Origin of the sequence: Paraclostridium sp. AKS73, from assembly GCF_025671395.1 — a bacterium.
Lineage (GTDB): Bacteria > Bacillota > Clostridia > Peptostreptococcales > Peptostreptococcaceae > Paraclostridium > Paraclostridium benzoelyticum.
Map to the genome: position 1 here is coordinate 115344 of NZ_JAIXHU010000003.1, position 57671 is coordinate 173014.

59 protein-coding genes and 8 pseudogenes (1 of these 67 only partly in view) are annotated in these 57671 nt (G+C 28.0%); 13 read left to right on the forward strand and 54 right to left on the reverse strand.

The annotated features are described in order from the left end of the window. Nucleotides 1-19: 19 nt before the first annotated feature. Complete coding sequence (locus tag LEQ07_RS03275; RefSeq protein WP_021430808.1) at nucleotides 20-349, forward strand: hypothetical protein; 330 nt, start codon at nucleotides 20-22, stop codon at nucleotides 347-349. A 505-nt stretch (nucleotides 350-854) separates the two neighbouring features. After that, nucleotides 855-1610 (forward strand): SH3 domain-containing protein, encoded by a 756-nt coding sequence (locus LEQ07_RS03280; protein WP_263329512.1) that lies wholly within the window; start codon nucleotides 855-857, stop codon nucleotides 1608-1610. 109 nt (nucleotides 1611-1719) lie between these two features. Here the strand turns inward: LEQ07_RS03280 and LEQ07_RS03285 are convergent, their stop codons facing one another. From LEQ07_RS03285 to LEQ07_RS03315, 7 genes are all read right to left on the reverse strand, one after another. Further along, nucleotides 1720-3849, reverse strand: coding sequence for a DNA topoisomerase III (locus tag LEQ07_RS03285; RefSeq protein WP_263329513.1), 2130 nt, complete (start codon nucleotides 3847-3849; stop codon nucleotides 1720-1722). Between the two features lie 92 nt (nucleotides 3850-3941). Beyond that, nucleotides 3942-4793, reverse strand: a complete 852-nt coding sequence (locus LEQ07_RS03290) for a L,D-transpeptidase family protein (protein ID WP_332842870.1) — start codon at nucleotides 4791-4793, stop codon at nucleotides 3942-3944. A 147-nt stretch (nucleotides 4794-4940) separates the two neighbouring features. Continuing rightward, nucleotides 4941-5357, reverse strand: coding sequence for a gamma-glutamylcyclotransferase family protein (locus tag LEQ07_RS03295; protein ID WP_263329514.1), 417 nt, complete (start codon nucleotides 5355-5357; stop codon nucleotides 4941-4943). Continuing rightward, nucleotides 5351-5992, reverse strand: a complete 642-nt coding sequence (gene pcp, locus LEQ07_RS03300; protein ID WP_035116513.1) for a pyroglutamyl-peptidase I — start codon at nucleotides 5990-5992, stop codon at nucleotides 5351-5353. Before pcp ends, LEQ07_RS03295 begins: the two co-directional genes overlap by 7 nt. Before the next feature lie 33 nt (nucleotides 5993-6025). Then, nucleotides 6026-6958 (reverse strand): DUF979 domain-containing protein, encoded by a 933-nt coding sequence (locus LEQ07_RS03305; RefSeq protein WP_263329515.1) that lies wholly within the window; start codon nucleotides 6956-6958, stop codon nucleotides 6026-6028. A 14-nt stretch (nucleotides 6959-6972) separates the two neighbouring features. Then, complete coding sequence (locus LEQ07_RS03310) at nucleotides 6973-7638, reverse strand: DUF969 domain-containing protein (protein ID WP_263329516.1); 666 nt, start codon at nucleotides 7636-7638, stop codon at nucleotides 6973-6975. Nucleotides 7639-7978: 340 nt separating this feature from the next. Continuing rightward, a complete protein-coding gene (locus tag LEQ07_RS03315; RefSeq protein ID WP_046822033.1) occupies nucleotides 7979-8239 on the reverse strand; it encodes a hypothetical protein in 261 nt (86 codons plus the stop codon). Between the two features lie 772 nt (nucleotides 8240-9011). On the opposite strand from LEQ07_RS03315, the gene LEQ07_RS03320 reads away from it, so the two are divergent. Continuing rightward, nucleotides 9012-9140 carry a hypothetical protein gene (locus tag LEQ07_RS03320; protein ID WP_021429136.1) on the forward strand — a complete coding sequence of 43 codons (129 nt, stop codon included), beginning with the start codon at nucleotides 9012-9014 and terminating at the stop codon, nucleotides 9138-9140. A gap of 116 nt (nucleotides 9141-9256) precedes the next feature. Continuing rightward, entirely contained in the window at nucleotides 9257-9595 is a 339-nt protein-coding gene (locus LEQ07_RS03325; protein WP_046822032.1) for a phage holin family protein, read from the forward strand. Between the two features lie 72 nt (nucleotides 9596-9667). Here LEQ07_RS03325 and LEQ07_RS03330 read toward each other — a convergent pair whose 3' ends face one another. The 12 genes and pseudogenes from LEQ07_RS03330 to LEQ07_RS03385 all read right to left on the reverse strand — a co-directional run bounded on the left by LEQ07_RS03330 (nucleotide 9668) and on the right by LEQ07_RS03385 (nucleotide 21020). After that, nucleotides 9668-10876 carry a dicarboxylate/amino acid:cation symporter gene (locus LEQ07_RS03330; RefSeq protein WP_263329517.1) on the reverse strand — a complete coding sequence of 403 codons (1209 nt, stop codon included), beginning with the start codon at nucleotides 10874-10876 and terminating at the stop codon, nucleotides 9668-9670. A 172-nt stretch (nucleotides 10877-11048) separates the two neighbouring features. After that, nucleotides 11049-11936, reverse strand: coding sequence for a lysylphosphatidylglycerol synthase transmembrane domain-containing protein (locus LEQ07_RS03335; protein WP_263329518.1), 888 nt, complete (start codon nucleotides 11934-11936; stop codon nucleotides 11049-11051). 8 nt (nucleotides 11937-11944) lie between these two features. After that, nucleotides 11945-12112 carry a hypothetical protein gene (locus LEQ07_RS03340; protein ID WP_263329519.1) on the reverse strand — a complete coding sequence of 56 codons (168 nt, stop codon included), beginning with the start codon at nucleotides 12110-12112 and terminating at the stop codon, nucleotides 11945-11947. Nucleotides 12113-12288: 176 nt separating this feature from the next. After that, nucleotides 12289-13191: an NAD(P)/FAD-dependent oxidoreductase gene (locus LEQ07_RS03345; RefSeq protein WP_317852005.1), complete on the reverse strand. Its 903-nt coding sequence runs from the start codon at nucleotides 13189-13191 to the stop codon at nucleotides 12289-12291. Continuing rightward, nucleotides 13182-13619 (reverse strand): rubredoxin-like domain-containing protein, encoded by a 438-nt coding sequence (locus LEQ07_RS22370; protein ID WP_317852006.1) that lies wholly within the window; start codon nucleotides 13617-13619, stop codon nucleotides 13182-13184. The genes LEQ07_RS03345 and LEQ07_RS22370 overlap by 10 nt, the downstream gene beginning before the upstream one ends. Beyond that, nucleotides 13616-14194, reverse strand: a complete 579-nt coding sequence (locus LEQ07_RS20030) for a flavodoxin domain-containing protein (protein ID WP_317852007.1) — start codon at nucleotides 14192-14194, stop codon at nucleotides 13616-13618. The genes LEQ07_RS22370 and LEQ07_RS20030 overlap by 4 nt, the downstream gene beginning before the upstream one ends. Then, the gene (locus tag LEQ07_RS03360) at nucleotides 14167-14814 is read right to left on the reverse strand and encodes an FprA family A-type flavoprotein (protein ID WP_263329520.1); all 648 of its coding nucleotides are present in this window, start codon (nucleotides 14812-14814) and stop codon (nucleotides 14167-14169) included. The genes LEQ07_RS20030 and LEQ07_RS03360 overlap by 28 nt, the downstream gene beginning before the upstream one ends. A 156-nt stretch (nucleotides 14815-14970) precedes the next feature. Further along, nucleotides 14971-16122: pseudogene (locus LEQ07_RS03365) on the reverse strand (CD0519/CD1768 family membrane protein); the annotation flags it as partial. A gap of 322 nt (nucleotides 16123-16444) precedes the next feature. After that, nucleotides 16445-17269: a carbohydrate ABC transporter permease gene (locus LEQ07_RS03370; RefSeq protein ID WP_247013515.1), complete on the reverse strand. Its 825-nt coding sequence runs from the start codon at nucleotides 17267-17269 to the stop codon at nucleotides 16445-16447. Further along, entirely contained in the window at nucleotides 17247-18230 is a 984-nt protein-coding gene (locus tag LEQ07_RS03375) for a carbohydrate ABC transporter permease (protein WP_263329522.1), read from the reverse strand. Before LEQ07_RS03375 ends, LEQ07_RS03370 begins: the two co-directional genes overlap by 23 nt. Before the next feature lie 64 nt (nucleotides 18231-18294). Then, the gene (locus tag LEQ07_RS03380) at nucleotides 18295-19593 is read right to left on the reverse strand and encodes an ABC transporter substrate-binding protein (protein ID WP_046822150.1); all 1299 of its coding nucleotides are present in this window, start codon (nucleotides 19591-19593) and stop codon (nucleotides 18295-18297) included. 146 nt (nucleotides 19594-19739) lie between these two features. Continuing rightward, entirely contained in the window at nucleotides 19740-21020 is a 1281-nt protein-coding gene (locus tag LEQ07_RS03385; protein WP_046822149.1) for a Gfo/Idh/MocA family protein, read from the reverse strand. A gap of 212 nt (nucleotides 21021-21232) precedes the next feature. Between LEQ07_RS03385 and LEQ07_RS03390 the strand changes: the two genes are divergently transcribed. After that, complete coding sequence (locus LEQ07_RS03390) at nucleotides 21233-22402, forward strand: AraC family transcriptional regulator (protein ID WP_247013511.1); 1170 nt, start codon at nucleotides 21233-21235, stop codon at nucleotides 22400-22402. Between the two features lie 30 nt (nucleotides 22403-22432). On the opposite strand, the gene LEQ07_RS03395 is transcribed toward LEQ07_RS03390, so the two are convergent. From LEQ07_RS03395 to LEQ07_RS20650, 8 genes and pseudogenes are all read right to left on the reverse strand, one after another. Continuing rightward, on the reverse strand, nucleotides 22433-23830 hold the full coding sequence (locus tag LEQ07_RS03395) for a peptide MFS transporter (RefSeq protein WP_263329523.1): 1398 nt from the start codon (nucleotides 23828-23830) through the stop codon (nucleotides 22433-22435). A 78-nt stretch (nucleotides 23831-23908) separates the two neighbouring features. After that, nucleotides 23909-24814 carry a M24B family metallopeptidase gene (locus tag LEQ07_RS22835; RefSeq protein WP_442952395.1) on the reverse strand — a complete coding sequence of 302 codons (906 nt, stop codon included), beginning with the start codon at nucleotides 24812-24814 and terminating at the stop codon, nucleotides 23909-23911. 27 nt (nucleotides 24815-24841) lie between these two features. After that, a pseudogene (locus LEQ07_RS22840) lies at nucleotides 24842-25275 on the reverse strand (aminopeptidase P family N-terminal domain-containing protein); the annotation flags it as partial. A 23-nt stretch (nucleotides 25276-25298) separates the two neighbouring features. Continuing rightward, nucleotides 25299-25697 carry an aminopeptidase P family N-terminal domain-containing protein gene (locus tag LEQ07_RS22845; protein WP_332842872.1) on the reverse strand — a complete coding sequence of 133 codons (399 nt, stop codon included), beginning with the start codon at nucleotides 25695-25697 and terminating at the stop codon, nucleotides 25299-25301. Between the two features lie 260 nt (nucleotides 25698-25957). After that, nucleotides 25958-27746, reverse strand: a pseudogene (locus LEQ07_RS22380) (aminopeptidase P family protein). A 291-nt stretch (nucleotides 27747-28037) separates the two neighbouring features. Next, nucleotides 28038-28334: a rhodanese-like domain-containing protein gene (locus LEQ07_RS03410; protein WP_263329524.1), complete on the reverse strand. Its 297-nt coding sequence runs from the start codon at nucleotides 28332-28334 to the stop codon at nucleotides 28038-28040. Between the two features lie 78 nt (nucleotides 28335-28412). Then, entirely contained in the window at nucleotides 28413-28754 is a 342-nt protein-coding gene (locus LEQ07_RS20645) for a hypothetical protein (protein ID WP_332842875.1), read from the reverse strand. A gap of 83 nt (nucleotides 28755-28837) precedes the next feature. Further along, on the reverse strand, nucleotides 28838-29332 hold the full coding sequence (locus LEQ07_RS20650) for an MBL fold metallo-hydrolase (protein WP_332842876.1): 495 nt from the start codon (nucleotides 29330-29332) through the stop codon (nucleotides 28838-28840). Between the two features lie 207 nt (nucleotides 29333-29539). Between LEQ07_RS20650 and LEQ07_RS03420 the strand changes: the two genes are divergently transcribed. Both LEQ07_RS03420 and LEQ07_RS03425 read left to right on the forward strand, forming a co-directional pair. Next, nucleotides 29540-30946 carry an MATE family efflux transporter gene (locus LEQ07_RS03420; protein WP_263329525.1) on the forward strand — a complete coding sequence of 469 codons (1407 nt, stop codon included), beginning with the start codon at nucleotides 29540-29542 and terminating at the stop codon, nucleotides 30944-30946. 153 nt (nucleotides 30947-31099) lie between these two features. Then, nucleotides 31100-32155 carry an NAD(P)H-dependent flavin oxidoreductase gene (locus tag LEQ07_RS03425; protein WP_263329526.1) on the forward strand — a complete coding sequence of 352 codons (1056 nt, stop codon included), beginning with the start codon at nucleotides 31100-31102 and terminating at the stop codon, nucleotides 32153-32155. A 104-nt stretch (nucleotides 32156-32259) separates the two neighbouring features. Here the strand turns inward: LEQ07_RS03425 and rbr are convergent. The 15 genes and pseudogenes from rbr to LEQ07_RS20660 form a co-directional block, all read right to left on the reverse strand. Further along, nucleotides 32260-32795: pseudogene (rbr, locus tag LEQ07_RS03430) on the reverse strand (rubrerythrin). Nucleotides 32796-32907: 112 nt separating this feature from the next. Continuing rightward, nucleotides 32908-33324 (reverse strand): rhodanese-like domain-containing protein, encoded by a 417-nt coding sequence (locus LEQ07_RS03435; protein ID WP_263329527.1) that lies wholly within the window; start codon nucleotides 33322-33324, stop codon nucleotides 32908-32910. 81 nt (nucleotides 33325-33405) lie between these two features. Continuing rightward, nucleotides 33406-34017 carry an NUDIX hydrolase gene (locus LEQ07_RS03440; RefSeq protein ID WP_046821580.1) on the reverse strand — a complete coding sequence of 204 codons (612 nt, stop codon included), beginning with the start codon at nucleotides 34015-34017 and terminating at the stop codon, nucleotides 33406-33408. A 36-nt stretch (nucleotides 34018-34053) separates the two neighbouring features. After that, nucleotides 34054-34809 carry an ABC transporter ATP-binding protein gene (locus tag LEQ07_RS03445; RefSeq protein ID WP_263329528.1) on the reverse strand — a complete coding sequence of 252 codons (756 nt, stop codon included), beginning with the start codon at nucleotides 34807-34809 and terminating at the stop codon, nucleotides 34054-34056. 32 nt (nucleotides 34810-34841) lie between these two features. Beyond that, a complete protein-coding gene (locus tag LEQ07_RS03450; RefSeq protein WP_263329529.1) occupies nucleotides 34842-35075 on the reverse strand; it encodes an ATP-binding cassette domain-containing protein in 234 nt (77 codons plus the stop codon). Further along, nucleotides 35062-35430, reverse strand: a complete 369-nt coding sequence (locus LEQ07_RS03455) for an ABC transporter permease (protein ID WP_263329530.1) — start codon at nucleotides 35428-35430, stop codon at nucleotides 35062-35064. The genes LEQ07_RS03450 and LEQ07_RS03455 overlap by 14 nt, the downstream gene beginning before the upstream one ends. Further along, nucleotides 35396-35863 carry an ABC transporter permease gene (locus LEQ07_RS03460; RefSeq protein ID WP_263329532.1) on the reverse strand — a complete coding sequence of 156 codons (468 nt, stop codon included), beginning with the start codon at nucleotides 35861-35863 and terminating at the stop codon, nucleotides 35396-35398. Before LEQ07_RS03460 ends, LEQ07_RS03455 begins: the two co-directional genes overlap by 35 nt. A gap of 8 nt (nucleotides 35864-35871) precedes the next feature. Next, nucleotides 35872-36729: an ABC transporter permease gene (locus tag LEQ07_RS03465; protein WP_053832331.1), complete on the reverse strand. Its 858-nt coding sequence runs from the start codon at nucleotides 36727-36729 to the stop codon at nucleotides 35872-35874. Continuing rightward, complete coding sequence (locus LEQ07_RS03470) at nucleotides 36722-37561, reverse strand: ABC transporter substrate-binding protein (RefSeq protein ID WP_263329591.1); 840 nt, start codon at nucleotides 37559-37561, stop codon at nucleotides 36722-36724. The genes LEQ07_RS03465 and LEQ07_RS03470 overlap by 8 nt, the downstream gene beginning before the upstream one ends. A 35-nt stretch (nucleotides 37562-37596) precedes the next feature. Beyond that, the gene (locus LEQ07_RS03475) at nucleotides 37597-37932 is read right to left on the reverse strand and encodes a hypothetical protein (RefSeq protein WP_263329536.1); all 336 of its coding nucleotides are present in this window, start codon (nucleotides 37930-37932) and stop codon (nucleotides 37597-37599) included. A gap of 86 nt (nucleotides 37933-38018) precedes the next feature. Then, nucleotides 38019-38450, reverse strand: a pseudogene (locus tag LEQ07_RS22850) (rhodanese-like domain-containing protein). A 119-nt stretch (nucleotides 38451-38569) separates the two neighbouring features. After that, nucleotides 38570-39445: a metallophosphoesterase gene (locus tag LEQ07_RS03480; protein ID WP_046824436.1), complete on the reverse strand. Its 876-nt coding sequence runs from the start codon at nucleotides 39443-39445 to the stop codon at nucleotides 38570-38572. 21 nt (nucleotides 39446-39466) lie between these two features. Continuing rightward, nucleotides 39467-39967, reverse strand: coding sequence for a QueT transporter family protein (locus tag LEQ07_RS03485; protein ID WP_046824435.1), 501 nt, complete (start codon nucleotides 39965-39967; stop codon nucleotides 39467-39469). Between the two features lie 198 nt (nucleotides 39968-40165). Next, on the reverse strand, nucleotides 40166-41185 hold the full coding sequence (locus LEQ07_RS03490) for an aldo/keto reductase (RefSeq protein WP_332842879.1): 1020 nt from the start codon (nucleotides 41183-41185) through the stop codon (nucleotides 40166-40168). Then, entirely contained in the window at nucleotides 41155-41295 is a 141-nt protein-coding gene (locus tag LEQ07_RS20660) for a hypothetical protein (protein WP_332842880.1), read from the reverse strand. The genes LEQ07_RS03490 and LEQ07_RS20660 overlap by 31 nt, the downstream gene beginning before the upstream one ends. A gap of 375 nt (nucleotides 41296-41670) precedes the next feature. Between LEQ07_RS20660 and LEQ07_RS22385 the strand changes: the two are divergent. Further along, nucleotides 41671-42605 (forward strand): annotated as a pseudogene (locus LEQ07_RS22385) (magnesium transporter CorA family protein). A gap of 225 nt (nucleotides 42606-42830) precedes the next feature. Then, a complete protein-coding gene (locus LEQ07_RS03500; RefSeq protein ID WP_263329538.1) occupies nucleotides 42831-43826 on the forward strand; it encodes a calcium/sodium antiporter in 996 nt (331 codons plus the stop codon). Between the two features lie 62 nt (nucleotides 43827-43888). On the opposite strand, the gene LEQ07_RS03505 is transcribed toward LEQ07_RS03500, so the two are convergent. The 4 genes and pseudogenes from LEQ07_RS03505 to LEQ07_RS03525 form a co-directional block, all read right to left on the reverse strand. Continuing rightward, nucleotides 43889-45511, reverse strand: coding sequence for a transglycosylase domain-containing protein (locus LEQ07_RS03505; RefSeq protein ID WP_263329539.1), 1623 nt, complete (start codon nucleotides 45509-45511; stop codon nucleotides 43889-43891). A 155-nt stretch (nucleotides 45512-45666) separates the two neighbouring features. Next, nucleotides 45667-46265 (reverse strand): annotated as a pseudogene (locus LEQ07_RS03515) (transglycosylase domain-containing protein). Between the two features lie 98 nt (nucleotides 46266-46363). Beyond that, nucleotides 46364-47551 (reverse strand): ATP-dependent DNA helicase, encoded by a 1188-nt coding sequence (locus LEQ07_RS03520; protein WP_263329544.1) that lies wholly within the window; start codon nucleotides 47549-47551, stop codon nucleotides 46364-46366. Between the two features lie 38 nt (nucleotides 47552-47589). Next, complete coding sequence (locus LEQ07_RS03525) at nucleotides 47590-48714, reverse strand: DEAD/DEAH box helicase (protein ID WP_263329546.1); 1125 nt, start codon at nucleotides 48712-48714, stop codon at nucleotides 47590-47592. Nucleotides 48715-48856: 142 nt separating this feature from the next. On the opposite strand from LEQ07_RS03525, the gene LEQ07_RS03530 reads away from it, so the two are divergent. Next, nucleotides 48857-49105 carry a hypothetical protein gene (locus tag LEQ07_RS03530; protein ID WP_046824430.1) on the forward strand — a complete coding sequence of 83 codons (249 nt, stop codon included), beginning with the start codon at nucleotides 48857-48859 and terminating at the stop codon, nucleotides 49103-49105. Between the two features lie 185 nt (nucleotides 49106-49290). Then, nucleotides 49291-49467: a hypothetical protein gene (locus LEQ07_RS03535; RefSeq protein WP_226896735.1), complete on the forward strand. Its 177-nt coding sequence runs from the start codon at nucleotides 49291-49293 to the stop codon at nucleotides 49465-49467. 27 nt (nucleotides 49468-49494) lie between these two features. Here LEQ07_RS03535 and nagE read toward each other — a convergent pair whose 3' ends face one another. The 3 genes from nagE to LEQ07_RS03550 form a co-directional block, all read right to left on the reverse strand. Beyond that, the gene (gene nagE / locus LEQ07_RS03540; protein WP_046824429.1) at nucleotides 49495-50922 is read right to left on the reverse strand and encodes an N-acetylglucosamine-specific PTS transporter subunit IIBC; all 1428 of its coding nucleotides are present in this window, start codon (nucleotides 50920-50922) and stop codon (nucleotides 49495-49497) included. A 132-nt stretch (nucleotides 50923-51054) separates the two neighbouring features. Further along, nucleotides 51055-51282 (reverse strand): SpoIVB peptidase S55 domain-containing protein, encoded by a 228-nt coding sequence (locus LEQ07_RS03545; RefSeq protein ID WP_317852008.1) that lies wholly within the window; start codon nucleotides 51280-51282, stop codon nucleotides 51055-51057. Continuing rightward, nucleotides 51279-52004: a SpoIVB peptidase S55 domain-containing protein gene (locus LEQ07_RS03550; protein WP_263329548.1), complete on the reverse strand. Its 726-nt coding sequence runs from the start codon at nucleotides 52002-52004 to the stop codon at nucleotides 51279-51281. Before LEQ07_RS03550 ends, LEQ07_RS03545 begins: the two co-directional genes overlap by 4 nt. 228 nt (nucleotides 52005-52232) lie before the next feature. Between LEQ07_RS03550 and LEQ07_RS03555 the strand changes: the two are divergent. Then, nucleotides 52233-52581: pseudogene (locus LEQ07_RS03555) on the forward strand (staygreen family protein); the annotation flags it as partial. A 17-nt stretch (nucleotides 52582-52598) separates the two neighbouring features. Here the strand turns inward: LEQ07_RS03555 and LEQ07_RS03560 are convergent. The 5 genes from LEQ07_RS03560 to LEQ07_RS03580 form a co-directional block, all read right to left on the reverse strand. Beyond that, complete coding sequence (locus tag LEQ07_RS03560) at nucleotides 52599-53336, reverse strand: glucosaminidase domain-containing protein (RefSeq protein ID WP_263329550.1); 738 nt, start codon at nucleotides 53334-53336, stop codon at nucleotides 52599-52601. 502 nt (nucleotides 53337-53838) lie between these two features. After that, complete coding sequence (locus LEQ07_RS03565; RefSeq protein WP_263329552.1) at nucleotides 53839-54087, reverse strand: hypothetical protein; 249 nt, start codon at nucleotides 54085-54087, stop codon at nucleotides 53839-53841. Then, nucleotides 54062-54409 carry a hypothetical protein gene (locus LEQ07_RS03570; RefSeq protein WP_263329554.1) on the reverse strand — a complete coding sequence of 116 codons (348 nt, stop codon included), beginning with the start codon at nucleotides 54407-54409 and terminating at the stop codon, nucleotides 54062-54064. Before LEQ07_RS03570 ends, LEQ07_RS03565 begins: the two co-directional genes overlap by 26 nt. 361 nt (nucleotides 54410-54770) lie before the next feature. After that, a complete protein-coding gene (locus tag LEQ07_RS03575; RefSeq protein WP_263329556.1) occupies nucleotides 54771-55379 on the reverse strand; it encodes a DUF975 family protein in 609 nt (202 codons plus the stop codon). Nucleotides 55380-55482: 103 nt separating this feature from the next. Further along, on the reverse strand, nucleotides 55483-57186 hold the full coding sequence (locus tag LEQ07_RS03580; RefSeq protein ID WP_263329557.1) for an ABC transporter ATP-binding protein: 1704 nt from the start codon (nucleotides 57184-57186) through the stop codon (nucleotides 55483-55485). Between the two features lie 448 nt (nucleotides 57187-57634). On the opposite strand from LEQ07_RS03580, the gene LEQ07_RS03585 reads away from it, so the two are divergent. After that, on the forward strand, nucleotides 57635-57671 hold the start of the coding sequence (locus LEQ07_RS03585; protein ID WP_263329558.1) for a hypothetical protein. Its footprint extends 359 nt past the window's final position; only the first 37 of its 396 coding nucleotides appear in the window; the start codon lies at nucleotides 57635-57637; its stop codon lies beyond the right edge, outside the window.

The window sequence follows — 57671 nt, forward strand, 5'->3', positions numbered from 1 at the left end:
AAATTAAGGAGGTATATATTTGAAAAAACTTTTTATTGGAATCTTAACTCTATTTATAATAGTTTTAGTTAACCACCTAATAAGCAATTCTTTGAAAGTATCTTTTCTTGACATGTCTTTAATAATAGGAGTTTTATTCACAACAATTATAGGCTTTTTTTCAACAGAGGATAACATCTATAATAGGTTTTTAGACTATTGGACAGCAATATCAATTGATAAAGAAACCACTCGTAACTATGGTCTTAAGTTCTTTAAAAGCACGCCTTTTTTTGTCTCTCTTGCTTACACATTAGTTGCATTTATTTTAAGTATATATACTTATTGGGATTACTTTTTCACAGCTTAAAAATAAATCTTATAAGTTACTTAAATTTAATTATGTAAACTAATTTTATCTAAATTATAAATTCATATACTAATTCATAAAACTGTTGCACATATTATTTTAATAGGTTTATATAAAAGGGGTAAATAAAATAATAAAAGAATCTATCGTTATTTATGGTATAAACTATATAATAACTACAAAAGCATGGGAGCACTTCTAATAATTCGTAAGCAAATATTATTAACAGAAATACAATAAAGTGGGTTATATATATTATATATAGAACCCACTTTATTGTATTTCTAATAAATTATTTTTGTAAAATAAAAAAGAAAGAATTAAATTTTATACATATTACAAACATGTAATCTTATAAATTTTACAAATTATAGTAAGTTTTTTTACTAAATGCTATAATTAATTTAGATTAAATATTAAAGAAAAATCAGCTGAATTTTTAATTTCAATATTTAAAATTAAATGAATTTTATAATTATAAATTTTATAAAAGGGGTAGATTTTAATGAACAAACAGTGTATCAAATTTATTGCAACGTTAGCTTTAATTGGTTCTTCAACTGTAGGTGCTTATGCATCAGAAAAAGCAACTGCAACTACTTATTTGAATATGAGACAGGGTAAAAGTACAAATTCTAAGGTAGTAAAAGTAATACCTAAGGGTGAAAAAGTTACCGTTTTAGATAGTAATGGATCATGGTTTAAAGTAGAATACAAAGGAAAAGAAGGTTATTCTTATAAAAAATATTTAAAACAAAATAATCAAAATAATTCAGAAGTTATCCAAAGCAATTTAAAAGTCTCAGTAAATAAAGGAAGTAGCTTAAATGTTAGAATTGGCCCTTCAACAAACTATAAAATAATAGGAAAAGCTAAAAATGGTCATATGTTAAAAACTACAGAAAAGACTGGGGATTGGTACAAAATTATATATGATGGCAAAACTGGGTATGTTCAAGAAAATTTCGTCAAAGTTTCTAACTCTCAAAATGAATCTTCTACTGAGCAAAATATAGTAGTTGCTGAAGGTCCAGCTGAAGTAACTGCTAATAAGCTTAATGTAAGAACTGGACCTGGGGTTAATAACCCTGTTATTTGTCAAGTTGAAAAAGGTAATATTATAGGTATAGTTGCAAAAGAGACTAATACCGGTTGGTTTAAAATTCAATTTAAAGACGGAACTAATGGTTGGATATCTGGAGGTTATATAAAGCTTCCAAGTCAAGAATATATAGATAGTAATGATCCTAATGTTAAATAAATTTAACCATATTGATATGTAATCATTCAAAATGAGTGAAGGGGTTATATGTATGATGCTTGAAATGCACTACATCATACATATAACCCCTTCGTTTTAATTAAGATAACTATTTTTTAAGTTTAGCTAATGCCTCTGCAAAAGGATTATTGAAACTTTCTTCTTGTTTATTTTGATTCTTTAAATACTTATTAACATCTCTTTTAGATGCTTTATTATTTTCTTCTTTCTTTCTCTTGTTAAAACTACTTAATTTTTCACGATGTCCGCAGCTACAAACAAAGGTCTTCCCTTCCCCTTCGCCTCTAAGTTCGAGTTTTTTATGACAAACAGGACATCTCGCATTGGTAGTTGTAGAAACCATCTTTCTAGTGTTGCAATCTCTATCTTGGCAAACTAGCATCTTTCCTCTTTTTCCATTAACTTCAAGCATATACTTTCCACATTCAGGACACTTATTTTTAGTTAAGTTATCATGTTTAAATTTAGCATCACTACTTTTTATATCTTTTACAATATCTTTAGTGTAGTCTTTCATTTCATTTACAAATACATCTTTCTTTAACTTACCACATGATATTTCATTAAGCTTCTTCTCCCAAGAAGATGTAAGCTCTGCCGATTTTAACTCACTAGGAACTAACTCTAATAATTGCTTTCCTTTAGATGTTATAAAAATGTCTTTTCCTCTTTTTTCAACTAAGAAAGAATTAAAAATCTTTTCTATTATATCTGCACGAGTTGCAACTGTTCCAAGACCTTCTTTTTCCATTTGAGCTAATAAACTAGCTTCATTTAATGGTTTTGGAGGTTGTGTTTTGCCACTAGTTAAACTACATTTAACTACCTTTATAATATCATCTTTATTTAAGTTTGGAAGATTTTGATCATTGTCATCATCTTCATCTATATTAGTATAGTTTTCTTTCCATCCTAATTTAATAATTTTTTTACCTTTAGCTACAAAAGTTTCACCTTCTATGTTAGCCTTTATAGTTGTTTGTTCATATTCAAAAGGATCACTTAAAACACTTAAAAATCTTTTTACTACTAAATCGTAAATTTTTCTTTCTCTATCACTTAAATCGCTTAAGAATACTCTTTCCTCAGTAGGTATTATCGCATGGTGATCTGTTACTTTAGAATTATCTACAAATGATTTATTAGTTTTTATTTTGTCTTTTAATATCTTAGTACAAACTTTTGCATAGTCACTTACACTCACAGCTCTAACTCTATCCTTTAAAGTGTCTACTATATCACTACTAATGTATTTGGAATCTGTTCTAGGATATGTAAGAACTTTATGGTGTTCATATAGTTTTTGCATTATAGATAAAGTCTCTTTTGCAGAGAAATTAAATATTTTATTTGCATCTCTTTGTAATTCTGTTAAGTCATATAGTCCTGGTGAATATTTCTTTTTATAAGTTTTATTAACTTCTAATATCTCAGCATTTTTATTTTCTATCTTAGTTACTATATTTTCTACTTTTTCTTTATTAAAGCTATTTTGGCTATTATTTTTAGAATCTACCCAGTTTAAACTAAACATAGGTGCTTGTAATTTAATGCCATAGAATTCTTTTGGTTTAAATTTTTGAATTTCCTCTTCTCTTTTGTAAACCATATTTACAGTAGGAGTTTGAACTCTACCACAAGAAAGTTGTGCATTATGCTTCGTTGTAAGTGCTCTTGTAGCATTTATTCCAACTAACCAATCAGCTTCTGCTCTAGCAACCGCTGAGCGATATAAGTTTTCGTATTCTTTTCCATCCTTTAATTTTGAAAATCCTTCTTTTATAGCTTTATCTGTGCTAGATGATATCCATAAACGCTTTATAGGCTTTTTAACTTGTGCTTTTTCTATTATCCATCTTGCTACAAGTTCTCCTTCTCTACCCGCATCTGTAGCTATTACAATCGATTCAATATCATTTCTATTTAGTTGAGCTTTCACTGTGTTGAATTGTTTAGATGTCTTTTTTATAACTACTGTCTTTAAATATTTAGGTAATATAGGCAAATCATTTATGTCCCAATTTTTATATTTATTTGAGTAACTTTCAGTTTCAGCAAGTGTTACTAAATGACCAAGAGCCCATGTTACTACATAATTACTACCTTCTATATATCCATTTTTTTCATTTTTACAATTTAATACTCTAGCTAAATCTCTTCCTACAGAAGGTTTTTCTGCTAGTACTAGTGTTTTCCCATTATATCTTTTTCCTTTCATTAATGCTTTAGTATATAATAACATAGTTTACTAATATATGTTAAATATATAAGGGAGTTTGAAATTTACATTTATACAACTCCCTTATATATTTAATGTATTACCACCGTAGTAGTATCTAATATATTATTATATATCCATTTAGCATTTTCGGTATCTAGCCTTATACAACCATGGCTCAAAGCTTTCCCTAACCTTCCATCTATTATATAACTTCCTGTAGAATCATACAGTACTAAATGATAATAGTATCCGTCTTTTATACGTGTTGCATATTTAACTCTATACTCATCAGTCCCAAAATACGGCTTTCTTCCATCTATATAAAAAATGCCTGTTATAGTTGGAGTGCTAGGTTTTCCAACAGTACATCTCCATTTAAACAACTGTACCCAAGAGTTATTATCTTTTTTAAAAATATAGGTATACTTATTTTTTAAATCAGTTACTAATAAATTGTTTGTAGGGCTCTTTATATTGTTTTGGTTTACAAATTTAGTCATGTCACTATAAAAATATTTATAATCTAATACATCATGTTTATTCCCATCATCGGATAAAAAGTAATTAAATACATACCCTTCTATGTCATTATATATTATATTGCTCCAGTCTCCTATATTTTCTATAACTTCTACTCTAGATTCTTTTGGTATTGTAATTATTATATTTGATTGAGTATTCGGTTCTCTTCTAAGGTTTAAGTTACTCCATGGATATTTAGTAATTGATAATAAATCATTGTGTATATATCCTATATTTGAATCATATCTTACTTTGCTCCATTCATCATAAGCTTCAATAAGTTCAACCTTAGAACCTTTAGAAATAACAGTAATAATGTCAGAACTAGTTGAGGGATCTTTTCTTAAGTTTGAGTTTTTGAGCGTATACTTATGTTGTAGAAGCATATTTATTTTTATAAAATTATTATCTATATTCAATAATAGACACATCCTTATTATATAACTTATATAATTTTATGTACTTATTTATATATAGGTGAATAGTCTCGTAAAAATTTCCTTGGTTTAAATATAAAAAAGCTATCCTAATAAATTACAAAATTTTATTAAGATAGCTTTTATTCTTTATTTATTTGACATATATTCTTTCCAGTCACCATATCCTATAGAAGTTAATACATCATCTTTATTAATTTCAGCATCTTTATTATATTCATAAAAATATGCCTTTTCTATACTTCCATCTAGAAGCGTAACATCTACTTCACGCCTATTATATTCATTGTTAAATCCATCTAACTTGTAATTCTCCATATCATCTAGTTCTTTTAGCGTTGCTTCAAAATCATTAAGTTCCATTAATTCTCCTAAAATCTTTTTATTACCTTTTACAACCGCTGGATAGCCTTTGTTGTCTAAATGATATAAATTACCATTTATATATCCTCTTTTAGAACTTTTTACTTTTCCATTTAAATATATATTGTAATTGAACATATCGCTTCTTAAACTACCATATACAAATATCTTTTTTACTAACATATTTCTCCACCTATTGCTCTTATATCTTCATTATATATAGTACATGCTTCTATTGCTAATTCAAGTCCAGTGACAATTTCATCTAAACTCATATAAGGCATGTTTTTCTTATCTATAACTTGTCCTGTCATATATGGTATATGAATAAATCCACCTTTTATGTTCGGATATTTTTTATCTATCAAATATAGTATCCCATACATTACATGATTACAAACAAAAGTTCCTGCAGTGTTTGAAACTGATGCTGGTATCCCATTTTCATTCATATGTTTTACCATACCTTTTATTGGTAGATTAGAGAAGTATGCCGGCTGTCCATCAATTTGTATAGTTTCATCAACAACTTGATTACCTTCATTATCTTTTATTCTAAAATCATCTAGGTTTATAGCTACTCTTTCTGGAGTTATATCAAATCTGCCGCCTGCTTGCCCAACTGATATTACTATATCTGGATTGTGCTTATCTATTGCCTGTTCTATAGCTTCAACTGATTTTGTTCTAACTGTAGGTATAGTCAGCTTTATAACCTCAGCTCCATTTATTTCATCTTTTATTCTTTTAACAGCTTCTTCAGCTGGATTTATAGGCTCTCCTCCAAATGGATCAAATCCTGTTATTAATATTTTCATTCCACTTTCCTCCTTTAGAATTTTACTAAATAATTAAAATGCAAATGTGTACATTACAAATATGTGTATAGCTAATAATACAATGGCAACTGGTGCCTGATATTTAATTACACTGTATTGATCTTTAGCTTCTAGTAATGCTGCTGGTACTATATTAAAGTTTGCAGCCATAGGCGTAAGTAAAGTTCCACAATACCCTGCTGTTAATGCTAAAGCTCCAACTATGGCTGGATCTGCACCTTGAGATAATACAAAAGGTATCCCTATACCTGCTGTTATAACTGAAAATGCTGCAAATGCATTACCCATTATCATAGTGAAAATCGCCATTCCTAAAACATAAGCTACTACTCCAAAGAATCTACTATCCGCTGGAACCACTCCTGATATCATATTAGATATTACATCTCCAACTCCTGCATTTGTAAATAAAACTCCAAGTGCAACAAGTAATTGAGGTAGCATACTAGTAGGTCCCATTTGTTGAAGTAATCTTGCTCCATCTTCAACTGCTTCTTTGGGTTTTGCTCTTGTGATTATAAATGCACTTATAAGTGCTACTATTGCTCCAGCTCCTATTGCAAATTGTGATGAACTAGCATATGAAGAAAGTGACATAGCTACCGCAACTGCGGCAAATGCTAATATAAGTGAAGGTAAAAATATTTTACTCTTTATTTTTTCTGATTTAGCTTGGCTAAACTCTTCAGTTGCAACTTCGTATTTTGCAAACACAACTTGCTTAGTAAGAGTTAATAAACTTAATAATACTAATATTCCTCCAATAAATGTTGCTGGTAGTACTTTTCCAAATATAAACGGTAAACTAAGTAATACCCAAAAAGCAAATGTTCCATATTTTTTATTATTATCAATTGTTTTAAGTGATTTAACACCAATGACTATCATTAAAATTCCCATTAAAACATAAAACGATTCTAGTCCTATATTTATAAAGTTTTGCACTTATGAGTCCTCCCCTATTTGTTATATTTTCTGTTTAATTTTTTATCAAATAAATAGTTTTGTAATGCAGAAATTAAAAATGCTATTACAGCCATTATTATACTAGCCTTAGCTATATCTAGTTCGCTTACTGCATATCCAAATCCAGTTAAAGTCGATGCTATTAATAATACCCCTGAACTCCCAGAGAATAAATTTTGACCATAAAAGTTTCCATAGTTTTCACTAGCTGCTGATAAAGCCTTTATAGCTTCTTCATCTTTTACATCTACATTTTTATACTTACTCTTTGCTGCTGCTTGTGCCATAGGCTCAACTAAAGGTCTAACAAATTGAGGATGTCCACTTATTCTTATTGAAAGCGCACCAGCTATTTGTCTTATTATCATATATATAGAAAATACGCCTCCTGTAGTTAACTTTCCAAGCTTTTGTATTAAATAAACAGCCCTTTGCTTTAATCCGTATCTTTCTAGTATTCCTATTACTGGCAGAGTCATTATAAATAATGATACCGCTCTATTATCTACAAACGATCGCCCCAATGTATTTAGAATATCCATAATATCCATTCCTGCCACTAATCCAGTCGCAATCCCCGCAACTAATACTGTAAATAAAGTTTCTACTTTAAACACAAATCCTAAAATGACAACTAAAATACCTATTAATTTTATCATGCTTTACTTCCTTTCTTTACTCATTAACTTTATAATGTTATTTCAAATTATATTTAAAATGAGATTTATTGTCAATCAATTTTTACATTTTTTTAAATTTTTAGATAATTTAGTTTAATTTCTTACTTTTCCCATTTAATCTATAATTAATTATATTTTATGATAAAAAATTCTTTTATTTTATATATTCAATAAATTTGAGTATAATTTTATTTATATTCAATTTAAGATTTATTATAAAAAATTATCTTATGTTGATCTTTAAGCATACAAGTTTTATTTTATTAAATAAAAAAGCTTATAAACTTTGTTGTTAAACAAAATTTATAAGCTTTAATTTTTATAACTCTTCCTCTAATTCCTTTATCTTCTTATCAAGTTCTTTTATTCTAGCTTTTAATTCATAACACTTATTATCTACCTTCATAGCTGAAGTGTAGTTCATTTCATTGCTATGATATTTCCTCCACAATTCTTCATATTTATTATGATGTTTATTAAATTCTTTTTCTAAACACTCTCTTTCACTTTTTAGTTCACTTATTTGTTCTTGTAGTTTCTTTTTGTTGGTTTTAAAAAAATCGAAAAAAAACATATCCATATTTCCCTTCTATCTATAATTAAGTTTATAACATTTTAACTTTATGTTACTTTTTATTTACTCCATTTACATTATATTATTAATACATCTAATATTATACCTGTTTATTGTACTATATTACAATAAATTTAATTATATATATACCCTTTTGGATAATTCTTCTAAACATTTATTTCTTTATATTTCATATAAGTTCCATCTATAAAGATAATTCCTTCCTCAGTTGTTTTTGCTAAATTGATAAAACTTTCTATAAGAGAATATAATCCGTCTATTGTCATTTAAATCAATGCTAAATACATAGCTCTATTATAATATGATTCTGTATGAAAAATATTTACCGTATAATTATTACCTTCTACTATTAGATTTAAAAATGCTATTTTGCAGACATACATAAAATAATTTTACATACAATTCCAAGGTTATTCAATTTTATCATCTCCAAATATTCCCTTAGCTTTTATTATATCAATAATTCCTTAATTATTCCTTAACAATATTGTCATTTATTTTTATTTAAATTAGGGTATATTAATAAATATTAAAATATAAAGGATGTGTTTTTATGATTATAAATATTAGTAATCCAGCTAAAAAAGAACTAAATAATATTTTTGAATCTTATAATTTAGATGTTAAGTATCTAAGAGTATACATAAAAGAAGTAAGTGGATGATATGGTCCTGTTTTTAGCGTAGCTCTGGATGAGCCTACAGAAAATGATACAATCTTTGAATGTGATGATTTTAAAATTATTATAAACAATGATTTGTGTAATAAAATAAATGTAATTAACATTTTTTATAAATCAGCTTTATCTAGTGATATATTTAGAGTTTCTACAGATTTATTATGGAAAGAAGAATATTATGAAGCTCCATGGGCTAAACCATGGTAATATAATTTTAGGTCTAAATTTTACATAAAATGTGTAATTTATTTTTTTATGGGAATATATTATTATATATTAAGCTTTAATAAATTAGTAAATTTTATTGAAAAGGAGTTTTTACTATGAAAAAAGTATCTTTATTTATAGTAGTTAATGCTATATCTTTATATATAGTATCATTATTAATGAGCAGTGTTTCTATAACATCTTTTAGCTCTTTACTTATACTAACAGTCATTTTTGGTGTTTTAAACTTAACAATTAAACCTTTGCTTCAATTTTTCTCACTACCTATAACATTTTTAACATTAGGTTTATTTTCATTAGTAATAAATGCACTTGTTTTAAAATTAGCTTTTAGTATAGTCCCAGGAGTACACTTATATGGATTTGTTAGTGCTATAGGTGCTTCTATATTATTATCTATTGCAAATACAATTATATATAATGTACTTGATTAAATAGAGTATATTTATTATAAAAAAGAGTTACCTCTAAATAGAGATAACTCTTTTTATTAAGTATTCACTTCTTTATATTATTTTCTTTTTCTCTTTTAACAGATTTATGTTTATTTCATCTATTACTACAGCTATTGCGTTATCTCCTGATATATTAGCTGCAGTACCAAAACTATCTTGAGTTATATATAGTGCTATCATTAAACTTGCAAGTCCACCATCTGATGGTATTCCTACCATAGGTAAAAATGGAAGCGCACTCATTATAGCCCCACCTGGTGCCCCTGGTGCTGCAACCATAGCAACTCCTAGCATCAATAAATATGGTAATACTATAGCTAAACTATAATTCATTTGATTCATCATTAAAACAGCAACTGTAAATGAAGTTACTGATATTATACTTCCAGATAAGTGAATAGTTGCACAAAGAGGTACAACAAATTCTCTTATTTGTTTAGATACTCCATTTTTTTCTGCACACACTACATTTACAGGTATAGTAGCTGCTGATGATTGAGTTCCAACTGCTGTTAAATATCCTGGTATTTGATTTTTTAGTAATTGAATTGGATTCTTTTTAGTGTATGCTCCAGCAAGAGCAAATTGGAAACATATATATATAATATGAAGTGGTATTACAATTAAGTATACCTTACCAAATATTTTTAGTATGTCCCATACTTGTCCCGCAAAAGTTATATTAGCAAAAGTTCCTGCTATATAAAGAGGTAGTAAAGGTATTATTATTTTAGATAAAGTAGATTTTATTATTTCTTGAAAATCCATTGCTATGTTAAATAATCCTTCTCCTCTGCCACGACCTCTAAGAGCTGAAATTCCAAGACCCATCATGAATGCGAAAACTATTGCAGCTGTTACATCTAGCATTGGTTTTAATGGTATAGTAAATATTGGTGAAAGCATACCTGAATTTGGGTCTACTACACTCTCAGCTACACCAGCGTTTATAAAATTAGGGAAAATAGTTATTGCAACTGTATATGCAAGCAATCCAGCTATTATTGTAGAACAATATGCTATACCAGTTGTTATTCCCAATAGCTTCCCTGCCCCTGAAGTTAATTCAGCTATACCAGCTGTAACAAATCCTAAAATTATAAATGGTATTACAAACTGTAAAAATGCAGCAAATAAACCACTTATAGTAACTAAAATTTCAACTACTTCTTTTGAAGCATAATTACCTATAATAATACCAAGTATTATTGCTATTATCAATTTTGGTACTAGTCCTATTTTTTTCTTTGCTTTTGTCAAAATAATTCCTCCCCTTATGAATAAATTTTATGATAAAAACATTTTCCCCTTTAATTTAAATTGTATACATTTAGACACAAAAAGTCAAGATAGTTGTAAAAAGTAATATTTTTGTGAAATTTATGTAAAATAAAAGGTATGCCGTTTCTACGGTATACCTTTTATAATAATATTAAGCTGCATATTCTTTATTTTTTCTTTTAATTTTCTTACTTTTTCGGTCCATATTATGATGAGTTATCATTGTAAATATTCCACTGCCTACTAGTACTGCGTAGTATACAAATCCTCCATATAAGAAAATTGCATACCCCATAAGAGGTTGTGGAAACACACTTTTAAATATTGCAAAGAATGCTAGTTCACTTGCTCCTGCGTTACCTGGAGTTGGAATAGGGGATATAGCCATATATAAGAATGCTTGTAATGTAAGCATATATATATATGTATATCCACTTAAATTAAATGCTTTATATATCCAAAATGATATACTAAAGTATACACTTAACTGAACTACAGTTATCAAAAGCGTTGACACAAGCGCTTTTCTATTCCTTATAAATAAATTAACAGACTTACTATACTCATCTGCAAAACGCTCTACTTTCTCCACTTTTCCTTCTAAAAATTTAAATACTTTAAATTTAACCAAAAAGTTTATAACATATTTAGATACTTTCTTAATTAATTCAGGATTATATATAACCATCATAGAAACTATTAGTGTAAATGCATTCATTGAAATACCTATTAATATTAAAGGCATTACACCCCTTAATTCCTTTAGTATCGCTGTATTTAAAAGGACTAGTACAGAACAATATACTGTAACTACAACTTGATATATTATAGATTTATTCATTATAACTGCAGTTGCTTTGCTAGCTGGCATCTTGCATTTGTTTAATACATATATTTGCATAGGTTGACTCCCTGATGCAAATGGTGTTATCAAATTATAATAAAATCCCATAGTTGCTAATTTAAAACCTATAAATCTTGTCTGAACTTTATGAATGCTATCTATTACTATTTTTAAAACTACACCCTCTAATAACATGTGTGTAATCACTGCACACATCCCAAAAATATAAACTTCTTATCTACCATATCTACAACTTCATGAAGCATATCTATGTCTAAAGTTCTATAAACTAAGTAACTTGTTATTCCTAATATAAATACCAAAAAGCCATATTGTAATATATTTTTATTTAATGTCTTTTTATTTTTCATAGGAAACCTCCATCCCCTTTAATTTGACACTACCTATTATACAATACATTTAGTTTTTATGGTATTAATTATTTCTTACTTTTTGTAATAAAAAAAGAAAAAGATCCATCCGTATTTATCTATATACTTTATAAGTAAGTATTATAGATTGTGCGGAAATGAATCTTTTTAATTAATTATAATAAGTTTTCACTTAAAACTTTATTAAAATTAGCTTTTTCTTCTATTAGATTTATAATGTTTACATTTTTACTTAAATCATTTATACATACAGCGCCTACTAATACATCATCTTTAAAGAATAGTTTTTTATAAACATCTTTTTTGTTTAATGTTATAAAACTATCTACATCATTTATATTTCCTATACTAAACACTTTTGTTTCAAATACATCTAACCCTACTGGGTAGTTTTCTACTTTAAATTCAATTTTATCTCCGCATGCATTTGCGCCTGCAACTTTTCCCATGTCTATAGCTGCCGGCCATATAGCCCATATCATAGAATCAATTTCAGCTACATCTCCACATGCATATATTTCTTTTGATGAAGTTTTCATATGCTTATCTACAACTATACCTCTGTTAACTTCTATATTAGTGTTGTTAATAATTTGAATATTAGGTCTAACCCCTATAGAAAATACTACCATATCCACATCAATAGAACTTCCATCTTTAAATACAGCTTTAGATACTTTTTTATCGCCTTCTAGAAAATCAATGAATTTGCCTAACATTAGGTTTAATCCATTTTCTTTTAATATATTTTCTAGAACGACACTTCCATCTTTATCTAGTTGCTTAGTTAATAAATTTGGCATAGCTTCTACTACTGTAACTTCTTTTTGCGCTAGCTTCATTTCATATGCAGCTTCAAGACCTAACAACCCTCCACCTATGACTAAAATATTTTTTGCTTTTTCTAAATTCATCTTTATTTTATCTAAATCATTTTTATTTCTTAAAGTATACACTCCATCTAAATTATTCCCATTTATCGGTGGTATAAAGTTAGAACTACCATTTGCAATTATTAACTTATCATAATTTATACTTGAATTATTATCTAAAATAATTTTTTATTTTCTTCATCTATTGTTTCTACATTGATTCCTAGTAAAACTTCTATATTATTTTTTTCGTACCATTCTTTACCTTCAATATAAAAATCCTCTTTTTTAATTTCTTCATTTATAAAATCAGAAAGAGCTGGTCTATAATAACTTAACTCTTCTTCATTACTTAAAAGAGCTATTTTAGCTGTTTTATTTCTTTTTCTAATAGAGTCTGCTGCATAAAAACCTGCTGCCCCATTACCTACAATTACAAACTTGTCATCTGTGTTATTCTGATAATTTATATTTTCTTCTATAACCTCTATAAATTGATCATGTTTTGCCCCACATACCGGACATACATCTGGAGCTTCTTCTCCATCAAATACTTCATTACATATTACACATTTCCATTTTTTAGTTCCTTCTTTTTTAGTATTTGCATCTATAGTTTTTCAATAAATTTCTTTCCTAGTAATTGAGCTTCATATAAATCTACCTCACTAGGTTTAAAATTAACAACTAATGGATCTATAGTTTTCATTCTTAGTTGTTTTAACCTATCCATAACATTTGGTATTCCTTCACCACTCCATCCAAATGAACCAAAACATGACGCAACTTTATTTCCATGAACAATAGGATTTAAACTAACAAGAATATCCCAAATAGGCTTCAATGCATCACCATTTATTGTTGGAGTTCCAAATAAAACTCCTTGTGAGTAAGTTATAGAATTTATTATTTCATCTATATTATGATTTATAACATCATAAATTTTAACATTATAATCGCTATGCTCTTCAATTCCTTTTTTAATGTTTTCAGCTAATTCACCTGTATATCCATAAGCACTTACATAACATATAGTTATATCTTTATTTGTAACTATTATCTCATCTCTACTCCATTTTTCATATATATCAACTATTTTCCTAGGATTATCAACTAATACAGGTCCATGCCCTGGGCATATTATATCTAACTTTAAGTCTTTTATTTTTCTATAGCTTTTAATATATATGGCTTAAAAGGCCCCATAATACAATCGTAATAATATCTTAGAGCTTCCATATAGTGTTCTTCATTATCTATTTTAGTATTAACCACGCCTTCACAGCTATAATGACTTCCAAATGAGTCACAAGTTACCAATACATTGTCCTCTTTAATGTACGTGTATATAGTGTCTGGCCAATGAAGAAGTGGAACTGAATAAAACTTTAAAGTCTTATTTTCTATTTTAATTTCATCATTATCATTTACAACTATATATTCAAATTCACTATTTACAATTTCTTTTAAATAATTAACAGCATTTTGAGATGCTATAATTTTAGCTTTCGGAGAAAGTTTCAATATTTTCTCTACGCTACCTGCATGATCTGGTTCTGTGTGACTAACTACAATATAATCTATATTTCTTAAATCTACATTTAAATCTTCAAGTCTAGCTAAGTAACTATCAAAATGTTTAACTTTTACAGTTTCAAATAAAACCGTTTTCTTTTCCGTTTTTAAAACATATGAATTATAAGTTGTTCCATATGGTGTATACATTATTATGTCAAATACCCTTAAATCAGGATCTAAAGATCCTACCCAGTATAAATCATTCTTTAATTTAAGCGATTTCAATTCCATGTATATTCCTCCAATATATGTTTGTTTATTATTTAACTCCTATTATTTTTATACCTTTTATTAATTAGTTTAAACATATAATTAGTATATTTTTACAATCTTATTTCCATACATAAAAAAGAGCATCTTAAAAAGATACTCTTTTGTGTTCTTTATCTAAAATAAAAGCATATATATAAAGTGAGCAGACATACCTGCTAATAACCCACCTATAGTATGCGAAATTATTGCTTTACTAGTAAGTTCTCTTGCATCTAATGCATCCATCATACCTACATGAGTACTTAAATACCCACTCCAGCACATTCCCATAGCTGTAAATACTGCTATATCGTTAGGTGTTACAACCCCTTCACTTATAAATCTTGGAACTAAACTCATAGCAGCTCCAACAGCTCCTAATGAAGTTATTGGGAATGCCATCGCTTGAGGATCTGTAAATCCAAATAAAGGTCCTAATATAAACATTAACTTATCACCTAATGCTGGTAGTAGCGCTATACCTTCATAAGCAGCACCTGTATAAACTTCAGCTCCTGTTTTAGCATCTATTGTTGGTCCAAATGTTAATAGCATAACTAAAGTACATACAACTAATACTCCTGGGATTATAGCCATCCCTAACTCAACACCATTTTTACCGCCTTCTAACATAGAGTCAAGTACTCTTTGGAATAAACTTCCTTCTCTTATTTCTCTATACTCCATAGCTTCTACTTTTCCATCAGCTTTAACTTCGCTCTTTGGATCGTAGTTATAATATTTTTTAGTAAATGTAAGCATTATTCTAACACTTATTATACTTCCTATTATTGCACCTATATTTCCTACTAATGCAGCTGATACAAACTCAGACCCCTGAGTCATCATAAAAGTCGTAACTATAAGACCCATACCAAAAGATGTTCCTAAGTTACATAAAGCAGGAACTTGATACTGCTTAAAGTACTTGGTAAAACTCTTATCATTAGCAAATGCTATTATAGCTGGATTGTCTGATAGATAAGTTGTTACTGCTCCTGCTATACTTGCTCCTGGTAAGTTATATAGTGGTTTCATAAATATTGCAAAAACTTTATTTAAAAGTGATATTACTCCAAACTCTGAAAGTAGTGCACTCAATGCACCTGCAAGCACAGCTAGTGCCATTATTAAAAATACAGTGTTTAGTAACAAATCGTGAGCTGTGTTCATAATAGTTTTGAACATCAACCCTGCACCCATTTTACTTCCTACAAATCCAAACCCTGCTAATAAAATCCCTATAAAAACAAAAGTTTCTAAACTTACTGCTTTTACCTTCTTTTTCCACCAGAAACCTCCGTGGCGACAACGCTTTCCTCTAAATTTGTAATCTCCATTGTATTCCCTCCTTAGTATTTTGTGGATATCATTAAAACAAATATTAAAATTTAATTTTATTTTCGTTTTAATTTTAACAATTAAGACAAATAAAATATATTGATTATATAAATTATACTATATATATCTATATATTTCAACTTTTTCGAATTGTTTAATATTTCGTTTATTTTCAGAATAGTAAAAACAGGGTAAGTTTCAAACAATTACCCTGTTTTTATTTTTTAATATACATATATAATTGTACTGGTTTTGTCATAATTCCGGATTATTCTTTTCCTGCAGAAACAGCTATACTGGATATAAATTTCTTTTGGAATATACTAAATACAACAACCATAGGAATTATAGACAGTACCGCACCCGCCATCATTCTAGGATAATGTGTACCATATTGTCCTACAAAAACCCTAAGCCCTGCTGCTAGTGTCAATTTTTCAGGAGTTGAGTTTACAATTAGTGGCCATAAGAAACTGTTCCAAGCCCCTAATCCTCCAAGTATAGCCACAGTCCCTAAAGCTGGTCTAACAATTGGAACCATTAATTTGAAAAATATTGTAAATTGAGATGCTCCATCTATTATTGCAGCCTCCTCCATGTCTCTAGGTATAGACTTAAAATGTTGTCGTAATAAAAACGTATAATATATACTAAATATTCCAGGTAATACTATCGCTGTTAATGTATTTAAAAGTCCCATATCTTGTATTATTTGATATTGTGGAATCAAATACATCTGACCAGGTACCATCATAGCTGCCATAAGAATTAAAAATATAGCTTCTTTAAATTTAAAATCTAATCTTGCAAATGCGTATGCTGCTGGTGTTACTATAATTAACTGTAATACTACAGATGCTATTGTTACTATTATTGTATTGAAATAATACTGAGCAAAAGGAAATTCTTTAAATATTTGAGTATAGTTCTCAGTTCTTACAGATTCAGGGAATATTTTAGGCGGAATAGCTTCTGCTTCTGCCAATGTTTTAATAGATGTTAAAATCATCCATATAAAAGGTAATGCAATAAATCCTGCCATAAGTATAAGCCCTATGTGAGTTAAAATCTTAGCACTTCTTTTCGTTTCCATACTTTTCCCCCCTAATCTTATTCATCTGAATAATGAACCCATTTTTTTGCAACTTAAATTGTATTAATGTTACTGCCATTATGATTAAGAATAAGATTACAGCTACAGCAGATGCATACCCCTTATCACCTAATGTAAACCCTAAATCATAGAAATATCTTGTCATAGTTATTGTGGATTCATAAGCTGGACTTCCTTGTTTTATAAGCATGAACACAACATCAAATAATTGGAAAGATCCAATTAAAGACCATATAACAATAAAAAATATACTTGGGGTTAAAAGTGGGATAGTTATATGAGTAAATTGTTTAAATGACGAAGCTCCATCTATAGATGCTGCTTCATAATAAGATTCAGGTATTGATTGAAGCCCACCTAAGAAAATCATTATCTTGTATCCTAAACCACTCCATATAATGAATACTATTATTACTACTCTAGCTAAGTTTGGATCTGTAAACCATAATTTTCCCTCTAATCCTATAGCTTCTAAAAATTGGTTAACAAGTCCAAATCTTGAGTTAAACATCCATTGAAATACTAATGTTGATGCAGATGCCATAGTCACAACAGGTAAGAAATATATAGTTCTATAAATTCCTTTTCCTTTTATGTTTTTGTTAAGTAGGTTTGCTATGCAAATAGATATAATTACCATAGGAGGCACAGTCACTACCACATATAAAAAAGTATTCCCTACAGCTTTATAAAACAACGGATCCTTAAACAGCCTTAAAAAGTTTTCAGATCCTACAAAGTTCCATCCTCCAAATGCATTTAAATCTGTTAAGCTATAAAATAAATTTAGTATAAATGGTATAAAGTTAAATACTAAAACCCCTATTAAAAGTGGCATTATAAACATATATCCAGTTAAGTTGCGCTTTAGGTTTTTCTTTTTTTTAGCTTTTAATTTATCTAAATTGCTGGGCTTTTCATTATATACCTCTGCTTGCAATTAAAATCCCCCTTTTATCTATTCTAAGAGGATGTCTAAAACATAGACACCCTCTAAAAAATCCCTATTTTTTCTCTTTATCTAATATAGATTGCATTTCTTTTTGTGCGTTTTCAAGTGCTTGATCTAAACTTATTTCATCTTGCATAAATTTAGTTATATTATCAACTATAGCTTTATCCCATTTTGAAGTTTCAAAACTATTAGGAAGTGGCATAGCATTTTCTGCTACATTAGATATAACCGAAGTATCTATCCCTGTTTTTTCTTTCATTATTTTACCAAATAAATCTTGAACATTTTTATGAGCTTGAGGAACTAAAGCTAATTCAGTATATTTTTTCATCGACTCTTCACTTGACATGTAGTTGATAAAATCAAAAGCTTCTTCAGGATGTTTAGAGTTTGAGGATATTACATTTCCTAAACCATGTATTACAGTTTTAGATTTATTTCCTTCTTTTATAGTAGGTATTTCATATAATTTAAAGTTTCCTGCAACTTGTGCTTGTTCTTTATCTGAGTATGGTAATAGTCCGTATGACCCCATTTGTAAAACTAAAGCTTTTTCAGATTTAAATAATGTTCCAGCTGTAACTTCTAATGTTATATCATATGGACTATGTAAGTCACTTTTTACTAAATCATAATACTTTTTAAATCCTTCTTTAGTTTCAGGTGTTGTTAACATAGCTTTAGTCTTATCATCACTTATTACCTTACCTCCCGCTGAAGCAACTTCATTAAATACGCCTGACTGTGTACTTTCTGTTGCATAAGAAGTAAAAGGATATATATCTTTTGGCAATTTTGATTTAGCATCTGTCAACCAAGCTATCATCTCATCCCAATTCCAATTTTCCTTAGGCTCAGGAATTCCGTATTCTTCCATAAGCTTTGTATTAACCATTAAAATATTGTTATCCCAGAATGTAGGAATTCCATACTGATCTCCTTTATAACTGTATAAACTACTTAAACTTTCCAAATATTGGCTCATATCAACATTTTTATCTTTTATATAGTCTTTCATATTAACTAACATTCCATTGTCAGCATACTTATTAAAATTAACAGCATTCATCCAATATATATCAGGAGCTGACCCCCCAGCTGCTGCTGTTTCCATTTTAGTCCAATAGTCTGCAAATGAATATTGTTCTACCTTAATGTCTACATTTGGATTTTCTTTTTCATACCCATCTATCAAAGTTTCTACAGCTTCCATATGAGTTTTATCCCATATAGCATATCTTAGTTCAACTTTCCCATCAGCACTATTTCCTCCAGTAGAACTACATCCCGTTAGCCCTAGCACTACAGATAAAACTGCTCCTGTTATAATTCCCCTTTTTAAAAACATATCAAATCCCCTTCCCACAAATTAAACTAATCAAATATTTTTTCCTGAATATTTCGATAATTCTCTTTAATTATATGATATATAAATGTGAACTCATTGTATTTGTAAATTTATACACTTTTTTTATAATTTTGTGTAATAATATATTATGCTTCAGCCTTTATCTTTTCTATTGCCTCATCCCAAAACTTTTCAATATTAACAACTTCTTTATTTAATCTAGAATACTCAGCTGCAAATGCCATGATATGACTTTCAACAGATTTTTTAGCACTAGTTCTTCCTTCTCCACCGTTTTCTGAAACTAGTTTAACAAAGTCTTCCATTATTCCATAATCACCGCCTCCATGGCCTCCTTCAACCTCTTCTGGAATAATAGTTTCTATAGTATTTTCCCCAAATTTCTCAAACTTTTTAACTTCTATAATATTTTTAACGTGATTTCCTCCTACTTCACCATGAGTAAACATCAGTTTAATAGTTCTGTTACATTCTTCAGTAAATGCAGATAAGTTAAATGTAGCTGTTATATCATCTTCAAATTCAAGTATAGTTACCATGTGATCTACAACATTATTATCACATTTATATACGCATCTTCCATATGGACCCGTTCTTAATGCTTCTTCTAAATTTTCTTTACTCGGTACTGGATGTACTACTTTTGCAAATATAGGTTTTTCCGATAAATATAATTTTTTAGCTGAGTATGGGCATCTTTCTTCTACTTTACAGTCTAAACATCTATCGGCCATTCCTTCTTTAAAATTTTTATCTCTCATATGAGTCAAATGTCCAAACGCAGATATATTATTGCATTTCTTACCTGTTAACCATAATAATATATCCATATCATGACAACTTTTAGCTAGTATAAGAGGACTCGTTTCATTGCTATTTCTCCAGTTTCCTCTAGTAAATGAATGTGCAAAATGCCAATACCCTATATTCTCATTATGTTGTATGCTAACTAGCTCTCCTAGCTCTTTGCTATCTACTATTTCTTTTAATTTTGAGAAAAAAGTAGTATATCTAAGCACATGGCAAATCATAAACACTTGATTTGGGTGCTTTTTAGCTAACTCCCCTAATTTTACTATATCTTCTAACTTGTTTGACATTGGTTTTTCAAGCAATACATGATATCCTTTTTCAAGAGCTATCTTAGTTGGTTCATAGTGTGACTCATCATTATTAGCTATTATAATCGCATCAGCCAATCTTTCTTTTTCTAGTAAATTTTCCCATGTTTTAAATACATTTTCAGATTCTATATTATGTTCTTTTACACATATATCTCTTCTTATATCATGTGGCTCTGCCACTGCAACAACTTTACCTAATTCTTCATGATGTTTAAAATATGGAGCATATGCATGCATACCTCTTGCCCCCGCACCTACTACTGCTACTGTAATTTTCTTCATTAATCATTCCCCCATTAATTTTGAAGTTTTTTATTTACTTATTAAGTATATTCTAGTACTTTATTTCTTATATGTATTTGCACTTTTGTATAAATGTTTTACATTTTTATGTATTATATTAAACCTTAAACTATAACTAAATTTGATTTTTTATGCTATTTTTTGTAAAATATTATTAGGAAAAGATTTCATGGTTTTGGGGGGATATTAAATTGTTTAAACAAACTACTTGTTTATCTTTTAAAAAATATGGGGAGGCTTTATCATCTTTATCTGATGATATTATAATTTGTGAGAAAAAAAAATCTATTACACTTTTAGAAAAATCTATTACTAAACTTTTTTATGCAGAATTTGACATCCATATAAAGTTGCAAAGCGGAGTCGTGCTAATTGTTGTTTCTAATGATTCTAATTTTAGTAGTATAGAATCGTTTATCTTAAATAGTAAAATAAAACTAAATAAAGGAGTTTTTTATAATTTTATACCAATATCAGATAATTGTAATGTAGATTTATATGGTAATAGTCTTTTTTTAAATTCAATAAACATTGTTCAGGATTATAATTATAAAGAAATAGTGCCTAAAATTTTAATAAGTAAGATTTATACTAAATTTTATCAAGAAAAGCCAACTAATTATTTATTCAAAGGTGAAAAACATAACTTTTGGGAACTTACATATGTAGATAGAGGCGTTTTATATACTGAAGTAAATGGAAAGGAGTTTAAGTTAAATCAGGGGGATTTATTTTTCTATGCTCCAAATGAATATCACTCACAATATACTGATAATAAAAAATCTTGTTCATACTTAACAGTAAGTTTTGAAATGGATTTCAATGATACATTACTTCTTTCAAATAAAGTATTTACCTCTACAAAGGACTTATACACTATAATAACTAAGCTTATGAAAGAACTTAATTCTACACATTTATATTGTGATGAGCTTTCTATTTGTTATTTAAAAGAATTAGTTTTGAAAACTTTAAGCATTGATTTTGAAACTTCTATTGTAAAACCAGCTAATAAAATCCAACAATTTTATGACGATGAACTTTTAAATTCAATATTGAAATTTATAAATGAAAGCATCTATGATTGTTTGGATATTCAAACTATATGTGATAAGTTTTCAATAAGCAGTTCTAAGTTGCATTTATTATTTAGATCTAATTTAGAAACTACAGTTAAACTTTATATAAACAATTTAAAGTTAAAGAAAAGTAAAGAACTTATAAAAGAAACTAATTATACAATTAGTGAGATTTCTGAAATTTTAGGATTTAATTCTATTCATTACTTTTCCAATAAATTTAAAAAAGTTTATGGTTTTTCTCCAAGCGAATATTTAAAATCAGTAAACAAAAACTATTAAAGACTAGGATATAATCCTAGTCTTTATTTATTAAGCAGTTATTTTTTCATCATCATCAGTACCTATCATTGCAGTTAATTTTTTATTAAATGCAAGTAATATGAATGTACCAACTACTAAAATTACAGGTATAGAAATGAATGTTTGCATAAGACCCATTTTTTCTATTATCATTTGAACATATCCTGCTGCTTTGTTTGCAAAGAAAGTCGCGCATGCCCAAACCCCCATAAGTAAAGATAAGTATTTAGCTGGAGCTATTTTACTTACTAATGAGTTTCCAAGTGGTGAGAAACACATTTCTCCTATAGTTTGGAATAAAACGAATAGCATTACCCAAACAACACTAGCTTTAAAAGTAGCAGGAGCTCCTACTCCTCTTGAAAGTTCAGCAACTATTACAAATCCAAATGCTACTGCTAAAAATATATATCCTAACGCTATTTTTTGAGCCATACTTAAGTCACCTTTTTCTCTTTTAGATAACATAGTCCATATAGATGCCATTATCGGTCCTAAAACCACACATAAAAATCCATTTAATGTTTCTATCCATATTACAGGTATTTCAAATGATCCAATTGATAAATCAACATAATCATTCATATATAATGCTAGAGAAAAACCTGCTTGGTTGTAGAATACCCAGAAGAAAATTGAGAAGAATGATAATATGAATATTACTTTTACTCTAGATTTTTCTTTCTTAGTTAAAGGTCTATCTACATTTTTAGTTTCTACAGTATTGCCAGCTTTCTTATCAAGCATTTTTTGAGGATATTTGCCGGCTTCTCCTAAAAACTTCATAGTACATATAAATAATAATCCACCAAGTAACGTAACTATTGCAGCTAACATGAAACATTGTCTAAATCCATATTCAACAACATGTCCATTTTCTATAACTGCAAAAGTTTTAGTATATAATATACCTATAGTTAATGTTCCTATACATGATCCTAAGTTAACAAATGTATATAATATAGAGAATGCTGAATCTTTTCTAGTATTATCATCATATAGTTCCCCAACTAATGCATTTAAATTCCCTTTAAAAAATCCTGTTCCTATAGATATTAATATTATCATTGCATGAACCCAAATTACACTGGTAGCAAAATATCCTAATGCATATCCCGCTGCCATTATAATCGTTCCTATTATTACACAATATCTAGCTCCTATCCATCTATCACATATCATTCCCCCAAATATAGGTGCCAAATAAGTGAAGGCTGCCAAGTTTGCTACTATAACTGTTGCATCAGCCTTATCTACCCCTAATCCCCCTCTAACTACTGTTTCAGCTAAGAATAATAATAATAATATCTTTGATCCGTAATATGCGAATCTTTCAAACGTGAAAGTTAACCCACAAACATACAACCCCTTAGGATGTTTTGTAGGTGCAGATGCTGTATTTGCCATCTTAAGTCCCCCTTAAATTTTTAATTTTATAATTAAAACAGCTTTACATTTAAAAAGCTACCTTATTATACTTTTAATCTATACTCCCCTAGTATATTTTTTTAACCATACATTTTCTTCTTCACTTAAATATGGAGATATTTTTTCATAAACTAATCTGTGGTAATTATTTAAATAATCTCTTTCCTCTTTATTTAAATAATCAATATTTATTGCATCTAAATCTATAGGTGCAAATGTTACCACTTCAAATTCCATGAATTGACCATATTCATTTTTCTCTGCTTTTTTAGTTATAAGTTCATTTTCGATTCTTATTCCATGAGAACCTTCAATATATATTCCAGGCTCATTAGTTGTTACCATACCTTCTTCTAGAGTAGCTGTTTCTAATCTGTTAGGAGCTATTTTCCATCTAAATCCATTTGGAGCTTCATGTATAGTTCCTAAGAAACCTACTCCATGGCCTGTTCCACATTTGTAATCTAATCCTAAATTCCACATTGGTCTTCTTGCTAATATATCTAGGTTATATCCCTTTGTTCCATATAAGAATTTAGCCATAGATAAATTTATCATTCCCCTAAGAACTGCAGTAAAATGCATCTTTAACTCACCATTTACTTCCCCTAAAGCTATGGTTCTTGTTATATCTGTTGTTCCGTCAAAATATTGACCACCTGAATCTATTAAAAATAAGTCTCTAGCTTCCAATTTATAATCACTTTCAGGTGTAGCACTGTAGTGCATCATAGCTGCATGTTCTCTATATCCAGCTATAGTTGCAAAACTTGGCTCTATAAATCCTTTTTGGGCACGTCTTAACTCTTCCAATTTTTCTGATGCACTTATTTCAGATATTTCTATATTTCCTACATTATTCTTTAACCAATACATAAATTTGGTAAATGCTACTCCATCTTTTAAGTGGCTCTTTCTAACGTTTTCTAATTCAATATTATTTTTTACAGCTTTAAAGTTCATTGTAGGATTAGGCGCATTTATCTTTTGAACTTCATTTGGTAAATTATTATATATTGAGTAGCTAACTTTACCCTCATCTAATAACACTTTTTCAGTTTTATCAATAGTTTTAACAAATTCATATATATCATCGTATTTTTTATTATTACATTTTCTGTCTTTAATTCATTTATTATTTCTTCATTTAATTTGCTTTCCTCTATGAATAAGTAAACTTCATCTAATGTTATTATTGCGTATGAAAGAACAACCGGAGTATACTTAACATCTCTTCCTCTTATATTAAACAGCCATGCTATATCATCAAGAGTTGTTATAATATGAGATGTTACATTTTTTTCTTTCATAACTTCTCTAAGTCTTTTTAATTTCGAACTAAATGTCTCCCCTGCATAATTAACCTTTAATAAAAAAGCTTTCTCTTTTGATAAAGAAGGTCTATCGTTCCATACTTTATCCACTAAGTCATACTCATACTTTATGCTTACATTTTTCCTTTTAACTTTTCTTCTAAACGTTTGCCCTCATCTACAGATATTAACCTACCATCAAATCCTAATATAGACCCTTTAGATAACTTCTCACATATAAATTCTTGAGTAGTAGGAACACCTTCTTCTCCCATTTTAAATAATTTAATCCCCGTATTTTTCAATTGATTTTCAGCTTGTATAAAATATCTTCCATCTGTCCAAAGTCCTGCTTCATCCATAGTTACTACTAAAGTTCCTGCTGAACCTGTAAATCCAGATATGTACGCTCTTGATTTAAAATAATCTCCTACGTATTCACTTTGGTGATTGTCTGAAGATGGTATTATATATGCATCTATTTTGTACTCCCCCATGTATTTTCTTAAACTCTCTAATCTACCACTTATCATAATACTCCCCCTTATCCTACATATAAAATTTTATGCATCATCTATCGCCCACTTATATAGTAACACCTGATGACATCGTTTTCAATATTTTTACATTATTTTTCTTATTTTTAAAATTTTAAGAATTAATTAAATATTTTCAAGATTGTAAAAATATAAATTTATAAATATTATTTTTTATTTATACCGATATTTTTTTATTAACATAAAAATAAAAGGATATGACTTTTAGCCATATCCTTTTGATATAAAACATGTATTTATATTTCTTTAGTATATTCTTTTAGCCATGCTTGTTCTTCACTAGTTAAGAAAGGAGATACTTTATCATAAACTAATTTATGATACCAGTTTAAATATTCTCTCTCTTCTCTATTCATATCATCTACAACTATTGCATCTAAATCTATTGGTGCTAATGTCACAACTTCAAACTCCATAAATTGTCCATATTCATTTTTCTCTGCTTTTTGAACAACTAATTCATTTTCTATCCTTATTCCATGAGACCCTTCAACATATATTCCAGGCTCATTAGTTGTTACCATACCTTCTTCAAGTTCAGCGCTATCAAATCTATCTGGTACTATTCTCCATCTAAATCCATTTGGAGCTTCATGTACATTTAATAAGAAACCTATACCATGACCTGTTCCACACTTGTAATCTATTCCCATATTCCACATTGGTCTTCTTGCTAGTATATCTAAGTTATATCCTCTTACTCCATGTAAAAACTTAGCCATTGATAAGTTTATCATACCTCTTGCAACTGCTGTAAAGTGTGTTTTAAGTTCATCGCTCACTTCACCTAATGCAATAGTTCTTGTTATGTCTGTTGTTCCATCAAAATATTGACCACCTGAATCTATTAAAAATAAATCTCTTGGCTCTAATTTATAGTCACTTTCAGGAGTTGCACTGTAGTGCATCATAGCCGCATGTTCTCTATATCCAGCTATTGTACCAAAGCTTGGTTCTATAAATCCATCTTGAGCACGTCTTAAATCTTCTAGTTTTTGTGAAGCACTTAACTCAGATATCTCTGTCTTTCCTACATTATTTTTTAACCAATACATGAACTTAGTAAATGCTACACCATCTTTTATATGACTGTTTCTTATGTTTTCTAACTCAACTTTATTCTTTTGAGCTTTCATAAACATAGTTGGATTAAACTCATCTATTTTTCTAACGTCATCAGGTATATTATTTAATATAGCATAGTTTATTTTTGTTGAATCTAATAATATTGTTTCATCTTTATTTAATTTTTATGAATTCATATATATCATTATATGGTTTTATAACTACATTTTCTTTGTTTAATTCACTTAATATTTCTTCATTTAGCTTAACTTCATCTACAAATAAGTAAACTTTATCTAAAGTTATTAAAGTATAAGATAATACTACAGGGTTGAATTTAACATCCCCACCTCTTATATTAAATAGCCACGCTATATCATCAAGAGTTGTTATTACATGAGTTGTTGCTCCTTTTTCTTTCATAACTTCTCTAACTCTATTTAACTTTGAACTAAATGATTCGCCTGCATACTTAACATCTAATAAAAATGCTTTTTCATTAGATAAAGATGGTCTATTTTCCCAAATTTTATCTATTAAATCATACTCATATGATATTTTAATATTTTTTTCATATAATTTTTTTTCTAAATTTTGACCTTCTCTAGCACATATAACTCTACCATCAAACCCTAATACTCCATCTTCTTTTACATTATTAAATATGTATTCTTCAGTAGTTGGAACTCCTTCTTCTCCCATTTTAAATAATTTTATACTACTTCCCTTTAATTCATTTTCAGCTTGTATAAAATATCTTCCATCTGTCCAAAGTCCTGCCTCATCCATAGTTACTACTACAGTACCTGCTGAACCTGTAAATCCAGATATAAATTCTCTACTTTTGAAGTAATCTCCCACATACTCACTTTGGTGATTGTCTGAAGATGGTATTATATATGCATCCATACCATTTTGTTTCATATAATTTCTAAGCATAGATAATCTTTCTTTTATCATATTAAAGCCCCCTAAGTTATATTTATATATGTTTATAAAGAGATTAAGACCTCTTTGTTAAAACCTAAATTTTTTTATGTAAATTCACAATATTTTTTGTTAAATATTTCTTAAACTTCCTTTGATAAAGTTATAATTTTTCAATTTTCATTTGTTATTAAAATAAATTTTACCATCTCATGACATCGTTTTCAATGTTTTTATAAAAATTTTATATATATTTAATATTTTTATCGATACTAAAAAATTCAAAACGAGTAGATTTATGCTTATCTACTCGTTTCAAATTAGCTATTTATAACTTAAAATTCCATATTTTAAATTATAAATATTATTAAATCCTTCTAATTCTAATAAGTTACATGCTGTAATACTTCTATGTCCACTTCTACAGTACACCACTATGTTCTTTTCTTTAAAATCTTCAATCTCATCTATATTGTACATCAAGTCATGTAAAGGTATATTAATAGCACTGTTTATATGGTTTTCTTCAAATTCTTCTTTCGTTCTTATATCAATTAACAATGTATTTTTATCTTCGACTAATTCTTTTAACTTATCATTATCTATATCTGTAAAATTCATAATGCCCTCCATGATGTATGTTTTAATATTTTATTATATACCCATGTAAAAATTATTAAAACTTCAATACTATAATTGTCATTCTTTAAAGAGCAAATTCAACTTTAATCTATCAGTTCCTATTATTGTGTTTTCAAACACTTCCATTGCATTTTCAATATATATATTAGGGTCTTTTATTATCGGACTAAAATGTGTTAAAACCATAGTCTCTACATTTGACTGTTTTGCGATTGTTGCACTTTCTCTAAATGTCATATGTTTATTTTTTATAGCCCTTTCTAAGTCACAATCATCTCCATACATACCTTCACATACCAATAAGTCACTATTATCTACAAAGTCCATAATTGCTTTTATTGGCCTTGTATCTGTAACAAAACTTACTTTAATTCCTTTTCTAGGCTGGCCTAAAACCATATCTTTTGTATATATCTTTCCTTCTAATTTTATTTCTCTTCCATTTTGAAGTTTACTCCAAAGAATTTTTGGTACATTATTTTTTATTGCTTTTCCATGTCAAACTTAGCTTTTCTTTTTATATAAAAACTATATGCAATGCATGGAGTTGAGTGCTCTACCTCTAAAGTGGATATAATAATGTCTTTATTAATATAATTATTACTTACTAATATATCTTCTTTAGGATTTTCTATTATATTTATATCATATGGAAGTTCTTTTACTATTAATTTAAAGGCCTCTATAACCTCTTTTATTCCTTTAGGCCCAATTATTGTTAACATTTCTGTTCTACCACAATTCCCAATTGTAGATAATATGCCTGGAAGCCCAATTATATGATCTCCATGTAAGTGAGTTATACAAATATAATCTATAGTTTTGAATCCACAATTTGCAATTTTCATAGAAACTTGAGTTCCTTCACCACAATCTATAAGTATTTTTCTTCCTCTATAATTTATAAGCAAAGATGAAAGGTACCGATTTGGTACTGGCATACTTCCACCACAACCTAGTAAAGTTATTTCAACCATATTATCACCTCTTTTAACAGTTAAAATATACTACTTTTAAGTCTTTTAAATCGAATATCTAGCAAAATAGCAATTTAATCTTTGTATTTATTATATACTGCTAAGTATATGTTAATTCAAGTATTTAATTTTAAAACCAACTTTATATAGAGAATATTCTAAATATTTGTTACTATATTATTAATAACTTATTTTTAATAAATCGAGGTGATATTTATAAAAGATTTAACAGTTGGAAATGAAAGTAAATGTATATTTAATTTTGCCCTCCCAATGCTAATAGGAAGTTTATTTCAACAATTATACAATACAACTGATAGTATTATAGTTGGACGGTTTGTTGGTAAAAATGCTATGGCAGCAGTATCTGGCGCAAATCCAATTATGTTTTTACTTACTTCTTTTTTAATGGGAATAACCCTAGGCTTTTCAATTCTTATATCCCAATATTATGGTTCTAAAAATATGATTAAAGTTAAAGCTGCAATAGATACTACATATGTATTTATTTTTATAGCTTCATTTTTTATAACTTTAATAGGAGTTCTTTTTAGTGGTAAAATACTTCAAATTATGAACACTCCAAGTGAAATTTTTGAACTATCTAAGGGCTATTTAGTTATAATCTTTGCCGGAACAATTTTTTCAACTGGGTATAATTCAGTGTGTGCTATATTAAGAGGTCTTGGTGATTCTACTAATCCATTATATTTTTTAATAATAGCTACTATCTTAAATATAATTCTAGATGTTGTATTTATAATTTATTTTAATATGGGTGTAAATGGTGTGGCACTTGCTACCATAATCGCTCAAGCTATAGCATTTATATTTAGTGTAATATATCTTAATAAACGTCATGAAATCTTAAAAATTAGAATTAGAAATTTGAAGTACGACTCTATAATATTTAAAACTGGATTAAAATTAGGTTTACCCTCCGCCATTCAACAAACACTATTCTCTATTGGAAATATAACACTCCAATCTTTAGTTAATGGTTACGGTACATCTGCCATGGCTGCCTTTGGTGCTGGATCTAAAGTTGAAACTTTCATATCACTTCCTATTATGAATTTAGGCAGTGCTGTATCTACTTTTGTTGCCCAAAATATAGGGGCTGGAAAAGTTGACAGAGTAAAAAAAGGTGTAAAATCTTCTATTACTATGGCTTTGTGTATATCTATATTTGTATTAATAGTATTTTTATTATTCAAAGAAAATTTAATAAAACTATTTAATACTGATCCTGAGGTAGTTTCTATAGGCTCTAGGTATTTACTTACTATAGGTCCATTTTTCATATTTATAGGAACATCATTTATGTTAACTAGTGCAATCCGTGGTGCTGGTGCCTCAATGTTTGCAATGATAAGTTCTATGATATCGTTATGGATAGCCAGAATTCCTGCATCATATTTATTATCATCAATATTTGGTGTCAACGGAATATGGATGGGAATTCCTATTGGTTGGTGTGTAGGATTAATTGTTACAGGAATATATTATAAAAAAGGATATTGGAAAAACAAATCCGTTATTAGCTTCAAGGAAAGCGACCTATCCTCTAACAAAAAGTTTAATCCTGAGTTTGCATCAACAAAATCTGATTAAAAAGCAAAATGCTCTCTTAAAGAGTATTTTGCTTTTTTATTTGTACTTTAAAATACTGATTGATTATTTCTAATTTTATAGTATAATTTAATTATTACTAGGTACTAATACTTAATATAACAATCTAGTAAAATTATTTTTTGGAGGAAATTAATGAAACCATTAATAATAGGAGATTTAATTGCTAAAGTGCCTGTAGTCCAAGGTGGAATGGGAGTTGGTGTCTCTAGATCATCTCTTGCAGGTGCGGTAGCTAGTTGTGGTGGTGTTGGAGTTATATCCGGTGCACAAGTAGGTTATGACGAAGATGATTTTGAAATAAATCCTCTTAAAGCTAATTTAAGAGCATTAAAAAAACATATATTAAAAGCAAAGGAAATTTCTAAAGGTGGTATAATAGGTGTAAATCTTATGGTTGCCATGAATTACTATGAAGATCATGTCAAAACTTGTATCGAATCAGGAGTAGATTTAATAATTTCTGGAGCAGGACTTCCTACAGCTCTACCGAAACTTGTTAAAGGTAGTTCTGTTAAAATAGCGCCTATAGTTTCAACGTCTAAGGCATTAGGAGTTATTTTAAAAATGTGGGATAGAAAGGAAAGTACTACTGCAGACTTAATAGTAGTTGAAGGTCCTAAAGCAGGTGGACACTTAGGTTATCATAATGATGAGTTAGATAATATAGATAATATAGATTATGATGGTGAGTTTCTTAAAATATTAGATATAGCTAAAAACTATGGAGAGAAATTTAATAAAAATATTCCTGTTGTAGCTGCTGGTGGTATATTTACAGGTAACGACGTAAAAAAATACATAGATATGGGTGCAAGCGGGGTTCAAGTGGGAACTAAATTTGTAGCTACTCATGAATGTGATGCTGCTTATGACTATAAAATGACTTACGTAAATGCTAGTCAAGACGATATAAAGATAGTTAAAAGCCCGGTTGGAATGCCTGGGCGTGCAATTGATAATAGTTTTATTAAGTCAGTTAGCTCTGAAGGTAGAAAAATTAAAAAATGTTATAATTGCTTAATCCCTTGTAATCCAAGTAGTACCCCTTATTGTATTTCTAAGGCACTTATAGATGCAGTTCGTGGAGATATTGAAAACGGTCTATTATTTTGTGGAAGTAATGCTTACAAGGTTGATCGTTTAAAAAATGTATCAGAAGTTATTGATGAGTTAACATCTAAATTATAATAAACTTAAATATGGGTGTTTCTAATAGAAACACCCATATTTTTATATCTATATTTTCTTCTTACATAATATGTATATAAACCTAAAATTTAAAATTAACAATATTAAAACTTATCAGCTTTTATTTCAAAAAATGCCTTTGGATGTTGACATACAGGGCAAACTTCTGGTGCATCTGTCCCTTTGTGTAAATGTCCACAGTTTTGACATCTCCACTCTACAACTTCATCTTTTTTGAAAATTTTATCATCTTCTAAAGCCTTAAGTAGTTCATTATATCTTTTTTCATGTTCTTTTTCTATAGCACCTACTGATCTTAATAAGAATGCTATTTGATCAAATCCTTCTTCTTCTGCTTCTTGTGCAAACTTTTCATACATACTTACCCATTCATAATGTTCTCCAGCTGCCGCATCTTTTAAGTTATCTTCTGTTGATTTAATTCCTTCGTGAAGTAATTTAAACCACATTTTTGCATGTGCCATTTCATTTTTTGCAGTTTCTTCAAAAAATCTGCTATTTTATTATAGCCCTCTTTTTTTGCTTGTGATGCATAAAAACTGTATTTATTTCTAGCTTCAGATTCTCCTGCGAAAGCTGTAGCTAAATTTCTTTCAGTTTTAGTCCCTTTTATATCCATAGCTAGCCTCCAAATATTAACTATATTTGTTGGGGTACGTTTTCATTAACCCTCTACAGGTGGTATTATATACCATTAGTCGAACTTAGTCAATATAGTAAGAATTACTACTTTATTTGCATTTTTTATTTAATAGTTTTTTTGTAATATAAAATAAAGAAGATGATTTAATTAAATCATCTTCTTTATTTTCTTTTGCATTTAGATAGGAACTCATCCCACCTTTTAAATTGTATATATTTTCAAACCCTTCTTTGTATAAAAAATTGGCTGCAGACTTACTTCTAGCCCCAGAAGCACAGTAAAGAACTACATCATTATGTTTGTATTTTATTATTGAATTAATTTTCGATCTTAAATCACTAACAGATATATTTTTTGCTTTTTCTATATGTCCACTTTTAAATTCTTGAGCAGTTCTCACATCTATTATTATACAATTTTTATTATTTGTTAATAAATCAATTAGTTCATTCCCATTTATAGTTTTGTATTTGTTATTTTTAAATAAGTTTGATAAAAATCCCATAAAGTACTCCTTTACCCTATTAAAATTATTAAACTCATTCTATAATTTTAATAATTTTTTTTCTGTGACTTTATCACATAATTAAAACTTTAAAAAATCATCTCCAAATAAAACAAAACTTTGTAATGTCATAAATGCTTTTATATCCATTTTCACATTTTTATCTAATAGTTTTTTAGCTTCTTCCCTACTAACTAACATAGGTTTAATATCTTCTTCTTCTTCTAAATATTCAGTACTTAATTCACCATCACATAAACAGTAAACTAGACTCGCGCTTTCTTCAGTCATACCTGGAGATAAGTATAATTGATTGTTCCCTAAGTTTTTGTTTATTTCTAACAGGTTAAGTCCTGTTTCTTCTTTTAACTCTCTTTTTACTGCAATATCTATATGCTCATTGTTCTCTACCAATCCAGCTGGCAGTTCATATACATAATCATTTAATGGCACTCTAAATTGTTTGACAATTACTAACTTTTTAATTTCCTTATGAAACGCGGCTATAACAACAGCATCTACATCATCTTTTTTACCTTTGAAATATTTTTGTGATAAATTTTCATATCCTTTTCTAGATGCTATCATCCAGTGATTTTCATTTCCTAATTTATTAGTATATGTTGCATCATAGATGCTTAAAAATTTAGTTTCAGCAAGTGGTTTTAATTTTTTTATTCTATTGTCTACCATAAAGCACCTCCATTAGTTTTAATGTATAAATACTATCTATTTAAAGTATACTACATTTCTAAGATTCACTTCTAATTTTACATGTTCCCCTTTTTCATATGAACCATTATTAGAACTCACTTTTAATAATGTTCCTTTAACTTTCACATTATAATACGTTATGTCTCCTGCATAAATCTTACTTTCAACCGTACCTTCAATTCCTGTTTCATACTCTAAATCACATATATTTATATCCTCTTTTGAAATCATTAGTTCTACATTATCTATGCTTTCTTTAACGTTCAAATCCAAATTTAATACACTAGATTTAAATTGACCATTATCTATATCTCCAATGATGTAATTCCTTTCTCCAAAAGAATTTGCCACTTCTTTTGAATTCGGGGTTTCATATAAATTTCTTGGAGTATCAAATTGAGCTATACGTCCATCTATCATAACTGCTATCTTATCGCTCATCATTAGTGCCTCTTCCTTATCATGAGTCACTAATACAGTAGTTATTTCTAAGTCTTTTTGTATTTTTAAGATAAACTCTCTCATTTCCCCCCTCAAATTTATATCTAAACTTGAGAATGGCTCATCTAACAATAATATCTTAGGATTAACAGCAAGGCACCTTGCAATCGCAACTCTTTGCTGTTGCCCTCCAGATAATTCATTGGGATATTTATCTTCTAACCCCTTTAATTTCACTAAGTTTATAAGTTCTAAAACTTTATTTTTTCGTAAATTCTTATTTATTTTGTTAACTTTAAGTCCAAATTCTATATTTTCAAATACATTCATATGTGGGAATAGAGAATAGTCTTGAAATACTATTACTGCATTTCTATCCTGTGTTTTAAATTTAAAACTGACTTTCCATCAAATAAAATGTCCCCACTTTCTGGATTTATAAGCCCTGCTATTAGTTTAAGCGTCGTACTTTTCCCACAACCAGATTTTCCAAGAAGAGTTATTAACTCCCCTTGACTTATTTCTAAATTTATATTTTCTAATATATTTACATTGTTAAATTGTTTTGTTAAGTTAACAATTTTAACTGATGACATTTTTTATCTCCTTATCATTACTATAGTACTTGCGTATACTGCATTCCATCAAAGCTACTACAATCAAACTTATTAATATAAACACTATGCTATATATAGAAGATATCATCCTATCTCCACTTTGTATATAAGGAAACATTATTAAAGGATACGTAATTACACTTCCTCCACCTATTAATAAAGTTAAAAAATATTGACTAAAAGATATTATAAAACACATGCTAGATGCTCCTATTACACCTGGAAGTATCAGCGGAATTGTAACATATCTTAAAGTATCTAATTTTTTAGCCCCTAACATATTAGCTTGTAATTCATATTTACCACCTATTAATTTGTACACATCTGTTATCATTAACTCCATATGGTATACATGGAATTACATTTATAATAATCACTCCTAGTACAGTATTTGCTAATCCTATCTTAATAAAAGTTAATTGTATTCCCATAGCTACAGATATGACAGGTATTATTATAGGAGATAAAACTAATAACTCGAATAATTTTTTACCTTTAAATTCATAAAGTGCTATCGCCTTAGATGCTGGTATACATATAATCATAGTTAAAGCTACAACTGATATAGATATAAGTATGCTGTTTATTAGTACTCTTATGTTTTCACCATTCAAAATGTATTCAAAACCTCTCAGCGAAAACTCAGTTGGTATAATTTTAGGAAATACCCACGATGAAGATATAGCCCAAATAAAAAGTATTATTAAAGGCATTAATAACGAAATTAATATTATATTTATTATTAGATTTTTTAATTGTTTCTTCATACGATCACCTATAATTTATTTTTCTTTAATTTAGTAAAAATTAAATTGTATAATATTAATAATATAAAACTTATACCAGTTAATATACTATTCATAGCCATTGATAAAGGTCTTTGAGCTAAATCTGTATTTATATAGTTTATATATGCATTAACAGGAAGTGCTTTAGGATTTGTAGCCCCAATTAAATATGGTACTTCAAATGATCCAAACGAAAACGCAAATATTACAATGAATGATGAAAGTATTGTAGGCATTATCTGTGGCATTATTACCAATTTAAGTACTTGAAATTTATTAGCCCCTAAATTTAGCGCTACATCTTCTAACTTAACATCTAAACTCTTCAATATATTATACACTGTAATCGCTATAAAGGGCATGCCCTTGTATATATATACAATAATTATTCCTATACCAGCTTTATCATTTACTAAACTTACAAATTCTCTAGAATCGTTTATTAAATTTAGATTATATAACATTCTAGCTATTATACCTGTTTTAGAGAAAACAGCAAATGCAAGCATTACAACTATTATATGCGGGACTATAATAGGCAAATTTAATAAAAAATATCTTAGCTTAGAAACTCTACTTTTTGTCATTAAATACGCTAACAAAATTCCTATTATAGTTGCTATTATCGATGAAATTATCGATGTTTTTAAACTTAGCATTAATGAATTTATAAATTGTTGATTAGATAATATCTCTTTGTAATAATCAAAAGTTATATTATCTAATCCAATCAAAGGGAAATAACCTAAGCTTTGTAATATACATGTGCAAATACCTACTCCCATTATAAATAATAATAGTAATGCGGCTGGAGCAATAAGTAAATACGGTTTTATTTTACTCATTAACGTTAGTTACCTCTTCTAACCATATTTTTTCTATTATAGGTACTAAACTTGCCTTAACTTCTGGAACTGGATTCTTTACTTGTACTGAGTTTTTAAATTTTGATTTATCTTCTTTAGGTATCTTATTTAAATCCAATATAGTCATATCTCCCCAGTTTTTAGGTTCACTTTTAGAAGCTTGCGCATCTATACTTGTTAAATAATTTATTAATACCATTGCACCAGCTTTATTTGATGAGTTTCTAGGTATTGCTAAAAAATGAGTATTTGATATATTTCCTTTATCAAAATTTATAAATTCTGTACTTTTATCAAATTCCCCAGAATTTATCTTACCTTCAATCTCATTTGGAGCATAAGTCATGCTAAAATTAACTTCTCCATCAGAATACATATTATCTAATTGCGCTGTAGTCGATGGATAAGTTTTTCCTTCATTCCATAAGTAATGCTTTATCTCTTTTAAATAATCCATAGCTGGTTGAATTGCTTTTTTAACTGTAGCTTCATCTTCAGGTAAATCCTTTAAATTTTCATAGCCTACTATATCATATATTACATTTCTTACAAATGCACTTCCTGTAAAATCTGGTGGCGCTGGATATGTAAATTTACCTGGCTTTTTCACTATAGCCTCTTTCAGTGTATTAGTGTCTACTATATTATCACTTACTTTATCTGAGTTTTTTAGTACTGTAAATGAAGCTTTTCCCCATGGAGACTCCATATTGTCTACAGTTGTCCCAAAATCAGTTGTTATATCTTTTGAATTCGTATCAACATATTTTTCATAGTTTTCTATTTTATTAGTAAATGGTCCAAATAACAGTTCATTATCTTTTGCCGTTTTAAAGTTTTCTCCATTTACCCAAAAACATCTATATTTCCTTTATCATTTTTAACTTGTTTCTCAGATATTAATTGATTCATTATGGTATCTATATCCATACCTACTCTTTTTACATTTATATCGTATTTTTCTTTCATGTTTGGGATTACATAATTATCAAACCATTTATTCAGTACTTCATTTCCTCCCCATCCATAAAAGTTAACAGTACTTCCTTTTGCACTTTTTTCAATTTCTTCATAGTTTTTGCTTAAAAGTTGCTCATCCGATTGACTATTAGCCTTTCCATTACTGCATCCAACTAAAAACAATAGGGATATCGTTATTCCCAAGGCAATAATTTTTTTCATTTTGTTCCTCCTCTGTTGTTTTATTTATAATAATAATATAACCCCCCAACTAAATATTATAAAGCTGGGAGGTTATTTTTATTGACTTACTTAACTAATTTGTAATCATACTTTTTAATACCGTCTGTAGGATTATATACTTTTGTAAAACCATTCTTGTCTAAAATTTTTGCTGCCTTTTCACTTCTATTTCCTGTCTTACAATAAAGCAGAACTGGTTTTTATTTATAATCATCTAATATAGTTAAATTATTTTAAAAATTATCAAAATCTATATTCATAGCCTTATCTATATGTCCTGTATTAAATTCGCCTTTTGTTCTAACATCAACAACAGCTATATCATCTCCAGTAGCTAATAAATCCTCAGTTTCTTTTGCATTTATATTTTCATATTTGGCTGATGTTTTATCATGCTTATCAGATTTTTGAGTACATCCAACTAAACTTCCAATACTAAATGTAATTAATGACCCTGCAATTATAACGCTTATTTTTTTATTTAATTTAATAGCTATTCACTCTGCTCTTTAATTCTTCATAAAATTCTAAATTTCTTATTCAATTATATCAAACTTATAATTCATTTATTATAGTTTTTTCCTATAAGTCATTATCATTATATAGTTTTTAACTATCATTCACTTCTTAAAGTTATACTAACTATCTCAGGTCTACAATTAAATCTTATAAGAACTTTAGATCCCCCTAACCCTTTGCTTAGTATCATTGTTGTATCATCTTTTTTATAGTTTCCAAAATCATATTTAGGAAAAAATTCTCTATTAGGAGAAAGAACTCCACCTAATACAGGTAGCCTTATTATCCCTCCATGAACATGCCCTGATAATACTAGGTCAGCTCCATAATCACTGTAATCTTCAAAGAAAAATGGAGTATGTGCTAGCATCACATTGTATTCATTTTTATTTATTTCACCTAATGAGTTTTTTATAAAGTCTTTATCTAATCCTTCTTTTCTATTTTTAAAGTTTTTGAAAAAGTAAGGATATTTTTCTAAAGGAATTATAAGTCCAAAAATATTTATGCTAGAATTATCTTTATTTACTATCACTTTGTCATTTTCTAAGTTTATAATTGGCTTTTTACTAAGTTCCTTAAAATAAAGTTCATATTCTTTTTTATATTTTTTTATCAAAGACTTTTGTTCGTGATTTCCTATTATATGATAAACTTCATAACTCTTAGTTAGTTCATCTAAAAAATTTAATGACACATGGAAGTTATTTTTATCGCCTTCCACTAAATCACCTGTTATAACCACTATATCAGGTTCTTCTTCATGAATTTTTTTTAGTAATTTTTCATTATTCTTACCAAAAGTTTTGTTGTGTAAATCACTTACTTGAACAATTTTAAAATTATTAAATTCTTTTGGTATTTTTTTATTTTTTATTTCATAGCTAGTAGTTTCTAAACTATTTATCTCTCTATTTAAAAACAAAGTTGTTCCTAAAACTATGGTTGAGCCTAATAAAACTTGCGTAAACATAATATTTCCTTTCTGATTATATTAAAATGCATCTTTTAATATTTTAAAGTATTTACCTTCTAATGATTTATACAGCGGTACACCTATTATTGTTATAACTACAAATTGCCCAAATCCAACTTGTGCCATAGATAAAATAAGTGGTAATCCAAAGAATATATTAAGCATTATACCTATTATTATAGCATTTATAATAGTAGGCCAAGTTGATGCTACTAATAAAGCATATTTTTTACCATACATCATTTTGCTAGTCACATAAACTGCATATACACTTAAAAATGTTGCAGTTGTCCCAAAGATTATATCTGGTACTCCATAAGGCCCTATAATATTAGCCAAAAAGCACCCTATCGTTAATCCCCATATATAATCCTTCTTTATAAATGGAAGTAATACCATAATTTCTGCCACTCTAAATTGTATTGGCCCATAGCTTATGGCCCCTAATACCAATGTTAAAGTTGCATATATAGCTGCAACTAATGCTGTTGTAACTAATTTTTTTATATTTGTCGTCATAAAAGTTCTCCTTTAAGTCCTAAAATCTAAAAAACCGCAGAAAAATCTACGGTTTTATAATCTAAATGATAATATAAATATTATATTTTAAGACTTAACCATAGTTTTGTTTAAAGACAGGAGGCTTTCGAACTGTCCTTTTAAGTTTTAAGATAATTTATATAATATCAAAAAAACACTTTTTTTCAATATAGTTAATTACTTAAATGTTTCCTTAACTTTCTTTAGTTTATTAATTATATCAATATGTTGAGGACAACTTTTTTCACACTTACCACATTCTATACATTTAGATGCATCAGCATATTGCTCTATTAAATATTTATACATATTGTTTTTTATACCTTCTATATCATTAAACATTGATGAATTATTTAAGCATTCAAAGCAGGCAGGTATGTTAACGCCATTTGGACATGGCATACAATATTTACAATCAGTACAATTTATTTTTATTTTAGACTTCAATGTATCTCTTAATGATTCTATTACCCTTTCATTTTCTAAGTTCATAGAATCAGCCTCTCCATCCTCGTTACATATTCTTATATTATCAACAACCTGTTCCATATTTGACATTCCACTAAGAACAATTCCTATTTCTGGCTTATTGTATAAGAATTTAAAAGCCCATTGAGCAGGAGATTTTTTAGTGTTTGGTTTGTTAATTATTTCCAAAATATCATTAGGTAAATTATTAGCAAGCTTTCCTCCTCTAAGAGGCTCCATTATAATAACTCCCATACCTTTTTTATTTGCATATTCAAGTCCTTTTGTTCCTGCTTGATATTCTTCATCTAAATAGTTGTATTGAATTTGTGTGAAATCCCAATCATACGCATCTATTATCTCTTTAAATACTTCATACTTATCATGAAAAGAGAATCCTACATATCTTACCTTTTTACTTTTCTTTATTTCATTTAAAAAATCAAATATATTATTTTCAACTAAGTTATCCCATAGGCTTTTATCTAGTGCATGAATTAAATAAAAGTCTATCTGTTCTGTTTGAAGTTTTTTTAATTGTTCATTAAAATATTTATCCATATCTTCTCTTGAGTTAATTTCCCAAGATGGTAATTTAGTTGCTAGGTTAATTCTTTCTCTATATCCATCCTTTAAAATTTTTCCTACTACAATTTCGCTTTCTCCATTGTGATATGGATATGCTGTATCTATATAGTTTACTCCATTATCGATTGCGTACCTAACCATCTTAACAGTTTTTTCTTCATCAATTTTCCATCTATTTGAGGAAATCTCATGCACCCAAATCCTAAAATAGATATTTTTTCCCCTGTTTTTCCAAACTCCCTATATCTCATATCTACCCCTCCTAAATTTAGTTTAATTAAATTATACAATAAATAACATATTTCAATATACTAACATTCTATGCTTATATATTTTTTAGTTTACCTATAATTTAATAAGTGTTTTATTGTATTAAAATTAATATATGGTATTATTAATTTATCTGACCTCTTAAGCAGTGATGCCGATGTGGTCTTTTTTAATAAAAATAATACATAAAGGAGTGGTATAAAAAATGGACAATATTCCATTGCGGATATGTTTATTTATTAAATCACTTAATGAATCTTAATTTTTGCTTAATACCTTTATTCAATTATATGTTTAAGCAATTATGTAGATAATACTTAAGTGATTGCTTTAAAACTGAATAAAGGAGTGATCAAATGATAAGATACTATAAAACTATCGACTCTAAACTTGAAAAATTAAAATCATTTGAAAGTGGTTGTTGGGTTAATTTAGTTGAACCTAGTACAGCTGAAATACTTGAAATTTCTGCAAAACTTAATGTTGATATAGAAAGTGTTAGAGCTGCACTCGATGAGGAAGAACGTTCTAGAATAGATATTGAAGATAATCATATATTAATACTTATAGATATACCTGTAGATGAAAGTGATGCATCTTCTACTCATTACTCTACTATTCCACTTGGTATTATACTTTTAGATGATACCATTGTTACAGTATGTATAGGACAAACAAAAATTTTAAATGACTTTATAGTTGGACATGTAAAAGATTTTTTACTTTCAAAAAAACTAGATTTATTCTTCAAATTCTTTATAAAAACGCTAGCTATTATTTACATTATCTAAGAAGAATAAATAAAATGACTATAGCAATAGAGAAAGAAATATATAAATCTATGAAAAACAAAGAATTGGTTCAGTTACTAGAACTTGAAAAGTCTTTGATATATTTTTCTACTTCATTAAAAGCAAATGAACTTGTCCTTAATAAAATGCTTAGAACAGAATCTATTAAAAAGTATTCAGAGGATGAAGATTTGCTTGAAGATGTTATTATAGAAAATAAACAAGCTCTAGAAATGGCTACTATTTATGGTGATATTTTAAGTAGGATAATGGATGCCTTTAGTGCTATTGTTAGTAATAACCAAAACACAGTTATGCAATTTTTAACATCTATTACACTTATAATGTCTATACCTACAATTGTGTCTGGTTTCTTCGGAATGAATGTCCCTGGATTGCCATTTGAACATCATCCTAGTGGATTCTGGCTTGTTATTTTAATTACATGTATTATGTGTTTAATTCTTACATTTATAATGTCTAGAAATAAATTATTATAAATCAGTTGACATTTTCCAAAATTTGAATATAATTAAATTATAAAATTAAATTCCCTAGAAGGGGAGTAGCTTACACTTAGGTGTTAATTAGTCGTCATACCAGTGATAATCACTCGGTTAATTAGCAAGTTTAATCTTGTTAGCAAGACCTTCTAAATAAGTAGAAATATTTCTACTTATTTAGAAGGTCTTTTTTATTTTTATTTCAAAAAGGGAGATGTTTGTATGATTTATGTGTTTTTGTTGTTTGGGTTCTTACTTTTAGTAAAAGGAGCGGATTACTTCGTTGATGGTTCTTCAAGTATTGCAAGGTCTCTCAGGATTCCTTCTTTACTTATAGGTCTTACAATAGTTGCATTTGGAACTAGTTCTCCTGAAGCTGCAGTTAGCGTTACTGCATCTATGGAAGGGCAAAATGGAATAGCATTTGGAAATATTATCGGTTCAAATATTTTTAATCTTTTATGTGTTGTAGGTATGTCAGCTTTTATAAAGCCTTTATCTGTTAAGAAATCTATACTTTTAAAAGAATTCCCGTTTTTAATACTTTCATCAGTTTTACTTTTAATACTTTGTAATGATTTTGTTTTTCAAAGCTCGAAAAGCTCTATTTTATCACTTAGTGATGGATTAGTATTTTTAATGTTCTTTGGTATATTTATATACTATTTAGTAGAAGTTTCCATTAACTCTAGAAATAAAAATAGAAATTTAATTACTAATACTAACATTGAATTATCAAATGAAAATTCAACTTATACAGAATCAAATATATCTTTATCAAAGTCTATATTTTTGTCTATCATAGGTATTTTAGGCATAATAATTGGAGGTAAACTAGTAGTTGATTGCTCTTCTAATATAGCTTTAAGCTTTGGAGTAAGTCAAAAAATGATAGGTTTAACAATTGTTTCTATAGGAACTTCTCTACCCGAGTTTATAACTTCAGTTGTAGCTGCTAGTAAGGGTGAAAGTGATATTGCCTTAGGAAATGTTATTGGTTCAAATATATTTAATATTTTATTCATACTTGGTATATCTTCAGTTATTAATCCTATATCAGTTGATCCTAGTCTATTTTTAGATATATTTATAATGATAGTGGTTACTATAATAGCTTATATATTTGCTATTAGACGAAAAGACATAAGTAAGTTTGAGGGAGTTATATTGATAGGATCTTATATTTTATACATGATTTATGTTATTCTTAAAAATTAAAATAAAAAGATATAGGTTAAAACCTATATCTTTTTTATAATAATTTTAATTAAGTTTTTATATTAAGCTGCCGGAGGATTTGGTTGCGGTTGTGGCTGCGGTTGTGGCTGCGGCTGCGGCTGCTCCGGTTGTGTTGGTTGTTCCGGTTGTGTTGGTTGCTCCGGTTGTGTTGGTTGCTCCGGTTGTGTTGGTTGCTCCGGTTGTGTTGGTTGCTCCGGTTGTGTTGGCTGCTCTGGCTGTGTCGGCGGTTGTTCCGGTTGCTCCTCTGGTTGTTCCGGTTGTTCTTCTATTTCTTGTTCTTTTGGTCTTGTTCTTACTGGAGCGCTATAGCTTATATCAACTTTAGAAAATGGTCCTTCTTTTCCAAATTCTCTACCTTCTAACCCATCATGTATAGGATCCATAACATCTCTCCATAAAGCAGTAGCTATTTTACTTCCTTGTGGAAGTGATTTAGCTCTATCGTTACCAATCCAAACTGATGCAGTATAATATGGTGTATATCCACAGAACCATGCATCATTATTACTATTTGTTGTTCCTGTTTTACCAGCAACTGCCATGTTTGATAATTTAGCCCTTCTACCAGTACCATCATTAACAACACCTTCTAGCATTTTAGTCATATAGTAAGCTGTATTTTGAGAGTACACTCTCTTCGTCTTAGGTTTATGGTCAAGTAATAAACTTCCATCTGATAATTCTATTTTAGTAAATGTTGTAGGTTCTACATAAACTCCACCATTTGCTATAGCTGCATATGCAGCTGTCATTTCAAGAGGAGATACTCCTTGAGCCATTCCACCTAAAGCAGTAGGGTAATGTCTATCTCTTACATCATCTACAGTTGTTATTCCTAAATCTTTTAATGAATCTAAAACTATTTTCATAGATTCTGCTTCACTGTTACCAAGCATTGCTGCTCCGTGAACAGCAGCACCATTGTATGATTGTTTTACAGCTTGAGCCATACTTACACCACCATGGTATGATCCACCCGCATTTCTAGGCCAGTCTCTACCATTTACTTTTTTAAGTGGAGAATCATTTAAAGTCGAATAAGGAGTAAGTCCAGCTCTCTCCATAAGTGGCATATATACAGCTAATGGTTTTATTGATGATCCTGGTTGCCTTGGATTTATAGCTCTATTATATAGGCTCTCTCCTCCTATTCCACGACCACCTATCATTGCCTTAATTTGTCCATTATTATTATCCATAACAACCATAGCTGATTGTGGTTGTAAGTTTCCATTTCCATCTCTATAAGTTCCTGGGAAATTAGAACCATCTTCATATTCTTTTTCTACAACATTTTGCATATCGGAATCTATTGTAGAATGAATTCTAAGTCCTCCATTGTATAGCATATCTTTAGCTTCATCTTCAGTGTAACCTTCCTTAACTAGAGCTTTTACTACATCTTTTTTCACTAAAGAGTTAAAGTATGAAGAATTTTTACTTTCAACATCTTCTCCCAGACTAATTTTTATATCTTCTTTTATAGCCTTGTCATATTCACTTCTTGATATATATCCAAGTTCTAACATTCTACTTAAAACAACTTCTTGTCTTTTTTTAGATTCTTCATTAAACTCGGCTTTGTATATTACTTTTCTACCTTTTCTTAACGCATCATATGTAAGCTTGTTAATTCTATCATTTTCAAGTAAAATTTTATACATTTCAAGATCATCATCTGTTGGTACATAATCTTGAGCATATACTATTATTTCTGCATTTTTTAAATCATCATCTTTTGTTAACTGTGATGTTTTATATGCAGCATATTTACTTGGATATTTAGTTATACCTGCTAAAAGAGCACTTTCTGCTAAACTTAATTCAGATACATCTTATCAAAATAGTTGTGAGATGCAGCTTGAACTCCTCTATTTCCTTGTCCTAAAGACATTGTGTTTAAGTATGCTAAAAGTATTTCATCTTTATCTAACTCTTTCTCCAACTGCAGTGAGTAGTAAAGTTCTTTTATTTTTCTTTTATATGTTTTTCATTAGTTAGATATAAGTTCTTAGCTAGCTGCTGTGTTATTGTACTAGCACCTTGTGCTTTATATCCTGATTTTATATTTTGTACAAATGCACCTATAGTTCTTTTAATATTTATACCATGATGTTCATAAAAAGTATGATCTTCTATAGCAAGCACTGCATTTTTTAAATTATCAGGGATATTATTCATGTCTTTTACTACATACCTTGACTCTGCGCCTTGAATTGTCTCTGTAATTTTATTATTTGAATCATATATAATAGAGTTTTCTGCAAACACCATATTTTTTGGATCTATATCTGGAGTATTAAACAGTATAGCCATAACAAATATACTAACTGATGCAACTCCTAGCCCAAATATTGCTAAAAATCCTATCGCTATTTTTTTCATAAGGCTACTTTTTTTCACTTTTTTGTCACTCATATTTTCGTTATTGCCCCCAATCTCAAATTTTAATCTGGTTTTTTATAGTTTAATATAAGTCCTATTTTTTATTATTACATATAATTTTTATTTCTCCTTCATATTTTTCCAAAATTTTTACAAATAATGCTTATATCTTCGTTTTTTCTAGCTACTTTATTTGGATACCACTCTCTTGGAAATATTTTTTTATATTTTTCTTTAGAATACCTATTATCAATAAGCATTATTACTCCTTTATCATGGTCTGTTCTTATACACCTTCCTGCAGCTTGAAGTACTTTTATCATACCTGGATAAGTATATGCATAATCAAATCCATCATAACCTTTTTTGTCAAAATGTTTTTTTATGATGTTACGATCAACTCCTATTTGAGGCATTCCAACTCCTACCACTATAACTCCTATAAGTTTATCATTAGTAAGATCTATACCTTCAGAAAAATGACTACCTAAAACGCAAAACCCAATATGAGTAGATTTATTTTTTTCTTGAAATCTTTTCAGGAAATTTTCTTTTTTATCTTCGCTCATATCTTTTTCTTGAATTTCAATATTTAAATCTGTATAGTTTTTAACCATGTAATCGTACACCAGTTCCATATAACTATATGATGGAAAAAACACCATATAGTTTCCATCCTTACTTTTAACACAATTTTTTATAGATTTAGATACATCTTTACAAGTTTCATACCGTCTATTATAAGTGGTATTTATATTATTTGCAAATATTAACTCTCTTTTATTTACATCAAATGGAGAATTTAAACTTATAAAATAGTCTTTTTCTTCACCTCTATACATACTTTTAAAATAATTTATAGGAAGTAATGTAGCTGAAAATATTATTGTAGATTTAGCACTTTTCATTCTTTGTTCAATAACTCCAGATGGATCTATACAATAAATTCTTACAAGTACGTCTTTTCCATTTTTTTCATAAATAGTTACGAAATTGTCATCGTAAAATTCTGCAACTCCCAAAAAACTATGAACATCAAAATATAATTCTATAAGTTTTTCATTTTCCTCTGAATTATCTTCTAAATACTCATCTATTTTTTGAGTTAAAGTTTTTAAAAGATTTATAAACTCTATATCTAAAGCCTTACTTTCTATGTGATTTGATAATTTCATATCCTTATATATAATTAATTCTTCATCTACTTCTTTAAAATATGATTTTATCTTATTTATAGAATAGTTAATACTTCGATTTTTACCTTTCATTATTTTGCTAATTTCTTCAAACTGAAATTTATCTAAAGATTTAGAGTACATATCTCTAGTTCTATCAACTAAATTATGAGCTTCATCAATTAAAAAAACATAATCATTCTTTTTAATATCAAAAATCTTTTTAAGTAGACCTTAGGATCAAAAACATAATTGTAATCACACACTATAATGTCACTAAATAATGCTAAATCAAGAGATAGTTCAAATGGACATAATTTATATTTTTCACTTAAACTCTGTATAACCTCATATGAGTATGTGTTTTCATGTTTTAAAATTTCTTTTAAAGCATTGTTTATCCTATCAAAATATCCATTTGCATATTCACAATATTCTGGATTACAATTAGCTTCATCTTTTTTACATACAGTATCTTTTGAAGATATTATTGTGTATTTTATATCTAAATCTTTTTCATTCATTAATTTCAAACTATTTTCACATACATCTTTAGTTATGTTTTTCGCAGTCAAGTAAAAAATTTTAGATGCATACCCCTTTCCCATAGCTTTTATAGATGGAAAAAGAGTTGAAACAGTTTTTCCTGTTCCTGTTGGAGCTTGAGCAAAACATTTTTTATTATCTACAATGCTTCTATAAACGTATACCGCAAATTCCCTTTGACCTTTTCTATAGTCTTCAAATGGAAATTTTAAATTATCTATACTTTCATCTCTTTTAGATATATGATTTTGTTCTATATCTATCCATAATTTATACTCATTTATAAGATAAAAAAAATCTTCTTCAAGCTCTTTAACTTCATAATGCGTTCTAATTTTATTCATTTGCTTAGTTTCTAGATTGTAATATGTAAGTTGTACATAAATAGATCCTAAATTATTTAACATACAGTATATATATGCATAGCACTTTGCCTGAGCTAAATGTAGTTGATTTATATTTTTGTTATAGTCATTTACATCCTTTAACGTAGATTTTATTTCATCAACTATAATTTTCCCATCTTCTTTTAGTATTCCATCTGCTCTTCCTTCTACTTTTATGCTTGTTCCTTTATATTCAAATTCATATTTCAAGTGGTACTCTGCCTCATAATTTTCATCATATGAGTTTTGAATCATCTGGTGTGCTAAAGTCCCTTCTATTGGTTTTATAGATGTACTCTTTGTATTATCTATACTCCCATTCCTCATTATAAGTTCAACAAGGTTTCTTATAGATATTTTGATTTCTCTTTCCATATTTTTAGTCCCTCTAAAATTTTTTCTATGTTTTATTATATAATAAATTTATATATTTTTCTATTCTCTACCAAATTTTACTTAATACATATTACAGTTTTTAGGAATACTAACTATGTAAATTTATATAGGAGGTGTTCATATGAACGATAGTTATTTAAGAAGAAAAGCTTCTGAGGAAGCAAGATCTATCTATGAAGATTATTTCACTGCATCTAAAACTTTAGATACATTTAATTCAATTCCTGGTATAGAAGTTTATAGTATACCCAAATATCATCATAGCACATGCTGTCGCTGCCTTAATACATTCCCTCATAGTGAAAGCAATTATTTTCCTGAAGAAGGATTTGTTTGCGACAATTGTTTAAACAATCAAACATTGTCTTAATCTCTGATTTTACATTTAATTTATCTTGTTATATAATTAAGTAAATTTGACTTAAGGAGCCAGACATGAATATAACAATATATAATTCTGCTAAAGCAGAACTTGATAAGCTATTACAACAAGAAACTGATAAAAAATATATACGAGTATTTATTAGAACTATAAGTTTCTGATGCGATGCTAGAGTGCATATAACTCTGGATGAGTTACAGGATAACGATGAATTATTTGAAGTTGATGGATATAAATTGATACTAAACAAAAGATTAGCTTCTCAGATTAATAATCTATCTATATCATTTGGAGGTTTATTGAGTCCTAATGAATTTAGTGTAGATTGCGATTTTAATGAATATTATTAAAAAAGAGTGCCATTGACACTCTTTTAATTATTTAAGTAAACTTTTCATTCCATCTGCAACAAATTCAACAGTTGTTCCAACTATAACTTGTGCACTCGTCTTATTTAATTTTACAACACCTTTTGCTCCAATAGACTTTAATGCTTTATCCTTAATTTTATCAGTATCTAATAATTCCAATCTTAGTCTAGTTGCACAATTGTCTACCTTAGTTATATTTTCTTCTCCACCTAAATACTCTATATATTTTTTAGCTAAATCTAAATCACTAGTTATATCTGTAGCATCATCTTGATCAAATTCATCACAATCTTCTTCTCTACCAGGAGTTGGTAAATTTAATTTTGTAATTAATAAATAAAATACAACAAAGTATATTATAGACATTCCTAACCCAACTAGTAATAACGTAATAGGCTTAGTAGCTAGTCCAAAGTTCATCAAATAGTCAATTGCTCCAGCTGAGAATGTAAATCCATGTAATATTCCTAGACTATCTACTACAAAGAATGATAGTGAAGTTAAAATCGCATGTGCAATCAATAATATTGGTGACAAGAATATAAATAAAAATTCTATAGGTTCAGTAACACCTGTTAAGAAAGATGTAAGTGCTAAAGATAATAACATACCTCCAACAGCTTTTCTTTTTTCTTTTTTAGCTGCAAAGTATATTGCAAGAGCTACAGCTGGCAATCCAAACATCATTATAGGGAAAAATCCTGCCATAAAATGTCCTGCAGTTGGATCTCCCGCAAAGAATCTAGCTATATCTCCAGTTTTCCCATTATAAGTTCCTAATTGGAACCAGAAAAATGAATTTAAAACATGATGTAATCCCATAGGAATTAGTAGTCTATTAAATAATCCAAAAATTGCAGCTCCAAATGCACCCATTCCAACAATAGACATTGAAAAATTTGTTAAAGCGCCTTGAACTGTTGGCCATATCATACCTAAAGGTATTGCAATCACAACAGATATAAGCCCCGACATTATAGGAACAAGTCTTCTTCCTCCAAAGAATGCTAGGAACTCAGGAAGTTTCACTTTTCTAAATTTGTTGTAACATAATCCACCTATTAAACCTGCTAGTATCCCACCTAAAAATGATATATTTAGTGTAGCTACAACATCTTTACTTAAATTCATTATCCAATATTGTTTTGATACATTAGTCAACGTAAAATATGATATAACCCCAGCCAGTGCCGCTGCTCCATTTTGGTCATCTGAAAAACCAACAGCAACTCCTAGCGCAAATAGTAACGGTAAATTATCAAATAAAGCAGATCCTGCTGCTCCAAAGAATGGTAAAATCGTTTGCAAGAACGGTATGCCACCAAGCGCGTTAACAATATCAGGTTGACCTAACCTTAACATTATACCTGCAATAGGCAATGCTGCTATAGGTAACATAAGTGACTTACCTATACGTTGTAAAAATTTAAGCATAAAACAACCTCCTTTTTAATTTTTTTTAAAATATAAATTAATTATACGTTTTATTTTTCCATTTTTCAACAATTTATATTATTATTAAAAATACTAATAAAGGATTGAGTTTAATCAATCCTTTATTAGTATTTAATTTCTACAACTCTCTCCTTCAGGATTTAACATATAATCTACATTTGATATAAATCCAATTTTGTGGTTGTATATGAAGCTAGATCTTATTCCTCCAACTAACTTTCCATCTTGTATTACAGGTGAACCACTCATTCCTCCTATTACTCCACCTCTATATTCTTTAAGCTCTTTATCTTTTACTTTTATTTTAGCTCCATCTTCATATATTTTTGTTATTTCTATTTCATGTAATTTTTTTCGTTAGTAACAGGCGACTTACAATAAATATATGCTTTACCTTTCTTAGGTTTTGTTACCTCTAAAGCATCCTTATCATTAAATGTACTTTCTTTTAATTTTCCTTTAACTCCATATTCACTGTATTTATTTATATCTCCAATATAATTTAATTTTCCTTCTTTATTTTCTTTTAAATGTGGTTTTAGCCCACCATCATTAAATAAGGTCGCTTTGATTGAGTGGACATATGAAGTCTCAAAAACTTGAGTACTAAGTGCTACTTCAGATCCATCTACATTATGACTCAAACCTATAAAGCTTCCATCTTCACTTACTGCAGTTATAGTTCCGCAAAACTGTTGAGTAAAACTCAAATAAATCCCTCTAAAATCCTTACCTGTAAAAACTTGAACGTTCTCTTTTCCTTCTCTTAGAAATCTTACTAAAACTTTCTCATCTTCTGATTTATAAAGATCTGTTAAATCATTCAAATCATATTTTAATTTTTTCTTCATAGAAATTGCCGATAATATAATATCGTTCTTTTTAAAATCCGTATCTTCATTTACAAGCATATCAACCATAGGATATTTTAAATTTAAATTAACAAAAACAACTTCTGCTGATGGCATAAGTTTTCCTACGCTGTTTTGTCCAAAGCATAAGTTAGTTGATAAAAGTATAGCTACAATCATTAATGATAAAATGTTTGTTAGTCTTTTCATAGCGTATCCCTTCTTAAAATTATTTTGATATTTATATTATTTTTCTATAAAATCATGTTTTTTATTATACTTTTATATAATTAGGAATATATTTTATTATTTACTAATATTTAGGTGGTGTTTTATGAATTTTGATAAGAATAAATTGGAAGTTAATTTTATTTTTCCAATGACAAAACTTATACATTAAAGAATAGGAAATATACGCTTACTCATAGCGATGATACAGGTATATTATATCTAGATATTGCTGATTTTTATAACTATAAAAATTAATATAAATTTAAGAGATGAAGTTTTAGGAAGTTGGATTTTTATTGAAAAAAATAAGTACGCATTATTACTCAACATTTGTTTGAAAGGAAATTCTCCATATGAGATTAAAAGAAAATATGAAATTTTTAAATCTCATTTAGACTTAGCAATTAAAGCTATATTATATGGAGATAGATACTTTTTACTTGAAAATAAATTTTTATTAGATTCTAATATAATAGTTAATTTTTCGTCTTCATATTTCATGTACAATTGTTCTGAGTATTACGGTTTAGTAAAAAATTATTTATTAGGAAATTAATACTTTTTTAAAAGAGGCTATTTCATATTTTGCCTCTTTTTATTTTTTAAAACTTGAATATTATTTTTAAAAAGTTGATTATAAGTATTCAAAAATGAGTTAGATAGTTCATTAACTTTTCCTTCCCAATTCTTGTCAACCTCTTCATCTGGACAGTAACTTACTTGGATTGCATCAACAGATAAACCTTTGTAGTATGCAGCTCCTTCTTTTAAGTAATTTTCGCTTAAGTGCCTGGCTGTTTGAAGTATAGATTCCTGTTGACTTGGAAATAATTTTCCCTCAGAATTATCACTGTATACTTCATATCCTGTTAAGTTATTGTCTTCTACAGCTCTTCTTGAAGTTGCAAATCCACTTTCAAGAGCAACTATACCTGCCATGAAAAAAGCATTTACTCCATACTTTTCCTCAGCTTCTACAAATGTATCAGATAAATGAGTCATGTTTTTAGCTCCTGTAGTATTTTCTAGCACTTCTTTCATTTCACTCTTACTGATATGGCTTATATATGTCACATTATCTCTGTTATAACTAACGTTTAATATTCTAGCTTCCTCATCCTTGATTTTATTTTCTTGTTTAGTTTTGTATTCATTTTTGCTGACTAGGCTTTTAACTTCGCTTTCTTGTATCTTTTCATTTATTTTATTTGAATTTTCTTTCTTTATTAATTTTTGTTGTGATGATAAATCACAGCCTATAAGCATAGATGATAAACATACTAAAACTATTAGTTTTTTCCATAATTTCATATTTATTTATCTCCTTATTAAAATTTAAATATTTATCCTTAAAATTCAATATTTATATCCAACTTCCTCTTCGCAAGTTATATCAATAAAATACAATTAATATACATTTTTTATTTATTTTTTTATACATATTAATAGTTTAAACAGTATTATCATATTAATTTTTTAGAAGTTAATTCATAAAAAGGTAATAATATTTAATTATATATTCTAAAACGTAGGTAATACTATTATTACAACTTAATAGAAAATATAATGTCTCATTAATAGGTAGGTTAATCTTATGTTAACTTCATTTTTTTTAATTTGACTTTCAATCTTCATGGTATTTACAATTTTACCTCGTAAATTGAAGTATGTATTTTCTATAAGTTTATCTATATTTTCGAAAACAATTGGTTTAATACTGCTTGTTTTCATATTAATATCTAGTTGTAATTTTCTAATTTAAATTATAATTAGACATTAAAAAGGACATCGTACAAACGATGTCCTTCTTTATTTAAACCATTTTATTATTTATTATATTTTCTATAATTTTTTCTAAAGTTAAATCTTCGGTGTCAATATTTTCCAATTCAAGTATATACTCCTCGAACTCCACTTCTACAAACCTATCTGCCTTATTATCTTCATTTATATAATCCACTATTTTGTAGTCTTTAATTTCTTCTTCTAAATACTCTCTTAGTTCATTATATTCTTCTTCACTTATTTTATTTTTGTTACATCTGCAATTTGGGCATCCCATAAATATTTCTCCTTTTTATTTGATTTAAATCTAGCGTAAGCTGTTCTATTAAAAGTTTATTGTTTTTATTTTTACTTATTTCCTTTTTTGTTTCTTTATCATCTTGTATAACATTAATTTTTGAAAGTAGCTTTTTTAAAGAAGATAAGTTATCAATAGATATACTTTCATTATTAACAATTAAGGTATATCCTACTCCAGTTTTCTTAATTGTTAAATTAGGGTCATCCATCTTTATAGATAAAACCTTAGAATCTATATACTCCACTGAAAATGTATTTTTCTTTTTTGAAAACAATTCTATTAGCTTATCATTTAACACTTTTTCTTTTTTGATTTCGACTTTTTCATCTCTATTGCACCCATTCTTATAAGTAATGGTTCTAATAATTTTAAGTCATTTAAAAATATAGGTCCTCCCTTTAAATTAACACTGTATCCTTTACTTGAGGCTTCTATTTTTATATCTTTTTCATTTATATATATAGACGTTATTTTCCATCAACATATTTAACTTCATAAGATTTATCTATTTTAGCTAATACACTTGTTACTTTATTTGGCAAATACATACAAATTCCTCTTTTATTTTAGTTTTTTACTTAAAATATATCATTTATTGCAAATTATTGCAACATAAAAAAATAGACTATATTTAACTATAGCCTATTTTCATAATTTTTTTAAAGTTCTTTTACTTTTAAATAGAAGTTAGTTAATGTTATTTCAAAGTATGGAACAAGCCATAAAAATCCTATACCAAGTGATAATACACATAATACAGACCAACCTATAAAACTTAGCTCTAAAACAAAATAATCAAATTTATGACCTTTCATCATTCTAGCACTTTCTTTTATACATTCCATAGCTGATTTATCAGGATTTTCTGCTAATATATAATTAGCTTGAGAGAACATTATTCCTACTATAATTCCTGGTATAACAAATAATATAGTTCCTATAAATACACATATCCATATTATAAAGTTCATCACTAATGCTTTTATAAATACATCAAACCCTGAAAATAAATCATTAAATTGTGCAGTTGAATCTTTATGTGCTAATTTAAGCGAAAATCTACTTACTCCAACTTGAAGTGATCCATAAATTAAAACTCCTATTATATTTAAACTTAGTCCAATCATAGATCCTTCTGTAGAGTTAGTTAATTCTACATTCGCTAGCTGAAGTATAGCTGAATAACAAACAAAAACCAATATTGCTACAAGCCATCTTCCTTTTAGTTGATCTTTTGCACTACTTTTTAACTCTGCTCTTGTAAACATATTTTACACCTCCATATTCAATTATTAATATTTATACCTTAAACTTGGTTTGCTAAACAATTATACACATATAATGAAAATTATTCCATATATGATTTTTTTATTATATTTTTTCATTTTGTATATAATATAAGCTATAAAAATATCCTTTAGTCTCTATAAGTTCTTCAAAACTTCCTTTTTCTATAACCATTCCATCTTTCATTACTATAATTTCATCATAATCAGTTAGTAAATTTTTTATAAGTTTATGTGTAACAACTATCATTGTTAAGTTTTCTAAACTCAAAAGTGATTTTTCTAAACTATATGCAGTTTCATTATCAAGTGCCGATGTAGATTCATCTAATATTAATATTTTAGTTTCATTTATCAAAGCTCTTGCAATTGCAACTCTTTGTTTTTCTCCACCTGATAATTTATTTCCATTTTCTCCAACTAATGAGTCAATACCATCTTCTAATCTATTTATAAGTCCCATTATCCCAGCCCTTTTACAACTTTCAACTACGCTTTCATCACTATAATTTGAAAATAATCTTATATTTTCTTTTATAGAGTCATCAAACATAAATACATTTTGCTGTATCATTGATATAGTCTTATATAAATCACTACTATATATTTTATTTAAATCTTTATTATCAATGGTTATTTTACCCTCATATTCATTATAATATCTCATAATTAACTTAATTAATGTACTTTTACCACATCCACTTTCACCAACTATTGCATATTTTTTATTTCTTTCAAATTTCAAATTTATATTTTTCAATGCATTTCGTTCTTTTGTATATGAAAAATTAAGATCTTTTATATCTATGCAATCCTTAAAATCCTTTATTTTTTCAGATTCTTCAGATTCATTATTTACATTCAATATATCTTCAACTTTTTTACCAATAAGAGATACTGATTTTATTTGATTTATAAGTGATATACTAGTTTTAACAGGTCCAACTATATGAGTGCTAAGTTGAATTATTATTATTGCTGTTCCTACAGATATACTTTTTTTGTACATTAAGTACCCGCCTAAAATCAAAACTCCTAAATATATAGTTACACTAAAAGCCAATGAAAAACCCTTTATAACTGCTTCTAATATAGAACACTTTCTTTTTGAGTTTTCTACATTTAAAGAATTTTTAACGAAAATCTTATTTATTTTTTTGCTTATGTTAAATCCTTTTATAACTTCAAACCCAGAAAATAAATCCTTTGTTACGGAAGTTATTTCTTCTAAATTTTTAGAGTACTCATTTTTTTCTATGACTAGCTTCTTTGAAAGTGCATTAGGAATTATGAATCCTAAAACTCCAAATATAGATATGAAAATTACTATATATGGACTTATGTAAAATAATGCACATAAAGAAATTAAAAATGATAACAGTGATGATATAACTAAGAATATATTATTTAGAAAATTATCTTCTATTAATTTTATATCATTATATAATACCGATATGTATTTACCACTATTGTCCAAAGAAAAATCTTTTATATCTTTATTTATTAACTTAGAAAATACATCACATCTTAAGTAATTAACAGTATTTTTAATATAGTTTGACATAACAAGTCCATCTAAATATTCCGTAAAAAACATTATTATTATTAAAACAACAGTTACTGTAACTATTGGGATAAATTTTTCTACTTGTCCGCTCGCAAATATATCAACTATAAATCCCATAATAAAATCAAAACATATACTTGCTAATGCTACTAATGATATGGTAATCACTCTAAGAAAAAACTGCCATTTATACTCTAGAGCATATTTAAAGAGTATCCTCATACTTAATCCTCCTATTTTTTATTTTTCAAAAACTTAAAAAAGGCCTATTATATAGACCTTTTAAGTTTACTATTAAAATTTAGTCATGTCCAATGTATTAGTTTGATTAATCTATATTATATTTAGTAAAATTAACTTTCATACAAATCTCCTAATTTTTTTGAATATCTATTTTTAAAAATTCACATAATATAACTAACCTTCTGGATACTATCATCGTGACAAACGCATTTTTTACCGATAAAGACTAGATTTTTTCTAGTCTTCTTATTTTTGCAAATCTAATTTTCAAGCACATATATTTTAAAAATAAGTTTATTTTGTTAAATTTTTCTACAATATAGTTTATTAATTTCTACACATACTATTTAAGAAAGGATGTGTACTTATATTGTTAAGAAAATTTAGTATTATCATATTTATAACTTTAATTATTTTTACAAGTAATATGAATTTTTCTCACGCTCTTACCATTGCCGCTCCAG

Bases quoted from the DNA above. Each gene is read 5' to 3' on its own strand.
- LEQ07_RS03280 (WP_263329512.1), top strand. From the start codon at position 855: ATGAACAAACAGTGTATCAAATTTATTGCAACGTTAGCTTTAATTGGT.
- LEQ07_RS03285 (WP_263329513.1), bottom strand. From the start codon at position 3,849: ATGAAAGGAAAAAGATATAATGGGAAAACACTAGTACTAGCAGAAAAA.
- LEQ07_RS03295 (WP_263329514.1), bottom strand. From the start codon at position 5,357: ATGTTAGTAAAAAAGATATTTGTATATGGTAGTTTAAGAAGCGATATG.
- pcp (WP_035116513.1), bottom strand. From the start codon at position 5,992: ATGAAAATATTAATAACAGGATTTGATCCATTTGGAGGAGAGCCTATA.
- LEQ07_RS03310 (WP_263329516.1), bottom strand. From the start codon at position 7,638: ATGATAAAATTAATAGGTATTTTAGTTGTCATTTTAGGATTTGTGTTT.
- LEQ07_RS03315 (WP_046822033.1), bottom strand. From the start codon at position 8,239: ATGGATATGTTTTTTTTCGATTTTTTTAAAACCAACAAAAAGAAACTA.
- LEQ07_RS03325 (WP_046822032.1), top strand. From the start codon at position 9,257: ATGAAAAAAGTATCTTTATTTATAGTAGTTAATGCTATATCTTTATAT.
- LEQ07_RS03335 (WP_263329518.1), bottom strand. From the start codon at position 11,936: ATGTTATTAGAGGGTGTAGTTTTAAAAATAGTAATAGATAGCATTCAT.
- LEQ07_RS03340 (WP_263329519.1), bottom strand. From the start codon at position 12,112: ATGAAAAATAAAAAGACATTAAATAAAAATATATTACAATATGGCTTT.
- LEQ07_RS03360 (WP_263329520.1), bottom strand. From the start codon at position 14,814: ATGGAATTGAAATCGCTTAAATTAAAGAATGATTTATACTGGGTAGGA.
- LEQ07_RS03370 (WP_247013515.1), bottom strand. From the start codon at position 17,269: ATGGAAACGAAAAGAAGTGCTAAGATTTTAACTCACATAGGGCTTATA.
- LEQ07_RS03380 (WP_046822150.1), bottom strand. From the start codon at position 19,593: ATGTTTTTAAAAAGGGGAATTATAACAGGAGCAGTTTTATCTGTAGTG.
- LEQ07_RS03385 (WP_046822149.1), bottom strand. From the start codon at position 21,020: ATGAAGAAAATTACAGTAGCAGTAGTAGGTGCGGGGGCAAGAGGTATG.
- LEQ07_RS03395 (WP_263329523.1), bottom strand. From the start codon at position 23,830: ATGGCAAATACAGCATCTGCACCTACAAAACATCCTAAGGGGTTGTAT.
- LEQ07_RS22835 (WP_442952395.1), bottom strand. From the start codon at position 24,814: ATGAACTTTAAAGCTGTAAAAAATAATATTGAATTAGAAAACGTTAGA.
- LEQ07_RS22845 (WP_332842872.1), bottom strand. From the start codon at position 25,697: ATGATAAGTGGTAGATTAGAGAGTTTAAGAAAATACATGGGGGAGTAC.
- LEQ07_RS03410 (WP_263329524.1), bottom strand. From the start codon at position 28,334: ATGAATTTTACAGATATAGATAATGATAAGTTAAAAGAATTAGTCGAA.
- LEQ07_RS20645 (WP_332842875.1), bottom strand. From the start codon at position 28,754: ATGGTTTTAGGCCAGCCTAGAAAAGGAATTAAAGTAAGTTTTGTTACA.
- LEQ07_RS20650 (WP_332842876.1), bottom strand. From the start codon at position 29,332: ATGGTTGAAATAACTTTACTAGGTTGTGGTGGAAGTATGCCAGTACCA.
- LEQ07_RS03425 (WP_263329526.1), top strand. From the start codon at position 31,100: ATGAAACCATTAATAATAGGAGATTTAATTGCTAAAGTGCCTGTAGTC.
- LEQ07_RS03435 (WP_263329527.1), bottom strand. From the start codon at position 33,324: ATGGGATTTTTATCAAACTTATTTAAAAATAACAAATACAAAACTATA.
- LEQ07_RS03440 (WP_046821580.1), bottom strand. From the start codon at position 34,017: ATGGTAGACAATAGAATAAAAAAATTAAAACCACTTGCTGAAACTAAA.
- LEQ07_RS03445 (WP_263329528.1), bottom strand. From the start codon at position 34,809: ATGAATGTATTTGAAAATATAGAATTTGGACTTAAAGTTAACAAAATA.
- LEQ07_RS03450 (WP_263329529.1), bottom strand. From the start codon at position 35,075: ATGTCATCAGTTAAAATTGTTAACTTAACAAAACAATTTAACAATGTA.
- LEQ07_RS03455 (WP_263329530.1), bottom strand. From the start codon at position 35,430: ATGATAACAGATGTGTACAAATTAATAGGTGGTAAATATGAATTACAA.
- LEQ07_RS03460 (WP_263329532.1), bottom strand. From the start codon at position 35,863: ATGAAGAAACAATTAAAAAATCTAATAATAAATATAATATTAATTTCG.
- LEQ07_RS03465 (WP_053832331.1), bottom strand. From the start codon at position 36,729: ATGAGTAAAATAAAACCGTATTTACTTATTGCTCCAGCCGCATTACTA.
- LEQ07_RS03475 (WP_263329536.1), bottom strand. From the start codon at position 37,932: ATGAAAAAAATTATTGCCTTGGGAATAACGATATCCCTATTGTTTTTA.
- LEQ07_RS03480 (WP_046824436.1), bottom strand. From the start codon at position 39,445: ATGTTTACGCAAGTTTTATTAGGCTCAACCATAGTTTTAGGAACAACT.
- LEQ07_RS03485 (WP_046824435.1), bottom strand. From the start codon at position 39,967: ATGACGACAAATATAAAAAAATTAGTTACAACAGCATTAGTTGCAGCT.
- LEQ07_RS03490 (WP_332842879.1), bottom strand. From the start codon at position 41,185: ATGGTTAGGTACGCAATCGATAATGGAGTAAACTATATAGATACAGCA.
- LEQ07_RS20660 (WP_332842880.1), bottom strand. From the start codon at position 41,295: ATGAGATATAGGGAGTTTGGAAAAACAGGGGAAAAAATATCTATTTTA.
- LEQ07_RS03500 (WP_263329538.1), top strand. From the start codon at position 42,831: ATGATTTATGTGTTTTTGTTGTTTGGGTTCTTACTTTTAGTAAAAGGA.
- LEQ07_RS03505 (WP_263329539.1), bottom strand. From the start codon at position 45,511: ATGTATAAAATTTTACTTGAAAATGATAGAATTAACAAGCTTACATAT.
- LEQ07_RS03520 (WP_263329544.1), bottom strand. From the start codon at position 47,551: ATGTACTCTAAATCTTTAGATAAATTTCAGTTTGAAGAAATTAGCAAA.
- LEQ07_RS03525 (WP_263329546.1), bottom strand. From the start codon at position 48,714: ATGGAAAGAGAAATCAAAATATCTATAAGAAACCTTGTTGAACTTATA.
- LEQ07_RS03530 (WP_046824430.1), top strand. From the start codon at position 48,857: ATGAACGATAGTTATTTAAGAAGAAAAGCTTCTGAGGAAGCAAGATCT.
- nagE (WP_046824429.1), bottom strand. From the start codon at position 50,922: ATGCTTAAATTTTTACAACGTATAGGTAAGTCACTTATGTTACCTATA.
- LEQ07_RS03550 (WP_263329548.1), bottom strand. From the start codon at position 52,004: ATGAAAAGACTAACAAACATTTTATCATTAATGATTGTAGCTATACTT.
- LEQ07_RS03560 (WP_263329550.1), bottom strand. From the start codon at position 53,336: ATGAAATTATGGAAAAAACTAATAGTTTTAGTATGTTTATCATCTATG.
- LEQ07_RS03565 (WP_263329552.1), bottom strand. From the start codon at position 54,087: ATGGGATGCCCAAATTGCAGATGTAACAAAAATAAAATAAGTGAAGAA.
- LEQ07_RS03575 (WP_263329556.1), bottom strand. From the start codon at position 55,379: ATGTTTACAAGAGCAGAGTTAAAAAGTAGTGCAAAAGATCAACTAAAA.
- LEQ07_RS03580 (WP_263329557.1), bottom strand. From the start codon at position 57,186: ATGAGGATACTCTTTAAATATGCTCTAGAGTATAAATGGCAGTTTTTT.